The organism is Arthrobacter sp. ISL-65, assembly GCF_018613795.1.
Taxonomy (GTDB): domain Bacteria; phylum Actinomycetota; class Actinomycetes; order Actinomycetales; family Micrococcaceae; genus Arthrobacter.
This window is the reverse complement of sequence record NZ_JAGGPN010000054.1, coordinates 1-43,748: the sequence shown is the minus strand read 5'-3', so window position 1 is coordinate 43,748 and position 43,748 is coordinate 1. Positions and strand designations below refer to the sequence as shown.

At 62.3% G+C, this 43,748-nt stretch carries 44 protein-coding genes and 1 pseudogene; 23 read left to right on the top strand and 22 right to left on the bottom strand.

Annotated features, from left to right (window positions below):
• Positions 1 to 456 precede the first annotated feature (456 nt).
• On the top strand, positions 457 to 1,110 hold the full coding sequence (locus J7I85_RS21950; RefSeq protein ID WP_214857203.1) for a hypothetical protein: 654 nt from the start codon (positions 457 to 459) through the stop codon (positions 1,108 to 1,110).
• A gap of 20 nt (positions 1,111 to 1,130) precedes the next feature.
• Here J7I85_RS21950 and J7I85_RS21945 read toward each other — a convergent pair whose 3' ends face one another.
• The 10 genes from J7I85_RS21945 to J7I85_RS25815 all read right to left on the bottom strand — a co-directional run bounded on the left by J7I85_RS21945 (position 1,131) and on the right by J7I85_RS25815 (position 12,035).
• Positions 1,131 to 1,886, bottom strand: coding sequence for a hypothetical protein (locus J7I85_RS21945; protein ID WP_214857201.1), 756 nt, complete (start codon positions 1,884 to 1,886; stop codon positions 1,131 to 1,133).
• Positions 1,887 to 1,989: 103 nt separating this feature from the next.
• Positions 1,990 to 2,946, bottom strand: coding sequence for an abortive infection family protein (locus tag J7I85_RS21940; RefSeq protein WP_214857199.1), 957 nt, complete (start codon positions 2,944 to 2,946; stop codon positions 1,990 to 1,992).
• A gap of 779 nt (positions 2,947 to 3,725) precedes the next feature.
• Positions 3,726 to 4,154 (bottom strand): DUF4913 domain-containing protein, encoded by a 429-nt coding sequence (locus J7I85_RS21935; protein WP_214857197.1) that lies wholly within the window; start codon positions 4,152 to 4,154, stop codon positions 3,726 to 3,728.
• Entirely contained in the window at positions 4,147 to 5,919 is a 1,773-nt protein-coding gene (locus J7I85_RS21930; protein WP_214857195.1) for a type IV secretory system conjugative DNA transfer family protein, read from the bottom strand. The genes J7I85_RS21935 and J7I85_RS21930 overlap by 8 nt, the downstream gene beginning before the upstream one ends.
• Positions 5,919 to 7,538: an ATP/GTP-binding protein gene (locus J7I85_RS21925; RefSeq protein WP_214857186.1), complete on the bottom strand. Its 1,620-nt coding sequence runs from the start codon at positions 7,536 to 7,538 to the stop codon at positions 5,919 to 5,921. Before J7I85_RS21925 ends, J7I85_RS21930 begins: the two co-directional genes overlap by 1 nt.
• Positions 7,538 to 9,049, bottom strand: a complete 1,512-nt coding sequence (locus J7I85_RS21920; protein WP_214857213.1) for an SCO6880 family protein — start codon at positions 9,047 to 9,049, stop codon at positions 7,538 to 7,540. Before J7I85_RS21920 ends, J7I85_RS21925 begins: the two co-directional genes overlap by 1 nt.
• 1 nt (position 9,050) lies before the next feature.
• Positions 9,051 to 10,379 carry a hypothetical protein gene (locus tag J7I85_RS21915; protein ID WP_214857179.1) on the bottom strand — a complete coding sequence of 443 codons (1,329 nt, stop codon included), beginning with the start codon at positions 10,377 to 10,379 and terminating at the stop codon, positions 9,051 to 9,053.
• Positions 10,380 to 11,105: a hypothetical protein gene (locus J7I85_RS21910; protein WP_214857177.1), complete on the bottom strand. Its 726-nt coding sequence runs from the start codon at positions 11,103 to 11,105 to the stop codon at positions 10,380 to 10,382. It lies immediately after the preceding gene.
• A 10-nt stretch (positions 11,106 to 11,115) separates the two neighbouring features.
• On the bottom strand, positions 11,116 to 11,403 hold the full coding sequence (locus tag J7I85_RS21905; protein WP_111903848.1) for a hypothetical protein: 288 nt from the start codon (positions 11,401 to 11,403) through the stop codon (positions 11,116 to 11,118).
• A 14-nt stretch (positions 11,404 to 11,417) separates the two neighbouring features.
• Complete coding sequence (locus J7I85_RS25815) at positions 11,418 to 12,035, bottom strand: DUF6668 family protein (RefSeq protein ID WP_214857171.1); 618 nt, start codon at positions 12,033 to 12,035, stop codon at positions 11,418 to 11,420.
• Between the two features lie 143 nt (positions 12,036 to 12,178).
• Here J7I85_RS25815 and J7I85_RS21895 point away from each other — a divergent pair, with 143 nt between their 5' ends.
• The 6 genes from J7I85_RS21895 to J7I85_RS21870 all read left to right on the top strand — a co-directional run bounded on the left by J7I85_RS21895 (position 12,179) and on the right by J7I85_RS21870 (position 18,531).
• Positions 12,179 to 12,448 carry a helix-turn-helix domain-containing protein gene (locus J7I85_RS21895; RefSeq protein ID WP_087874229.1) on the top strand — a complete coding sequence of 90 codons (270 nt, stop codon included), beginning with the start codon at positions 12,179 to 12,181 and terminating at the stop codon, positions 12,446 to 12,448.
• A gap of 33 nt (positions 12,449 to 12,481) precedes the next feature.
• Positions 12,482 to 13,564 (top strand): CHAP domain-containing protein, encoded by a 1,083-nt coding sequence (locus J7I85_RS21890; RefSeq protein WP_214857169.1) that lies wholly within the window; start codon positions 12,482 to 12,484, stop codon positions 13,562 to 13,564.
• Positions 13,561 to 14,076 carry a hypothetical protein gene (locus J7I85_RS21885; protein WP_214857167.1) on the top strand — a complete coding sequence of 172 codons (516 nt, stop codon included), beginning with the start codon at positions 13,561 to 13,563 and terminating at the stop codon, positions 14,074 to 14,076. The genes J7I85_RS21890 and J7I85_RS21885 overlap by 4 nt, the downstream gene beginning before the upstream one ends.
• A gap of 6 nt (positions 14,077 to 14,082) precedes the next feature.
• Positions 14,083 to 15,525: a chromosome partitioning protein ParA gene (locus J7I85_RS21880; RefSeq protein ID WP_214857165.1), complete on the top strand. Its 1,443-nt coding sequence runs from the start codon at positions 14,083 to 14,085 to the stop codon at positions 15,523 to 15,525.
• A gap of 708 nt (positions 15,526 to 16,233) precedes the next feature.
• Positions 16,234 to 16,464 (top strand): hypothetical protein, encoded by a 231-nt coding sequence (locus tag J7I85_RS21875; protein WP_251024689.1) that lies wholly within the window; start codon positions 16,234 to 16,236, stop codon positions 16,462 to 16,464.
• Between the two features lie 240 nt (positions 16,465 to 16,704).
• Complete coding sequence (locus tag J7I85_RS21870; RefSeq protein WP_308159606.1) at positions 16,705 to 18,531, top strand: MarR family transcriptional regulator; 1,827 nt, start codon at positions 16,705 to 16,707, stop codon at positions 18,529 to 18,531.
• A 79-nt stretch (positions 18,532 to 18,610) separates the two neighbouring features.
• Here the strand turns inward: J7I85_RS21870 and J7I85_RS21865 are convergent, their stop codons facing one another.
• The 3 genes from J7I85_RS21865 to J7I85_RS21855 form a co-directional block, all read right to left on the bottom strand.
• Positions 18,611 to 19,258, bottom strand: coding sequence for a hypothetical protein (locus J7I85_RS21865; protein ID WP_214857163.1), 648 nt, complete (start codon positions 19,256 to 19,258; stop codon positions 18,611 to 18,613).
• The gene (locus J7I85_RS21860) at positions 19,255 to 20,025 is read right to left on the bottom strand and encodes a ParA family protein (RefSeq protein WP_214857161.1); all 771 of its coding nucleotides are present in this window, start codon (positions 20,023 to 20,025) and stop codon (positions 19,255 to 19,257) included. Before J7I85_RS21860 ends, J7I85_RS21865 begins: the two co-directional genes overlap by 4 nt.
• A gap of 2,415 nt (positions 20,026 to 22,440) precedes the next feature.
• Entirely contained in the window at positions 22,441 to 22,710 is a 270-nt protein-coding gene (locus tag J7I85_RS21855; protein WP_214857223.1) for a hypothetical protein, read from the bottom strand.
• A 181-nt stretch (positions 22,711 to 22,891) separates the two neighbouring features.
• Here J7I85_RS21855 and J7I85_RS26050 point away from each other — a divergent pair, with 181 nt between their 5' ends.
• A complete protein-coding gene (locus J7I85_RS26050; RefSeq protein ID WP_374102517.1) occupies positions 22,892 to 23,245 on the top strand; it encodes a VOC family protein in 354 nt (117 codons plus the stop codon).
• A 617-nt stretch (positions 23,246 to 23,862) separates the two neighbouring features.
• Here J7I85_RS26050 and J7I85_RS21845 read toward each other — a convergent pair.
• Entirely contained in the window at positions 23,863 to 24,030 is a 168-nt protein-coding gene (locus tag J7I85_RS21845; protein ID WP_214857147.1) for a hypothetical protein, read from the bottom strand.
• A 380-nt stretch (positions 24,031 to 24,410) separates the two neighbouring features.
• Between J7I85_RS21845 and J7I85_RS21840 the strand changes: the two genes are divergently transcribed.
• Together J7I85_RS21840 and J7I85_RS21835 are read left to right on the top strand one after the other, a co-directional pair.
• The gene (locus J7I85_RS21840) at positions 24,411 to 24,593 is read left to right on the top strand and encodes a hypothetical protein (protein WP_214857221.1); all 183 of its coding nucleotides are present in this window, start codon (positions 24,411 to 24,413) and stop codon (positions 24,591 to 24,593) included.
• Between the two features lie 104 nt (positions 24,594 to 24,697).
• Positions 24,698 to 25,258 carry a TetR/AcrR family transcriptional regulator gene (locus J7I85_RS21835; protein WP_251024688.1) on the top strand — a complete coding sequence of 187 codons (561 nt, stop codon included), beginning with the start codon at positions 24,698 to 24,700 and terminating at the stop codon, positions 25,256 to 25,258.
• A gap of 1,029 nt (positions 25,259 to 26,287) precedes the next feature.
• Here J7I85_RS21835 and J7I85_RS21830 read toward each other — a convergent pair.
• Together J7I85_RS21830 and J7I85_RS21825 are read right to left on the bottom strand one after the other, a co-directional pair.
• A complete protein-coding gene (locus tag J7I85_RS21830; protein ID WP_214857140.1) occupies positions 26,288 to 26,557 on the bottom strand; it encodes a hypothetical protein in 270 nt (89 codons plus the stop codon).
• A gap of 160 nt (positions 26,558 to 26,717) precedes the next feature.
• Positions 26,718 to 27,916 (bottom strand): annotated as a pseudogene (locus J7I85_RS21825) (IS110 family transposase).
• An 895-nt stretch (positions 27,917 to 28,811) separates the two neighbouring features.
• Here J7I85_RS21825 and J7I85_RS21820 point away from each other — a divergent pair.
• Both J7I85_RS21820 and J7I85_RS21815 read left to right on the top strand, forming a co-directional pair.
• Positions 28,812 to 29,141, top strand: coding sequence for a hypothetical protein (locus tag J7I85_RS21820; protein ID WP_214857132.1), 330 nt, complete (start codon positions 28,812 to 28,814; stop codon positions 29,139 to 29,141).
• Positions 29,142 to 29,408: 267 nt separating this feature from the next.
• On the top strand, positions 29,409 to 29,927 hold the full coding sequence (locus J7I85_RS21815) for a MarR family winged helix-turn-helix transcriptional regulator (RefSeq protein WP_214857130.1): 519 nt from the start codon (positions 29,409 to 29,411) through the stop codon (positions 29,925 to 29,927).
• Positions 29,928 to 30,158: 231 nt separating this feature from the next.
• On the opposite strand, the gene J7I85_RS21810 is transcribed toward J7I85_RS21815, so the two are convergent.
• Positions 30,159 to 30,560, bottom strand: a complete 402-nt coding sequence (locus tag J7I85_RS21810; protein ID WP_214857128.1) for a response regulator transcription factor — start codon at positions 30,558 to 30,560, stop codon at positions 30,159 to 30,161.
• Positions 30,561 to 30,952: 392 nt separating this feature from the next.
• Between J7I85_RS21810 and J7I85_RS21805 the strand changes: the two genes are divergently transcribed.
• The 4 genes from J7I85_RS21805 to J7I85_RS21790 all read left to right on the top strand — a co-directional run bounded on the left by J7I85_RS21805 (position 30,953) and on the right by J7I85_RS21790 (position 32,507).
• Entirely contained in the window at positions 30,953 to 31,396 is a 444-nt protein-coding gene (locus J7I85_RS21805) for an SRPBCC family protein (protein WP_214857126.1), read from the top strand.
• 40 nt (positions 31,397 to 31,436) lie between these two features.
• The gene (locus tag J7I85_RS21800) at positions 31,437 to 31,850 is read left to right on the top strand and encodes a CBS domain-containing protein (protein ID WP_214857124.1); all 414 of its coding nucleotides are present in this window, start codon (positions 31,437 to 31,439) and stop codon (positions 31,848 to 31,850) included.
• Positions 31,851 to 31,962: 112 nt separating this feature from the next.
• Positions 31,963 to 32,136 carry a hypothetical protein gene (locus tag J7I85_RS21795; RefSeq protein ID WP_214857122.1) on the top strand — a complete coding sequence of 58 codons (174 nt, stop codon included), beginning with the start codon at positions 31,963 to 31,965 and terminating at the stop codon, positions 32,134 to 32,136.
• Positions 32,137 to 32,204: 68 nt separating this feature from the next.
• The gene (locus tag J7I85_RS21790; RefSeq protein ID WP_214857120.1) at positions 32,205 to 32,507 is read left to right on the top strand and encodes a DUF4193 domain-containing protein; all 303 of its coding nucleotides are present in this window, start codon (positions 32,205 to 32,207) and stop codon (positions 32,505 to 32,507) included.
• A gap of 52 nt (positions 32,508 to 32,559) precedes the next feature.
• Here the strand turns inward: J7I85_RS21790 and J7I85_RS21785 are convergent, their stop codons facing one another.
• Complete coding sequence (locus J7I85_RS21785) at positions 32,560 to 33,339, bottom strand: hypothetical protein (protein ID WP_214857118.1); 780 nt, start codon at positions 33,337 to 33,339, stop codon at positions 32,560 to 32,562.
• A gap of 266 nt (positions 33,340 to 33,605) precedes the next feature.
• On the opposite strand from J7I85_RS21785, the gene J7I85_RS21780 reads away from it, so the two are divergent.
• Positions 33,606 to 33,812: a cold-shock protein gene (locus J7I85_RS21780; RefSeq protein ID WP_214857116.1), complete on the top strand. Its 207-nt coding sequence runs from the start codon at positions 33,606 to 33,608 to the stop codon at positions 33,810 to 33,812.
• Positions 33,813 to 34,028: 216 nt separating this feature from the next.
• Positions 34,029 to 34,430 (top strand): response regulator transcription factor, encoded by a 402-nt coding sequence (locus J7I85_RS21775; protein WP_214857114.1) that lies wholly within the window; start codon positions 34,029 to 34,031, stop codon positions 34,428 to 34,430.
• A gap of 91 nt (positions 34,431 to 34,521) precedes the next feature.
• On the opposite strand, the gene J7I85_RS21770 is transcribed toward J7I85_RS21775, so the two are convergent.
• Both J7I85_RS21770 and J7I85_RS21765 read right to left on the bottom strand, forming a co-directional pair.
• Complete coding sequence (locus J7I85_RS21770) at positions 34,522 to 34,707, bottom strand: hypothetical protein (RefSeq protein ID WP_214857111.1); 186 nt, start codon at positions 34,705 to 34,707, stop codon at positions 34,522 to 34,524.
• Between the two features lie 501 nt (positions 34,708 to 35,208).
• Entirely contained in the window at positions 35,209 to 35,817 is a 609-nt protein-coding gene (locus tag J7I85_RS21765; protein ID WP_214857110.1) for a recombinase family protein, read from the bottom strand.
• Between the two features lie 255 nt (positions 35,818 to 36,072).
• Between J7I85_RS21765 and J7I85_RS21760 the strand changes: the two genes are divergently transcribed.
• Entirely contained in the window at positions 36,073 to 37,266 is a 1,194-nt protein-coding gene (locus J7I85_RS21760) for a helix-turn-helix domain-containing protein (protein ID WP_214857108.1), read from the top strand.
• A 288-nt stretch (positions 37,267 to 37,554) separates the two neighbouring features.
• Here the strand turns inward: J7I85_RS21760 and J7I85_RS21755 are convergent, their stop codons facing one another.
• Positions 37,555 to 38,574, bottom strand: a complete 1,020-nt coding sequence (locus J7I85_RS21755; protein ID WP_251024693.1) for a DUF695 domain-containing protein — start codon at positions 38,572 to 38,574, stop codon at positions 37,555 to 37,557.
• A gap of 1,091 nt (positions 38,575 to 39,665) precedes the next feature.
• A complete protein-coding gene (locus J7I85_RS21750) occupies positions 39,666 to 39,965 on the bottom strand; it encodes a hypothetical protein (protein WP_214857104.1) in 300 nt (99 codons plus the stop codon).
• 238 nt (positions 39,966 to 40,203) lie between these two features.
• Between J7I85_RS21750 and J7I85_RS21745 the strand changes: the two genes are divergently transcribed.
• From J7I85_RS21745 to J7I85_RS21730, 4 genes are all read left to right on the top strand, one after another.
• A complete protein-coding gene (locus J7I85_RS21745; RefSeq protein WP_214857102.1) occupies positions 40,204 to 40,941 on the top strand; it encodes a hypothetical protein in 738 nt (245 codons plus the stop codon).
• A gap of 12 nt (positions 40,942 to 40,953) precedes the next feature.
• Positions 40,954 to 41,151, top strand: coding sequence for a DUF1508 domain-containing protein (locus J7I85_RS21740; protein WP_214857100.1), 198 nt, complete (start codon positions 40,954 to 40,956; stop codon positions 41,149 to 41,151).
• Between the two features lie 156 nt (positions 41,152 to 41,307).
• Complete coding sequence (locus J7I85_RS21735; protein WP_308159603.1) at positions 41,308 to 41,946, top strand: DinB family protein; 639 nt, start codon at positions 41,308 to 41,310, stop codon at positions 41,944 to 41,946.
• Positions 41,947 to 42,401: 455 nt separating this feature from the next.
• Positions 42,402 to 43,549 (top strand): IS3 family transposase gene (locus tag J7I85_RS21730; RefSeq protein ID WP_214857098.1). Its coding sequence is split into 2 segments (ribosomal slippage): positions 42,402 to 42,675 and positions 42,675 to 43,549, totalling 1,149 coding nucleotides; the frame shifts between segments, so codons are not numbered across the junction.
• Positions 43,550 to 43,748: the final 199 nt, after the last annotated feature.

Genomic DNA, 43,748 nt, shown 5'->3' with positions numbered 1-43,748 from the left:
ATCACCACAAGAACCCAAGGGTCCTCCAACGCGACACTGTAGGTCCACTTCCCCAGGGCAAGCTTCCGCGTAAGTACTGCCCTTCCAATGCGCGTATGCCCTGCCCGAGAAACTGCCCGTTGGTGGTGGCTCTAGCGCTACACTGGCGGACGCGCACCTCGTCGGGTACGCCCGGGATTAAGTCGCGCCTAAATCGCTGCCGGAACGGTCCCATATGGCGACTTGTTGTCGCGCTCCCGCCCAAGCCCACGCCGGAGCCAGTGCTGCTGGGATCCGAGGACTACTACTGCTCAGGCCGACGCGGGCGGCCAAGCACTCCCAGAAACTTCATCTGGCTTCCGGGCACAGGTGCCTGGCGGAGCCCTCCGAATCTGAGTCGTCGGTGCCAGTTCGGTTACTCAGCAACAAATGAAACTGGTATCGTCCAAATCTCTACGGGGAGGCGAATAGTCAAAAATGCAGGCAGGGGATTGGGTATCACTCGCGGCGGCCGTGGTTGCAGTTGTGGCAGTGATTTGGACAAGAGCCCAGGCGCGCTCAGCCAAGCAGCAAGCGGAGTCCGCCAAAGAACAGGTGGTGCTTGCGAAGCGGCAGACCGAGATTCAAGAACAGCTCTACCGGGACCAGCAGCAGCCCTACATATGGGTCGATTTCCGAGCTGATCCGGTTTCCTATTACGTGGTTGACCTCGTATTGAAGAATGAAGGGCCAACCGTTGCAACCAATGTTCGAGTGACCATGGACCCACCTATCCAGCGCTCGTCCGCCTTCACTATTGAGAAGAACCTCCTGGATCTCCCGGGTTTCGCAAACGGGTTCGCCTCGATCCCGCCCGGCCGGGAGATGCGTTGGAGCCTGGGCACACACGTCGAGATTTTCGAAGAACGTACCTTTCACCGACACACAGTGACGATTGCTTTCGATGGTCCCTTCGGGCCGGCGGATCCGCTCGTGTATGTGCTCGACTATGCGGATGCAAAGGCGATGGCACTGCGTGACCCGGGCAATCTAAAGTCGATGACGGAGGCACTCACTAAAGGCAACCGCGAGCTTACGCGAGTCCTCGGCCGCGTCGAGCGAGCCATGCGTTCGGACGACCTGCAGGACTAGCGGACGGACCCGGCAAGGCCTCACAGCAGAGGCTCGAACCTTGGAAGCATCTCCTTGGAAACGTAGTTGTACAAATACTCAAGCAGGCTTTGTACGGGATAGTTGCTGGGCGACGACCCCGGCTCGTCGAGTCCTACAAAGGACGACCCCATCGCTGTTATTTCCAGTTCTGGGTCTATCTCACCATTAGCGAACCTAAAGACACCGATTACGCCATTGTCGCCTATAGCCCCTGTTTGCAACTGGCCCCCCACAAGGGAAGATCCGGCCGGGGTGCCTAGGAACACCTGCGTATTCGTGAACATCAGTGCCGTCAAATGCAGGCTCCGGTGCTTATCCACGTTCCAGAGTTCGTTGAGCACGTAGAGCGGGTGCGCTGACGGATCGTCCTGCTGATAAGGCTGGAGTTCCTCAATCCTTGATAGAGCTTCATTGGACACCCCGCCATGCACGGCAAGCCGGTTTGGTCGGTTTTTGCAGACGGGAAACGAGGTCCGTGTGGTCGGTGTGTTTCCGGCTGCGAGAACCAACCCGTAAGCAATATGATCCACCGCAGAACGAAGCTGATGGGCAATTTCACCAACCAGGACGCTGAGTAAAACTGGTGGTTGTGTTGTCACCCGCACGGCTATGGCGGAGGTTTCGCCATCGGGCTGGATTTGGCGGACAAGGGTAATCGGGTCCAAATCGAGGTACCTGTGAAGCTCGTCGTCGAGCTTCAGCAGGTGCTCCATTGCCCTGTCGATCTTCGCGCGGATGCCGGGCGGCTGGGTCATTGAGCCATGATAGCCAGTCCCTCACCTCGCTCAGGAGAGTTGGACCACGAACCGTAGCGACGCTTTTTCAGATGCTCGGCCTACCACAGCCTCACGTCTGGCACTAGATCAGCTCATATGCTTGCCTCTGTGTTTTCCGCTGCCCAATAGTGTCTAGGAGGAACTCAGCGATAGTCACAGTGCTGTTCAATGCCAAGCGTGCGTGTGCCTCCGTGGCGATGCTGGCCGTCGTGCGACCATGACCGGTTCCGATCTCGTTCCGGAGCTCGGCAATGGCCTGGACTGTTGTGGTCAGCGTTCGGAAAATCCTCTGGACCGTCTGGCTTGCTTTGCTGCTGCCCTTGACGCTTTCTGCGTTGATTTTTAGGGCCTCTCCTACTTTCTTATAGAGGTCCGGTACATCGTCTTTGGCAGGGTATTCAACCCCTTCCTGGTCAAGGATCAGCTTGAACAGGCTCTCAAGAAGTTCCTTGGAAGACGCGATTGCGCTGGCTGGATCACTGGCGATGCTCTTCTTGATGCGCTCCAGATGTTCATGCAGGACGCCTGATTCGGTCAGGAGCGGTTGACGGGCAATCGCTTGGGGTACGTCACCGTGGAAGCTACCGCGGACCTTGACCTTGTATACCGGTTGTCCCTTGGCTTCCCCGTCGGCGACAAGATGGAATCCATTGTCGTGCAGAATTTCGTTGTAAATACCCACGATACGAGAGCATTCCTCAGCATCCCGCACAAGAGGGTGGACAGTCATCTCCAGAAATTGGATGAAAACTGCATCAGTTCCCCATCGGACATTGAATCTTGGATCTGTGAACACGTAATCGTCGTCCCAGTCATAAGGGTTGCGTATCCGGTGCTGCTGGATGTCCTGATAGGCATTCTGGAATCGGCTGTCGTCGCTCCGCATCTCGTTCAGATTGAAAATTCGACTTAGGAAGTCCGGCTCACTCAGTCGCCCAGACCACGCTATGGACTCAAGCTGGTAGGCATCAATGATCTTGCGTCTTGCGGTATCGGTGATTTTGTTTCTCAACCCAGCGGCTGCCTTCTCTTCGACCAAGGCGCCTGACTCGGAGCCTCTGACTTCAAATGTAGTCGGACTCAGCTAACCCATAGGTCAAGCCCGTGTGGCAAGCTTCCAGCTATGGATGAGCATGATGAAACACCGCGCGCTCTGGACGACTCGCGGGTCTTGGAGACGCTTCGTGCGGCCCACGTCGCCTATATGGCGGCTACGTCGCCTGCTTACACGAAGTGCTTACGGAAGTCGCATGCCGAGTTCAGGCCAAGGCCAGCATCGGCAAATCCGATATCGGAGCCCTGCTCTTCTGGAAGCGACTCCGTGCCGATACGCCTTGGGTCCGCGACTTGATGACCATGCGAGATCTTGACGTCCGGACCGTGACTAAAGATGCGGTGGCTGCGGTAACCGACGTCACGCTGACCATACCTGATGCGGCTTCTGCCGGCCGACGCGCACTGTCGCCGTTGCCTGGCTTCGAAACGGGAGATGCGCTAGCTTCAGCTCTACTACTGGCAGCAGCACCCGATCGAATGGCGGTATATGACCGGCGCGCGCAAGCCGGACTAGAGATTCTGAACCGTCCGCTCTCCCCCCCCGCGGCCGGTACGCCCGCTACATGTCGCTGGTGGAAGAACTGCGGTTTTTGGCGCAGGGCAACGGGCACGCTTGGTCGGCGAGAGATGTCGACGTTGCACTCTTCTGGCTCGGCGGGCCGAAGCCGTAGCCCTTGGCCAAGCAAAGCGGTCTTGTGCCTGAGGACAATCCATCAAGACAAGGGCAGACTCTGGGGGCTACGTTGGTCACCAATACCCGGTTCAGAACAGCCCTGCGGGCGGTTCCTCGCAGGGTAGAGGGGCGAGTTTGGAGCGGTGGCCGTCGTCGGGGGTGCAGCCTTTGAACGGCCCGTCGGTTGAGAGGAGCACGGACATGTGGTGGTCTGCGTGGTCGCGCCACCACACGCTCATGCCTGTGGTGCCGTCCAGGCGCAGGAATTCCCAGGCGCGCCAGAGCGCTTCGAGGCGGCTGATGGCTTCGGCGTGCTTCCACCATTGCGGGCACCAGGTCACGCCGCCCTGCACGTTGAGCTGCCGGCGGTAGGTGGTGGCCAGCTTGCCGCTTACGAACTCGGCGACGTTCGGGTAGAACAGCTCAGGCTCGTCCGCGTCGCCCTCCCCTGCTGGCTCCGTGGCGTCAGCTGAGGTGTCGTCCAGCTCGTCGTCCCACTCCCCCAGACCCTCAGTCATCAGTGGTGGCCCCTGCGGAGATCCACCGGCTCCCGGCCGCGGCCGGAGGCCTATTGGCCGGATCGTGCGCGGTGATGGAGGCCCGCACCGCATCGGCCTGCGGACCGCTCATCCAAGGCACCGTCTCCAGCAACGCGGCCGGGGCGCCGGAGGCGAACATGATGGCCCGGCCGCGTGGGAACGCGGCCAGGTCCGACACATCCAGGGTGCGTTCTTTGCGGTCGTCGTCGTGGCTGTAGGAGGTGCCCTGTGTGGAGCGGCTTCTGGTCATGTTGGAGTAGCGGTACTCCCCCACGAGCTGTGCGAGTTCGTTGAGGAATTCGGCTTCGGCGACGCCGCCGCCGTAGACCTTGATGTTGGAGGCGGACCAAAGTTTGCGCATCCCGTCGCGGCCCCAGACTTCAACGCCTTGGGACCAGGACTGGAGGATGGTCATCAGCACGATGCCGCGGGAGCCGTAGTGGCTGTAGAGGTTTGGCAGTTCGCGCCAGCGGCAGACGTTTGCTGCTTCGTCCAGGACGCCGATCATGGGTGTGGCCAGCCGGCCGCCGGGTGAGTGGACGGCCAGTTCTTCGGCGGCTTCGACCGTGGCCACGGTCAGCGCCGTTACGAGCGGGCCCGCGGTGCCCTTTCCTTCCTTGGAGAGGCTGTACAGGGTGCCCTTGGAGCGGACGAATTCTGCCGGATCGAACTGGGGCCGCTGGTCGTTTTCGCCCTGGGGTGTCACCCAGCGGGCCACTTGGCGGTTGGTGAGGCAGGAGGCCATTTGCAGCGCCGTGCCGTACACGCCGCCGCGTTGCTTCTCGGGGGCGTTGATGACGCCGCCGACTGCGTTGGAGGTCTGCAGGAAGCCGTGGGCCTTGAGGATGTCCACAGCTTCATCTTCAGCGGGACGGGTCAGCCAGGTGTGAACCTGTGTGATCGGCCGCCCGTCGAGGGCGGCGGCGAGCAGGAGGCCGGCAAGGAGATCCTGACCGGCGGGATCGAAGTAGGCGTCCGTCTTGGCATCGGGTCCGCGGGAGCCGGCAGCGAAGTGATCGGCCAGACGCGCCGCCTTCACTTCGTCTGTGACATAGCTAAGGGGGTTCCACCACCAGGTGGGTTCCTCGAGTGCGACGGACTGCGGGTCGAAGACCCAGACCGGCCCTTCGGCAGCGCGGACGTCGCGGGTTCCGTCAACGATGTCCCGCTTGTTCGAGGTCACCAAGGCGGCGCCCGGTGCGGCGAGGATTGCGGGGATGGCCCGGGAGGTGGTCTTGCCCGTGCGGGGTCCCCAGATGTCGATGTGCATGTCTTCCCAGGAGCCGTAGACCATCTGCCCGCCCAGGACTGTCTTGCCCACGGGGACGCCGGGTGAGCCTTTCACGCCGAGGCGTTCGGCGGTGGCCGTTGCACCGCGCAGGCTCAGTGCGCGCAGGTCGCGGCCTTTGGCCATGTGCTGGGCGGCGGTGTCCACCCGGGAACGCTTGGACCGCCGGCGCAGCACTCCACGGACCACCAGGACAGCCAGGACGATGATGAGGACACCGAAACCGACCAGTACCCCTGTGGCGGCCGCTGGCCAGGTGACCTTGTGCGATAACAGGCCGAAGACCAGTTCAAACGGGTTGGCCGGCAGCTTCTGGCCGTCATTGGACAGCATCGACCCCAGATGTACGGCGCCGGTTACCGAGCCGACGCCGAGCACCACGACGGTGATGAAGACCCAGAGCAGGATTGTTTCGGTGTCGAGCTGTGAGCGTTTGCCGCTGTTTGGTGCACCCATCAGTTCTCCCCTTCGCCGTTCCTGTTGATCGTCCAGCGCTTGTTGGTGTCGTGCAGTTTCTCCTCAACGCTGGTTAGTTTGAGCGCGACCGGGATTCCGGGGCGGCCGCCGACCTTGAAGAGGAACTTGCCCAGGCCCGGGCGTACGCGTTTGCGGGATCCGCCGACGTCGGTCCAGGATCCCGGATCAGCCCACGAGATGAGGCGGGATTGTTCGGCCCGGGAGAGGGCGACGGCTTTGTTGAGTTTTTCCATCTCGGCTCCGGGGAGCGCGCCGCAGACGACCATGCCGGAGCGTTCGACGAAGCCGCGTGCTTTCATCCGTTCAGATTCCGTTGGCAAGGCTTCGAGGTCGCTCATGGTGTGCGTGATCATGGCCTGCCCCACGCCCTCGGTACGGTTCAGGCGGGTCAGCGAGTCAACCCGGTCCACCATGCCTTCACCGGAGCGAAGGGCCCGCCACAGCTCGTCCATGACGACGAAGTAGTTCCGCCGCGGTTCCAGGCCGGCGTCGGCCAGGGTGTGGGCCACCTGGACGGTGGCGAACCCCGTTGACCAGCAGGCCAGCAAACAGGCCGCTTGGATGTCCCGCTGCGTGTCGGAGATCCCTGACAGGTCGAATACCACGGGTTTGGTCAGGTCCATCGGCTGATCAGTGGGCTGGGAGAACATGTCAGAGAACCGGCCCGAGCCGTCGAGGGAGTACAGCGACTGGCGCAGCTGGTCGGTCGCGTCGAGGTACCGGCTCATATCGCCACGATCCAGGGCAATCGCCCGCAACTCGGCGGGCGCGTCCTTGATGACCTCGATCAGATCCCCGATCAGGGGAACGCGGTCCAGGCGCTCGTCCAGGATGTGCAGGGCCCGGTCGATCAGGGATTCCTCGTGGGCGCTGGGCTTGGCGTTGCGCACGATGGTAATCAGCGCGGTGATCATGTTCAGGCGCCGGTTGTGCGAGTCGGCCATCAGCTGTTCGGCCAGCTTCTCCGCCTTCACCGCTGCAGCGAGCAGCGGCGCGGCCGCGGCCTGGTCGCCATCTGGAGCGTTCAGGGTCCGGTTGGCCTTGGCCCGGTGGTCCTCGGCCGAGGCGAGCAGCCTGACGGCTGCGCCCGTGGCTTCACCGGGGTCCAGGACGTTCAAGTGGCCGCGCCCAGGACCCAGACTGATGACCTGCCCGCCGAGGGCTTCGATGAGGTCAACGTAGTCCGGCTTCAGGTCACCGAGGATCAACGGGTTGATGCTCCGGCCTGCCAGGCCCAGGACGATGTGCCGGACCAGGGTGGATTTGCCGTAGTGCGGCAGGCCGAGGACGAACATGGAGGGGTTGTTGATCATGCCGTGCATGAACCAGCTGATCGGATCGGCCCCGAAGGGCGCTCCGGTGTCGGTGTGAACGCCGATCGGGACCCCCAGGATCGGGGTGCCCGACCCGCCCACGAACGGCCAGAGACCACAGACCTGGACCGAGGTTCCGCGCCATTCGTCCGCTGCCGTGACGTAGACGGCTTCACCCTGTCCGCGGCCGCGCCAGCCCCGCAGGCCCGGGCGGCGGGCGACAGCGGCTGCCAGCTTCGTGGCAGGGGCCGGTGTGCGTTGGTGCTTGGTTTTGCTGCCGAACATCACATGGCCTCGCGGATCTCTTCGGGAACCTTCAAGTGCTTGGGCAGGACCAGCCCCAGTGGCAGGGACGCGGCAAAGGCAGAATCCTGTGAGCCGTAGGCGCGCCGCAACAGCAGACGTGCCGAGGGGCCGAGGTTGCCCTCCACCACGGCCACCGCGTCCTCAATGTCACGGGAGGACAGCACCGTGGCCGTGACCACCATGCCGAAGTTGACCAGCCCGGCCCCCTTGGCTTCCTCCGCTGCGGTGGCTTGCGCCGCACGGGCGTCGACCAGGGCGCGGGCTGTGGGCCGGTTGGTCGAGGAGGCCCGGGTGAGGGCGCTTGTTTGGTCGGACTCCACGATGGCGGCCGCGCGGCCGGCTTCGATTGGCCGGTACAGCAAGGTGACGCGCTTGCGTGCAATCTCCCCATGCGGTGCCACCATACGGGCCAGCGCAGAGGCCAGGATGTGGCCGCGGGGTGCGCCCGTCATTGACCAGGACACAGAGTGCCCGGAATCGTGGCGGTAACCGTCCCAATCGGCTTGATGGGCGGACGGTCCGACGTCGCTCCAGTCCAGGTCAACGGGGCTGCCCTGGTAATGGGCTTCGTCGATGAGCCGTGCCGCTGCAGGGTCGTACGCGACCCGAACGACCTCACACAGTTCCTGGGCGTTCAACGGGGCGCAGGCACCGGCGCCGGTGGATTCCAGACGCTCCGTGAGGCTGGGAAGCCGTGACGCGAGATCCCTTGCAATCTCGTCAGCTGTGCGTCGCTTGCCGCCGGCCCGGGCAGCGGCGCTGAACGTCAGCGCGACCCACGCCCGGATCGTGGCCGATCCCTGCGGATAGGTCGTCAAAGCCTCCCGGAGCATGGCCTTGGCAATGTCAGGGGCGTCCTCGTGGATGTTCGACTCAACTTCCCGGCGCAGCCGTGCCCCGGAATCGGGGGCAGTTTCGACCGTGACGGATGCAGCCACGACGGCAGGTTCATTCGACAACGAAGCCAACCAACCGCCCCAGTTAGCCACCCAAGCATCAATCTGTTCGGGATCGACCAACGACGCCCCGTCAGGCTGCGTGCCGAAGACAACGGTGTAGTGCGCAGTGGAGGGAAGGTGGATCAACGCGAACGGGCGCCCATAGGAGTCCGTGAACTCGTAAAGCTTGGAACCGGCACAGATCCCGGGCAGCTGGAACTCGCCCCAGGGCGTCAGTCCCAACGGACCGGAACGGTAGATGTTGGCCTTCTTGCGCCGCGCCAAGCCGAACGCCAAACGGCCGAAGACCCGCTCCCCCACAGACTTGTTGTGCTTGTCGGTCACCGAGACGACGGCCAGCGCCAACCCAAGGACGAGCAGCGCAACCAGCCCGGCGAACCAGCCGCCGACGAAGAAACAAATCACCGTGATGATGAGGCCAACAAACAATCCTGCTGTGGCCAGGCCACCAAGCGTACCGATGCCCGCCTTACGCGGACGTCGCCAGTTGCCGTAGGTCGGTTCCCTGTATGTGTTCTCGATCGCTGCCATCTCAGGCACCCCCCGTTGATTCTTCGCTCATGGTCTTCACGGCACCGGCGGCAGCCTGGCCGGCCTCAATGCCCTTCTGCGCCGCGGCCACGCCAATTGCAGCGCCCGCCGCGGCTGCCCCGCCTGCCGCAGCCGCGCCGCCCCCGGCCGCCGTAGCACCACTGCCGGCCGTTTCTGTTGCGGCAGCTTCTGCTCCAGACGGGGTGCCCGAGGAAGTGCCCTCTCCCCCGGTCTCGCCCGCTGTCCCCGACGAACCGGCCGTTCCAGAGTCCCCGGCCCCTGATGGACCCTCGGAGCCCCCTGATTCGTTTGAGCTGTTGGCTGGTGCGGAAGCAACCGAACCACCGCTGCCGCCGCCGCGGCCGGCGCTGCCCATGCTGATAGCACCGGAAGCCACTGCGCCGACCGTTCCCGCAGCCAAAGCTCCACCACCGCCAGCGACGGCATCCACCATTGGGGTGACGAACCGCATGAGGGCTGGCATGGCGAACAAAGCAATGACCATCAGGGCCAAACCGGTAATTGTCGTCATCAGTGCCGAGCCGAAGTCCTTGCCGTCACCATCGTTCCCGAAGATCTTGCTGCCGCTAAGTTGGAAGGCCGTGGCGTAGACGATGGCGGCCGCGGGCTTGTAGAGAATGAAGGCGATCAGCCAGGCGGTGCACTTCTGGAACCAGCCCTTGCCGGCCTCGGTGTTCGTAAAAGCTGCAGCCGTAGGAAAGATCCCCGTCAGGATGACGAGCAGGCCACCGCGGACGATCATAAGGACGATCTGCATCACCGAGGCCAGAATCGCGATCAGCCCCAGGAGGATGATCATGATCGAACCGATCGGGCTGGTGGCCGAAAGCGCCAGCAGGGACGTGATGTTCTCGTTAAACGACGTCCCATCCGTGGAGCTCTCGATGATCCAGGCAGAGAATTTATCGGCCGCGACCGTCAGAAGGCCCACTGCTGCTACGCCCGCGCCAGACACGACGACCAGGGTCGCCAGCGAACGCCCCAGATCACGCAGGGGAGCACCCCTACGTTCGATCACCATCTTTGCCGCCCCTACAAGGACAGACAGCACAGCCAGTGACGCCGTCCAAAAGTAGAGACTGTTCTGCAGGAACAACACCGGATCGCTCGCGGTGTATCCACCAGGTGCGGAGGTAAGGTCGGGAGTTCCAACGTTCACCCAGAACGTCCCGAGCGTCTTCACTGTCTGTCCGACGGCATCAGCAATCGCTTTGGCCATGTTTTTGATTGAGTCGTTCGCAGCGTCCTCGATTGCCGCACCCGCCTGGCAAAAGGGATTTATGACATCCAAGCCTGAGCAGTCAGCCATTTAGACGCCAGACCATTCGATGTAACCGCCAAGGTCTGTAATCTGCCTCGCACCAGTGTCCCCCGTAGCCGGGACAACGAACTTCCAGTCGCCGCCGTACCACTGGAGCGGAACTGGAATGGAGACGAAGGTTCCGTTGGCTCCTTTGAAGGCAAGATCAATTACGGCTCGGTCAGCCTCATAGGAGCGGAAGGTGAATCCGGCCAATTGAGCGGTGACGGAGTTGGGGGCAGCTGTAGGGGATGATTTCAGCACAGCATCCCGCTCCGGGCTTGGTAATGCCAACTGCTCATAAACCAGGTCCGCTTTCCCAGCTGCCGACAATGCGGTCATGTTTGCCGCTGCATACAGCGCCCCGGTTGGTGAGTGTGCGAAGCAGGAGCGGAGGCCGTTGGCTTCGGTCTTGCCGGGTCCGAATTCCGTCGGTGATGTCGGTGCGGCGACTTTTCCGACCAGCTCCCATTTGGTGTCGGTCGGCGCGGTGGCTGGTTTGGCCTGGTTGCCGGAGGGCAGGCCGCATACGCTTGCGGCCGCTGCCGCGCTGGGCTGCGTGCTGGCGGTGGCAGATCCGGAGTTGCTTGGCTCGGCTGCAGGGTTTCCTCCCCCTTTGGGGAGCAGGGCCAGGGTGATCCCAAGCGCGACTATGATCGCCACGACAACGGCCGAGATGATGAACTTAGGTTTGGTCAGCGGGTTCTGGTCTTCGTTCACTGTCGGTTCAGTCATGGCTGGCTCCTTAGACCAGGGCGCCTACGACACCGCCTGCGGAGGCTGCGAGGATGCAGCCGCCCAGGACCCATGCCAGGCGGCCGGCGTGCTCGCCGCCCTCGCCGCGCCGGTTGTTGATCATCATCGTTCCGGCAGTGATCAGGATGCCGGCCACGGCCAAGCCGAAGACGATCCATGCGATCCATTTGAGGATCGTCAGCAAACCTTCAGATCCGGGAGGTGCTTCACCTGTGCCCGGGTTCGGTATTTCAGTGATGGCGAAGCTTGACCATTCCATGGCCTTGGAGAACAACATAGGGTTTCTTCTTTCTACTTGGCCGGGAGTCCGGCGGTGGCAGTTACTGCGAGGTGTACCTGCTCAAGGACGGTGCGGGCTTCTTTGGGAAGTTCTTCGGGGGCAACGTCGTGGCCGTAGCGCCATCCGTCCACCCAGGGAAAATGCCAAACGTGGGGTACTCCCCCACCGACGACGCGGGAGAAGTCGCGGATTTCTTTGGGGAGCCGTCCGGGAGCGTCGGCCATGACCACCAGGCCAGCGACCTGGATCCCGGGAAGTGACCTTGAAGCCCATTCAGTTGCCGCCAACCGTGCAGCACGCAGGCAGGGGATATTGGAACGCGCAACGAGAACCACAACGGATCCAGTTGCCGTCATAGGCCAGTGATGTTCGGCTGCCTTGGTGTTCTTGTCCAGGCGTGCAAGCGACGTTTCGCCCGCGCCGCCGTGCACGCCAAGCCACCAGAAAACCGGTTCCCTCCCCGCTGCGTTCCGTCGGGGAAGCCGGTCCGCTTGGTCCGGCTGCGGAACACTTAGCTGCGGCCTCGTCGCCCCCGTAGGGATGAAAGGCGGCTCTTCTGGGATGGCTGGGACAGGTTCGTCGATAGTTTCTGCGCCGAGGGTCACCCAGCGATTCTTTGAGACCGGCATTTCACATCCCCTAGTAATGTCCGCAAAGATCGTATCGGTACCGTCCGACACGAAAGGCCATAAGTGACCTCCAGCAACAGCTTTAGTACCTTTCAATCACTTCTAGTACATCACAGTACCAATTTGTGGTCTACGATGGCTCTATGCGGTGGGACGGACTGAGCGTGGACCCCAAGTACCTGGAAGCACTCTTCGCCAAGTACCCGGAGCGTCTTACGCCTCAGGACCTCGAAGAGATCTTCGGGTTGTCCCGAAACACCGTCTACCGCTGGCTCCAAACCGGAGTGATTCCTGCTTACCAAGTCGAGAAGACATGGTTGATCGCCAGAGATCAAGTCAAGGACTGGGTGTGGGAGAACCGGAACACCCTGAGGAAGGGCCAGACACCGGAAGTGAACGAGGACCAGCCCTAGGGCGAAGCAGCCGAACAGATGTGAGGGGGACACATGCAATCACCAAGGAGCGGGCCCGTGCTGGTCGCCGGTGCCGTCCTTGCGCCCGTCGGCTTGGTGCTGTCCATCATCCTGTTCGGCGGGGGCTCTCAAGCCGCGGCCGACGTCTGCTCACCGACCGGGTCCAGCGTCAGCGTCGACGCAAGCCGGCTGCCCAAGGTGGCTGTCGCCGGTTACGAGGGCGAGCAGCTGAAGAACGCCGCCCTGATCATCAACGCAGGCAAAGCCCTTGGCCTGTCTGCCCGGGGGCAAACGATCGGTGTCATGACGGCCATGGGCGAGTCCGGGCTGCGTGTCCTGGACCACGGCGACGGACCGGGACCTGACTCCCGGGGACTGTTCCAGCAGCGCGACAACGGTGCATGGGGCACTTATCAGGACCGCATGAGCCCCACGGCCTCCGCCAGCAACTTCTTCAAGGCCCTCCAGAAGATCGACGGCTGGGAACAGCTCGAACCCACCAAGGCCGCGCACAGGGTCCAGCGCAACGCGGACCCGTTCCACTACCAGTCCTACTGGGCGGCCGCCGTCGAGGTCGTCGCCGCCCTGGGCGACGTGAAGATTACCGATGCCGGCGAGGAAAGCTCCTGCGGCATCCCGGGGCAATCCGGCAAAGACGATGACCTGCCGTGGAGCACGGCCAAGATCTACGAGCCATCCCCTCTGGGAATGTTCAACCGTGAATGCGTTGACTTCGCCCTTTGGCGAATCAATCAGCAACTGGGCAGCACCACAGCCCCCTACAAGGTCCTGAACGGCACGTTCCGGCCCGATGGCGCCGTGCTCGGCTCTGCCCTGACCTGGAAGGACGGCTGGGACGCCAAAGGCTGGCCCACCGGTAAAACACCACGTGTTGGAGCTGTCGTCTGGTACTCCCCCGGCACCGGAGGCGCAGACGGCACCTACGGTCACGTCGCCATCGTCAAAGCCGTCAACGATGAAGGCAGCTTCCTGGAAGAGGGCTACAACGGCAACCCCGCCCCGAACGACCACACCTACTACACCCGCACAGTCCAGAACGGCACTCCCAGCGCCTTTCTCTACCTGCCCGGCAGCAACTCACCGGAGGAACCATGAAAGGCACCCTGACAGCCCTCACGGCCCTGCTTGTGTGCACCGCCTGCGCGCCGGTATCCAGCTCAGCGCCCGCCGAACAGTCGCGCACCACTTCCGCCACCAGCCAAGCCACGCTCAGCGCAGGCGGTAAACCACAAGCTCCCGGCGGCACAGCACCGGTCACCCTGGGCATTGCCTGGGACGAGGCGAGCAAAACAGCCGCGCTGGAAACCGCGACCAAGGCCATGACGCTCTATGCCCGTCCCGCCGTTACGGACAAGGAATGGATCCAGGAGCTCGGGCAGCTCATGACCGCCCAAGCCACCGCCGATTACCAATATGTTGACCCGGCCAACATCCCGGTCACCAGGATCACCGGAACGGGCCGGCTCAGGATCGATGAGAACAACGGCTTCGGCTGCCATGTCGTGTTTCCCACCGATGCCGGCCCCTACGACGTCCAGCTGCTCCGCAGCGCAGCCGACAAGCCCTGGCAGGTCAACCGTTTCACACCCCCGAACGGCACAAAGTAAGGACAGATGATGGAAACCCAAGCACTCGACTTCCCCAAGATCAACGCCGTTCTACGCACCAACGGAACCGGCGAAGTCACCATCAACGGGACCTCCCACGCGATCGAGGCTAACGACGAAGCCGCCGTCCTGACCGATGCGATACGCCTCATCACCGAAACCGCTGTCCAGCTCGGCCGACCCGTCCGCGTCAGCACAACTGATCCGGACGGGCACGGCCTCATCATCGTCTCCCCCGAAGGTGCCGTCAGCGAGGCCGCCCCGACCAAGCCCACCTCCCGGCGGGAGCAGGATCCGCTGCGAGTTGGGGTCGCATCGCCGGCCCAGCCGGCCGACGCCAAGGCCACGGCCTCCCCTGCTACGGGTGCCGTCGCGACTCCGTCCGAAGAAACACCAGCACAGCCCGCCGGGGCTGCACCGCTGACCTCCAATGCAGCTGCCACGCACGCCCAGGAGCCCGCACCGGCCTCCGCAGCCGCTCAGGAGCCTTCCACTCGGCGCAGCCTCAAAGACACTTCGTTCCTCATCAGCACGCCCGTACTGGAGCCCGCTAGCCGGGGATGGAGGGGAGCCCTGACCCGGCTCGGGTTCCGCATCGACCCCTCCCGTGAGGAACTGGCCGAGCGCGAAGACATCCGCACCGTCAGCCAGCACTGGCCAGGGCCCCGCACCGTGGCCGTCGTCAACCGCAAAGGTGGGGCCAACAAGACCCCCACCGTCGTCATGCTCTCCGCCATCCTGGCCCGCTACAGCGGCGCAGCCACCGTCGCCTGGGACAACAACGAATCCCAAGGCACCCTGGGCTGGCGCACAGAAAAAGGCGCCCACGACAACAGCGTCCTGGACCTCATCGACTCCTCCCAAGCACTCCTCTCCCCCAGCACCAATGCCGCCGAAATCGCCACGTTCGTCCACCACCAGACCGCAGACAAATTCGACGTCCTGCGCTCGGACGAAAACGAAGAAGGCGACCACGAAGTCACCGCAGAGGAAGTCGACATCGCCCACCAGGTCCTCACCCGCTACTACCGGCTCATCGTCATGGACTCCGGAAACACCGCCCGGTCCGCGAACTGGCGCCAAATGATCCACCACACCAACCAGCTCGTCGTCCCCGTCACAGCCATCGAAGACCGCGCCGAAGCAGCCCGCCTCACCTTGCAGACCCTCGAATCCCGCGGCGGGCACGACGCCGAACTGGCACGCAACGCCGTCGTCATCGTCTCCGAATCAACAGACGCCAAACGCAGCATGAGCGGCGACGCACTCAAAAGAGCCAAAGACGAAGCCCGGCGCATCGCCGACGGCTTCGCACCGTACGTCCGCGCCGTCGTCCGAATCCCCTACGACCCCGCCCTCGTCAACGGGCCCATCCGGTACGAAGCACTCCAACCAGCAACACAGCGCGCATGGCTCGCCGCCGCAGCAGCCGTAGCAAAGGGCTTCTGAAGATGACAACGCCACTGAGCGTCCCTGCACCGACCGACCGGCTGCCGGACCGGATCGCGAGGAAACGGCGTCTCCGGTTCTTGAGGTTCTACGATCAGGCCCTTGATCCACTTTCTCAGCGGACCGATCATTTTTCGATCACGTCCACCCAGAGGATTGAAACACGTCGCCCAAGTTCGGTCATTGCCTTAAAGTACCTGGACCTCACTTCAAAAGGGCCGGCGCCGCCGTATCCCCGGCGCGGCATGAGGTGCTTGTGCGCGCGATCGCCGGCCCTCAGAGGTGTGCAACTCCGCACGGCCATGGGTTAAGCCAGGGGTTAAAGATGCCGATCCGGTTCGGCACCCCCCCCGCCGGTCCGCTAGATTCAACTCCTAGACAAGGATGAGGACCTTGAGGCCGGTGGATACCGCCTCGGTCGGCATGATCCCTGGACGCCGGACTTCACGAGCACTTGCCGCCAAATGCAAGACAAAGCTCATCAAATCGCGTGTCCCTCCAGCTCACACGGATGTTGTTTCTGTTTCAACACGCCGAAAGCTGTTTCTGTTTCAATGCCGGATCACTGACGAGGCCGGTGGTAGTTTCAGTTTCAGAGAAGGGCGGAGTGCCTAGCATTTCACCGACTCAGGGCCAACAGGCAATTGGCTCGACCAATCTATTGAAGTAGCGGTGGCTGGCCAGGGTCACCGAGTTCAAAGGACAGGGATGATGGCTCCAGTTACACGTACAGGCCGGCGCTCCAAGGGCGACCGCAAATTCGTCGGATTCCGCATCGCAACGCCCAAAGCCGACGCAATGGACCAAATTGCCAAGGCAGAGGGCTACCAGTATGTCAGCGACTGGCTGTCCGATTTGGTCGACGAACGCCTGGCCAACACCAAACTGCACGCAATATCTCAGCAGGAGGAGTTGCCTCTTGGCCGACTGGCCTCATAAATAACGACGGCCCGCACAAGGCGGGCCGTCGTGAGCTTGGGACTTACATTCTGGATTTGCTTGGCGGCTGACAGATTGTAAGTCGGGTGGTGGACCTTCACAGGTCGACCATTGGTTTTTGTATGAAACCGGTCTTGGCGGGCCGGTCCTTTGTTATCCCTGCAACAGGATCTCCCCGAAAGGATTGTCCTCATCGTACATCAGCACGCGCGCGTGCTGCCAGCCATACACGATGCTGGCGTGTCGCGCGAATCAAGCGACCCCGCACGTCTGTGGTCGGCGCTGGCACCTCTTCTGGCAGGGCAGCCCCGTGTGCGCCTCTCCCGCGACGCCGGCAAAACCTACCCGCAGAAGTTCGAACGGGACCTCACCGACGCCCTCCCGACGCTGCCTGCGGCGGTGCGCATCTTCGGCAAAGACGGGACCTGCGCCGCCATCTTCCTGGACTTTGACTCCTCAGTCGCCGGTGCGGAGTGGGTAGAAGCTGATGTCCGGGCCCTGCAGACCTGGCTGCACTCCTGCGGCGCCCGCTGGATCGAGGACTACTCCCCCAGCGGCGGCCGGCACGTCTACATTCCGCTCGAACAGCGTGTCACCTTCACGGAAGCGCGTGACCTCGTCGAGGCCCTGGGCACCCGCCACCGGAGCCTGGACAAGACCCCGCACCAAAACCTCCTGCATGGCTGCATGCGCACCCCCGGCTCACCGCACAAACGCGGCGGTCACCAGCAGCTCGCCATGAGCCTGAACATGGCCTACGACGTCGTCCGCCGCCCCAACAGCCCGAAAATCTGGGCAAACCTCACGGCCGACCTGGCGGCTGAGATTGCCGCCGTGCGGGCTTTGCGTCTCGAGCAGTCGTTCATTCCGGCCACTACTGAAGCACCCAAGGCACCGCGGCTTGCCGGCAGGATGTCGCGGCCCATGCAGCAGCTGGCACTCACCGGCCTTTACGACGTCAACCGCTACGCCACCGACTCGGACGCCCGCCAGGCAGTCATCGTGAACGCTGCAGCTGCCGGTATGGAGCTGGTGGATGTCGAGCGCCGCGTATTGCAGGGCATCTGGCCGGGCCTGGCGTCCTTCTATGCACGCTACCCTTCCCGCCACAGAATGCCGGCCCTCAAGCGCGACTGGGCTAACGCACTCTCCCACCTGCGAAAAAGCCAAGAAAAAGAAGCCAGGAAGAACAGCGTCCATATATCCCCCACAAGCCAGCCTTCTACACAGGCGGGGGCCCTCCTAGCTCTAAAAGAATCGATCGACTCGTCGAATCCTGATGCTGAACACCGGTACATCAGGACATGGCGAAATGCGCTGCGTTTGAAAGAGTCGGGGTACTCCGATTCCAGAACAGGTCTGGCACGAAGAATGGTGCTGCGGGCATTGGGGGAGGCTGCACATATGACAGCCTCACGCTTCATCGAGTTCGGAGACCGGTCCTTGGCTGTGGCCACCGGGTTGGACCACACGACCGTCGGTGCGCACCTCAGGGCGTTGCGTTCCGAGAACAATCCGTTGGTGACCCTGGTTGAGCAGGGCCGCGGGACTAAAGGCGATCTGTACATGCTGACCATCCCGGAGGATTTGAAGACGGCAGCAGAAGACCTGACCTGGAGGAAAGGGAAGATTCATGCGCTGCGGCCGGTTTTCAGGGAACTGGGGCTGCCGGCTGCGTTCGTCTACGAGGCCTTGGAGCAATCCCCCATTCCCTTGCCCACCATGGAGCTCGTGCGCCTGACCAAGCTGTCTCGCACCGCTGTCACCGAAGCTCTTGAAATCCTGGCCGCTTGGAAAATGATCAGCCGGAACACAGCCAGAGTCTGGTCCGTGGTGACGTCCACGTCATTGAAGGAACTGGCCGAATACTTCGGCGTTCTGGAGGCGGTTGCCGCGCAGATGCAGCGCTACCGGATCGAGCGGATCGTCTGGCGGGACTGGCTCTCCAAGAATGTCACCACCGTCACAGAGCTCCTCTCCCCCGGCGAAGATTACCCATGGGAGATGTTCGAAGGGCTGCCGGATGAGTGGTCGTTGTCGGACATGGCGTTCGGCCAGACCGGGTGACCCTTCGCGGGGTAAAAAACAGGGCCATGCTTTCATGCATGAATGCAGGAAAGCATGGCCCCAGGACGACGTCGGCGTCTTAGCTCCAGCGCATCCTGATCCCCTGTTCTATCGCGTCCCGCAGTGTGACACCCTCGTTCTCCTGGGCGTCGTAGAGTAGGTCCAGAATGTCCTGCGACACCCGGGTGCTCAACGGGAAAGTGACCTCCCGGCGCGAGGACTTCTTGTTGGTCGCCTTGGAGGACTTGCTTCCACGAGTGGACTGCTTGGCCGGTGCAGCGGCCGTCGGTGCCGAGGCGCGAACCGGCGCAGGCGCTTCTTGGACTGGGGCAGCTTCGGCAGCAGCTGCGGGCTCAGTAGCTGCAGGAGCCGGGGCAGGCTCCTCCTGGACTGGAGCCACTTCGGCAGCAGCTGCGGGCTCAGTAGCTGCAGGAGCCGGGGCAGGCTCCTCCTGGACTGGAGCCACTTCGGCAGGAGCTGCAGGCTCAGTCACCGCTGCGCTAGCCGGTACATCCTCGACCGGGGCAGAGACGGCCGCTGGAACTGGTTCTGGCTCCACTCCCCCACCGGTTGCCGCGTCGCTTTCCAACCGAACAGGCGCGGCCACCGGTGCCGGCAAAGGATTGGCCGGGGTGTAGTCAACCGGATCCACGGTCTCATCCGGAGCCGGGCGCGGCCTGCGCCGCAGCTGTGCCGGACGATCTTTGATAATGCTTGTCTCGGTCATCGGACGATCTCTTTCATCAGCTCGGTGTAGGCCTCCACGACAGGCAGGCCCTTGCGGTACTCCCCGTACCACTCCTGGGTCATTCGCATTTCCTGGACAATCGTCCGGTGCGGAACCAGTGGCGTGAGCAGCATCCCGGTTTCGCGCAGCTCCTCGATGCTGGCGACCGCGATCCTGGACATGACGGTGGAGGCGACAGCGCCGACGATGATGCCGGCTTCGTGGAGGTTGTCGGGGGCACCGATCCTCTTGCGCGACATGCGGAACTGGTCTACGCTGCGGCGGGCGCCGGCGACGCCGTCCACCCCGTCGACAGTGGCGCCGGCGGCGTACACGATGGTGTCAGCGGCGTTCAAAGCAGAGAGGGTTAGGGGGCCGCCCTGGCGGTTCGGGCAGTCGATGACGACGACGTCGGCGTCTATGCCCATGAGGGATGTCCGAAGGCGCAGCTCCGCGTGGTCGGCCCGGTCGGCTTCGCGGTTAGAGACGCTTCGTGCGGACGGAACGACACGTAGGTTGGGGAACCAGGAGGACTCGACGGCCAGGTCCTCGGCCCATCCTTCGGGGTCTGGATCTCCCAGGATGGCGCCCACGTGCAGGCCCTCCTCTTTCGGTTCAACACCTATCCATTTGCTGGCAGCGGCACGCGGGTCGAGATCAACGAGAACGACTTTGCGTCCCGAAGCGGCTGTTACAGCGGCAAGTGATACAGCCGATGTCGTCTTGGTGGCGCCACCTGACTCGCTGTAAACCATGATTGTTTGCATGGCTCCAAGCTTTCCGGGTGCACATGTGCGTTACAAGGAGCCACGCCGAGCACTCCCCCGCTGTGACCAAACTGGCATGACGCCTTGCTTTCATTCATGCATGAAAGACAGGACGCATGCAGGCTGGCTGTTGTATGCCTCATGGGCCGCATAGAGGCAGCCCAACACCCTGGACTCACCACCACTCCCCCGCCGTTCGGATACCCCACAGGTCCTTGTGGGCCTTGCTTGTGGGCCTTGTTTGAAGGGATGAACGCGGGCGGGTATGCATTCATGCATGAAAGTAAGCCAGCCTGTAGGGATGCAAGCCAGGTCCTCAGCAGCCGCGGGCCCCGGCTAAGGGCGAGAGCGGTGACACCGCCTGATCGCGACCAGGTGCATTGGTCGTAGGTGATGGTTTTGAGGAATCGCGTTCATGCATGAATGCAAGCGGTCTGGCAGGCAGGCACGAATGAGGGTTGGCAGGCTGGCGGGTATGAATAGAGGAACGCTTGGTGGAAGGCAATGTTTCAGGCAGCCTGGAACGTATCCGCTGCCATGATGGGTCGCTCGTGGGAGGACCGCGTTGACACGCCAGCTTTCATGCATGAATGAGAGCTGGCAAGGATGGATGCAAGGTTGTTTGGCCTCCGCCCTGGTTTGTCCAGTTCTTTGCGGACCAGAATGCCAGGCAGGCTTCCATGCATGAATGAATGCAGGGCTGCATGGAGGCTGGCATGTCGTCCAGATGGAAGCCTACTTATTTCCCGTCAGAATGCGAGCTGGAATGCATACATGCATGAAATCTGGCTGGTAAGCATGCAGGGCTGCATGTGGATGGGCGGAGGGCCTTTCCTCTTCTGTCCTTGCATTCAATCATGCATGAATGAACGCTAGTAGGCTTTTGCGGCATGTATACGCGCAAGCCTTTCCTCGACGGGGAGGGTTTACCTGGACGTGGCCGGGGTGAGTTAATTCGCGCTGGCACTGATGCCGGGAATCCAGCACATTCTTCCTTGCATGAGTGCTTGCAGCCGGGCTTTCTGTCTTGCCCGCGTGCAAGCATGCATGCATGCACGCGGGCAAGGGGTGGGAAGTCGTCGTATGCGCCTCTACCGGCTCTTCTCGCATGCGTTCATACCCAGAAGCCATTCATGCATGCTTGATTGCACCCTTCAAAGTGACGGCAGCGGGCTTGGATGGCACCACTCTGTTGCGCCTTCCTGCCTGCGTGGCTGAATGCTTTCTTTCATGCATGAATGACGGCATCGTCCAGGCCTCCGCGCTCGACTGACTGCCTAAACTGCGTTCTTGCAAGCTGCCATGCATTCATGCCTGAAGGGTTGGGTGCTTGTTCGTTTTCCCGGAGTTCTTGGACACCACAGATGTCTGACTGCGTGAGTGATGGCCGGGCTCTCTTTCATGCATGAATGCATGGTAGCCGGAGTCATTTCTCATCGACGACTCCAGAGCCTTCGGTTCCTTCTTGCAGGGTGGATGCCAGTATGCAATCAAGCAAACTTTCATGCATGAATGCAGGCGGACCGTCGTGGTGGCAGGCTGGCCACGACGGTCCGCCCGCAGTCTGTCAACACCCTGCCGGCCTACCCCGTCCGCCACCGGGTTTTTGGTTGCGGGGGGTGAAGTCTTGCGCACTCCGCGAGTAGGGGAGGCCGCCCTGCTCAGCCTTATTTCAGACATCACGTGTGGCCCGGGACGGCTGCCATATATTTCCAAGGTTGGGGATGGATTGAGTATCAAGGTCAGTTACCGGACCACATTGGAGTGCGACGATGGGGGATCGGGCCCCTGCAGGACAGGATCTTCGGCGGTCTTCGAATCCACCATCGCAGCAGCCACCATCCGCGCCGCCGTCAGTTGCGAGACGCCATGGGCCGATGGGTCAGGTGGTCGAACGGAGCGGGCAAGCTGGGCAGGCATATCTCCCCAAAGCTGTCTCAACCTGTGCCCTAGTAGTGACGTCATTAACGACCGTTTCTGAGGGTGCTCTTTGGCAGCACGTGGGGGAGCAGTCAATCCGTTCACGTTTTCCAGCTGTGGTGAGGGCGATTCGGGGTGCGTCGATAACGACCGTTTCTGCTGGCTCTTGGGAAGCAGTGGGGGAGCGGCCGGCTTCTGTGACTTCAGCGATAAGCGGCAGCATTTTCTTAGCGCTATCTGGCGCACGAAACTGTCCGGGAGGGGATGGGGAGGTGGGCCAGGTCTGGGGTTTTAGCGGAGGCAGCGGTCGTTGGGGTCGATGCGTTTGCTCGTCTCGCCCAGTTGCCGGATCTGGGCTTTGGAAAGGGGGGTGAAGACGACCCGACGCACTTCTTCGACGTGACCGGACGCTGTTTCGACGACTTTGTCCCAGTCCTGGCCGGTGAGGGTGGCCAGGGTGGAGCGGCCGTCGGTGGGGTCAGCGGCACGGGTGACCTAGCCGCGTTTTTCCAGCCGGCCGACGACCTGGGAGTGGCGGGGCAGGCCTAATTCGGCCATGGCCGCAAGGTGACTCATCCGCAGCATCCGCTCAGGAGCTTCGGAGAGCGCAGCCATGACGGTGTTGGCGGTCGTGCCGAGTTCGTGCGCGACGACGTGTGCTACGGCCCCTGCCCGGCCAGCAGCATACGCGGCATGCCGTGCTGCCCCACGCAGGTTTCTGGCCGCGCCGATTGAATGGCCACCTGCCGCGCAAGCCTGCATCATGCATGGTGTGGTGTGCAAGCTGAGCGGCGACCGCAATCGGCAGCACCCGCTGGTGCAGACGACCTCTGAAACTGACAGCCCTTATCGGACGGGCGCTCCATCTTCCTGCCAGGTAACTCCGGTGCGTACTCTCAGATAAGAGAGGTGGTGCCTGGTGTCTTACGTGCCCGTCTTGAATCAAATGAACCCGGTGGTACGGGATATGGATGCCACCGTGGCCTTCTATCGTCGTCTTGGTATGACAATCGACGCTGCACCGGGTGCTCTGCATGTCGCCGCCCGGATGCCAAACGGCATGGCCATCGAATGGGACAGCGCCGAGTTTGTGCACCAGTGGGACTCGGGGTGGACCGGGGCGACTGGGGGTAGCGCGGTGCTCGGGTTCTCTGTTCCGACTAGGGAGGCCGTCGACGAGGTCTATACGGAGATGACTGCTGCGGGATACGCAGGGCATCAACCGCCCTATGACGCTTTTGGGGCGCCCGCTGCTACGCGATCGTCGATGATCCCGACGGTAATAGCGTCGGGATCATGAGCCCGGAGGATCCAGAACGCAAGTTTTGGCCACCCACCCCACCGCCAACCCTGTCCTGATCCTCAGGCTTTCGTACGCGCGTAGGTCATGTTTTGCAGGAGCGATGTCCCCTCCGGGTTGGTGAATCAGGCGATCTGGTCGTAGAAGTGCAAGTGCTGTAGTCATCAAAGATGGTCCGCGCGGCCTGGTTTCAGTTCCGTCGGCGGCTAAAGCCCGGTGTTCTAGGTTGCGGTCCTCAACTCGACGATGTGCCGCGTTCTTGGGAGCTAAGGCGAAAGGACCGTGACGCTGCACGGCTAGTCCTGACTAAATTGCTAGCGATCGTAGCGTGGGAGTATGACCTGGGCCTGCTCGACTGTCCTCCAGGGAATGAGCGGCTGCAGGCAGCAGCTGCCTTCGTGGCCTCAGCGCTCTTATCTAGCCTCTGGCCGAGCGACCAGAAGTCGGGACAGAGGTGAACGGCAGGCGGAAGGGCATGGCGGCGGGCAAGGGGGAGCGCGCCGCGCAGTTTAAAAATGTACGGCTTCTAGCACCTGCACCGCACCCGCCCGGCTCAGGACCGACTGCCCTTGACCCGTCCAAGGTGGCTGAGCGGCCGCATCCTCAAAGGGCGGCGCCTAGCGACGTGGTTCCTCTGTGGCGTCAGGGTCCTCTTCGGGTTCGAATGTGTTGGGCTCAGAATCAGCAGCGATACCGATCCCGTCCCCACCCTGGGGAATCCCGCCGTCGGCCGTGCCCTTTTGCGGTTCCTCCTCGGGCAGTGAATCAGGTGAATTGATCGTCATCGCTCCTCCTTCATTGGCTGGGGCTCCACGCTAACAGCTGCGAGGCGAAAGGCACCGTACAAGCCCGAGAAATTTTGAAGGGCATCCCCTGAGTTCTCATGGGAGCATGACCACCGCCATGCAGAACGCTTTCCTCAAGCTCTACCTGCCCGCCAATGGACAGAGCCCGTTTCCTCACGCTCTGCCTTCCGCTGCGCTCCGTCAAGGAACCAGACTGCACTGCGCTTCTGCGGGATAAAACGTCAGACACGAGGCTCCCAGTTGCCCGATCTGCGACATTTGGTAAGTTTACTGATTATTATCACCTGTCGCGGACTTTGGTTCTCGGCCAACCAGATCATCGAGACCTGGCAATATCAGCAACGGCAACGGGAGGAAGCATGACACAGGAAAACCACGAGCAGCCTGCACCCGAGATGATTCTGGGCGGCGATTCCGAGGAGTCTGCGCCGACTTCCTCGGGCTCGGGCCAGGAAGCCACAGCCATCCCGGACGGCAGTGGCAACGACCTTCCCCAGGAGAAATCGCCGAATGACGAGGACGAAAGCTTCAACGCCGGATAAGGCGCATCATCAGAGTGCCTCAACCAGGGAAGCAGCCGGGGAGTTCTATTCGCGCGATCAACTCGACTCGGTCGCGAAGCAATGACGCGGCCTCGGGACCTGCCTTGGTTACCAGAGCACGTGTCCTCAATACCGCGTACGAACTGTTCTCCCGGCGGAGTATCCGGGATGTCGGTGTTAACGAGCTGATCGAGACCTCCGGGGTTGCGAAGTCGACGTTCTACCGGCATTTCCCGTCGAAGGACGACTTGGTCAAGGCCGTTCTGGCACTCCAGCACGAGGTCTGGTTCGAGGAAATCGTTGCCCAGGCGCAGCGTCGCAGCGACACTCCGGAAGAGGAATTGCTGGTCATCTTCGATGTCTTCGCGGATCGGCTCGGAAGCGGAGGCTACAAATCCAACATGCTTGTCAGGGTTCTCATGGAAATGGGCCCTGACCATCCCTTGGGCGTGGCGAGCGTCGAATACCTCGCCAGGATTCGGGGACATGCGCGGGTGTTGGCCGAGGACGGCGGGCTGGAGCGCTGTGACTTGTTCGCCCGGGCATGGCACCTCCTGCTGAAGGGCTCCATCATCTCCGCGATGGAAGGCGACCGGGAGGCCGCCGAACTAGCCAAGCAGATGGCCACGAGCCTCATCGAGCGCCACCGCCGCTCCGTGCTCTAACGTGGGTGTGCCGACAACAGAGCAGGTTCGGGAAGAATGTCGAAAATGGGCCCTGGAAGTACACCAAAGTTGTTACCGGACTCGCGAGTCGCAGCGCTTCATGTGCCGGGACGAGCCGGCTTCTGTAGAGGGCGGTTTTCCTCTGAGCCCTTCACAGCGGGTTCTTAGTAAAGGATTCATTAGCTGGACTCGGTGGGTAACAGTATTCAGCTTCTCTGCTTCCGACGCACTGGGTGTCAGTAGGACAGGATGTCCTCAGTGGGACGAGATGACTGGAGCGCAAAAACGACCGTTACCGTGCCGAGGCAACAAGCAGGCGACCTGCCTTTGGGTTCATGGAGATGCTTCGCCCTGAGCTGCGCAGACGTCTTCGACATCGCCTAGCCATCCACTCTGGGTGGGTAGATTCTTGGCGGCCGGCGGCGGCTGGGGGGTAGGCCCCGCTCAGAGGGCTCAAGCCGTCGCCGGCCACCCCCAGTGTCACCAGTGGACGACCCAAACAAAGACCGTGCCGCTGTCTCTGGACCCGTCCCTGGGTCCCGGTGGGCCTGCCTGGAACCTAGCCGCCCGATCAAACCGGACATACACTGGAGGTTTCCTCCGCTAGGAAAAAGGGGAGACCGGCAAGCGGCGCGGCCTCCCTTTTCCTTGCCCCTGGTGGCAGGCACACGGCCGCAACGAGAAGGCCTGCGGCCAGCCATGCCATGCTGTGACCGTGGCGGGTGCGGCTGAGTTTTCGCTCCTGCGCGGTGTACCGTCTGTTCGGCAGCCTTCCGTGCCTGTTTCGCGGCCTTCTGATTCGCTGTCAGTGTGAGGACGACGGCGTGGACCACCTCGGGCCTATTGGCGTCCTCAAGCCGGGACAGCGCCCAGCGCACAGCGGCGTCCACCTGGGGCGGGGGGACCTGAGCGGCGTGTTACGCCGGGGGCTGCCGCGCTGCAACAACCGTCACCCGCCTTCATTGTTCGGCTGGTTGGCATCGGTCGGCTTCACCCCGCGGCGCACAACGGGAAGGGGCGGTGCCGGCTCTAGGTGTTTTCGCCAGGCTGGGTTGCGTCGAAGAACCGGTGCTCCGGCGGGGGCGTTTGGGTTGGTCCCGCCTTGGCCCGGATGAAGTCCAGGTCCTCCTGGGAGAGCATTGCCTGGCCGTGCTCGTCACGGTCAACGCTGATGCCGGTTTCCCGGCAGATCTCTTCCGTCATGGTGCGTGGCAGGATCAGGGATCCGGGGTTGTTGGTGAGCCACCGCTGCGTTGCGGGGCTGAGTCGGTCCCAGCGGTCCTTGATTTTCATCTTCATTGATGATGCCTTTCTGAGTGATCCGGGACGTGGTCGGTCCCAGCGTGTGCTCAGGGTACCTGACGATCCGAGAAGGACAGGGCGGCGATCAAGGGGCTTGAGGTTTCCGTCCTAGCCTGTGCAGCACCTACTACAGGCCGGGGGTGTCCTATGCTTTTGGTCAAGCGGCCTGGGCGGGTTTTTCCTCGTAGAAGGTGCCGTGTTTGAGCATTGAGTAGATGACGTCGCAGCGGCGCCGGGCCAGGCAGATGACGGCGGCGTTGTGCTTCTTCCCCTGTGCCGTTTCTTTTGGTAGTAGGCCTTCGACGCGGGGTGGTGGCAGCTGGCGATCCAGGCGGATCTGAAGAGGGCGTTCTTGAGTTGTTTGTTCCCCGATCGTGCGGGGAATTCACCGCGTATCGAGGTCCCGGAGCGGCGTGTGACAGGGGCGATGCCTGCGTAGGCGGCGAGGTGCCCGGGAGAGGTGAAGGTGCCGGCATCGCCGATGGTCAGGAGTATCGTCGCTGCGGTCTTGATGCCGACTCCCGGCATGGACATCAAGACCTGGGAAAGAGGGAAGTCATCGAGGAGCTTTTCGACTTCTTCGGCCACGATGGCTCGCTGGTGTTTGAGTTCCTTGATCTGGGCGGCGACGCGGGGGATGACCAGTTCGACGGCTTCGGTGCCGATCACGGTGACGGTCTGCTCGCCCAGTGCCGTGAAGATCGCGTCGACCAGGTTCACCGGGTCCTTCCGGCTGTGGTTCCTGGCCCAGCGCAGCACGTTGGATCGCCCGGCGGCCCGCAGGCCGGTCGGTCCGGCGTATTTGATGAACAGCTCCAGGACCAGGGACCGGGTCAGCACTGTTCCTGGGAAGACGCGCTCCAGGGCGGGGAAAATCTGCAGCAGCAGGGACCGCAGCCGGTTGGTCGCCCTGGTGCATTCATGGGTCAGGTCCGCGTCGAATCCGGAGAGCACCTTCAGTGCCGCGAGCACCTCGCTGTCCCGGTCAACGGCCCGTAGCGTGTGAGGCATTGCCCGTGCCGTCTCGGCGATGATGAACGCATCCCGCGCGTCCGTCTTGGACTTTCCCGGGTACAGGTCAGCGGCTTTGCGCATCGCCAGGCCGGGCAGGTAGGCAACGGTGCAGCCGCAGTCCCGGGCCACGGCTATCGGAAGAGCGCCGATGGTGTTGGGCTGGTCCACGATCACCAGCACCCGGCCGTGCTGCTGCAGGCCGGTGAAAAGCTCGCGCAGCCGCACTTCGTCCTGCGGCAGCGGCTTGTCGAAGACCCGTTCGCCGGCTGCGTTCAAGGCGGCGGCGTGGTGCTCGGATTTGCCGACATCAAGCCCGCAGTAAACCTCGTATCCTTCGTCCATCCGGCGCTCCTTTGCACCACTCCTGGCCGCAGTCACGACACCCGATGCTGGCACCCACGTTACAAAGAGACCTGACCCCGCGGAAGGAGCCGGCCGTGTCCCTATCAGCAGTCAACGCGTGTCTCCGAACCTAGCGACAACACCCCCCGGATCATCAGTGGCAGGGCAAGAAAGTCATACCAGGTCCAGCGACCAAATCCCCGGCCCTCGGGGACGGAATAAATGTAACGGGCAGGTTGGGTTCACGGGGTTTTGCCTTGGGTTTCCAAGCGGGGAATCGGCCTTTCTCTTGGCTTGTGCTTCGACGTCGCGTTTCGTGGTCAGGGGCTTCGACGGTTTCGCCTAGTTCTTCGCTGGTTTGTTCGATGTCCTGTTTGATGTCTTCGATCCCGGCGTCCTGGGGCGATTCGGGCGGTTAAATCGAGCTCAAAATGGCGGTTCTTTGTCCGAAGTCGCCTGCACCGCCAGGCCAACCTTGGAGGAGGGCCGGATCACGCGCCGCGGAAGTCGCCTGAAGTAAAGGTTTCCACCGGGCCGGCTGTAGCGGGGGAGCATTTGCCGGCCCGGCGGACTGGCCCGGAGGGCGCTTCGTTGGCCAGATACCAGGACTCTGTCATCGGAAACTTGAGGAAACCCGACGAACCCTAGGAACCGATACCACTCAGTCAGGAATAGGGGGCCGAACATGGCGGGTGCTAACCACCGGCAGGTGACACGAGGACGGGACCCCCACAACGTTCCAAGGTTTGCCGGGAATGCACCACGGCGCCACGGCAGACTGGAAGTAAGACAGGTGAAGGATGTGTTCCTCCGCAGAGACCGGTTGGTTTCGAACCGCCTCGGACGGGGTGACCGAAGGGCCGACGCGGCAACGCAGGCGAAAGGGGCAGAGCTGATGACTATTCTCGAATTTCCCCCACGGGGTGATTACCGGCAGCGCCACGCCACACCGCCCGCAGGGCCGGGCATGGATCACGTAGCCCCGCCGGTCGGGGCCGCCCACGACGGACTTCTGCAGTTTCAGCTCAGGCGCCTGATCAACGAGATCCTCGCTGATCCGGACCTCGATCCTGACATGTACTTCTCCCTGCTCGAGCACCTGGCGGAGAACCCTGGTCATCCCGACCAGGCTCTCCTCAACTACCTCCGCGATGTCCAGGACCCGGCTGAGCTGCCACCCTACAACGCCGGCCGGAAGCCCGCGATGCCGCCAGGCGAACCATAAGCTCTCCGTTCCGCCCCGGTGCCCTCCAACGCCGATTACTGCTAAGACCGGCAAGACCCTAAGGAGACGCCGACTACCCTGTACCGGCGTAAAGTTGTAACCGGCCGGCGGCGGACAGCCGCTTGGTGTCCCCCATGCCAGCGGCCCCCAGCTCCGTCGCCGCTCCTTTACTCCCGCCGCTGTTGCCCTTACGCCCGAGGATTGCCCACTTACTGCTGACCAACGGCCGAGGACCCTCACTGCTGAGTCTGCAGTCCCGACTCTAGAATGATTGCCATGAGCACCCGTCGCCAGAGCACGCCGACTCCGGGACTGCCCGCGGACGCCGTGGACGATCCCCTTCAGCAGGTGGAACACCAAATGAGCCTGCTCTTGCGCCGTGCGCATTCAATGTCGCATCAGTTGGCGCGCAAGGTCCATCCGGACATGGAACCGGTGGCCTATGGTCTGCTGACGGCCATCCGCAGGGAGGGCCCCATCCGGCTCACGGACCTTGCTTCCGTCATGGGTGTCGGCAAACCATCGGTAAGCCGCCAGATCGCGTTCCTGGAAAGCGTCGGCCTTGTCCATAGGGAGTCAGATCCACAGGACCGCAGGGCACAGTTCATCCGGCTGACGGAGAAGGGCGAAGAAAAGATGCATCAGGTCCAGGACGCCCGCCGGCAGGTGCTCCTTGAGCGCCTCGGCGAGTGGCCGCTGGAGGACCTGCAGATGCTGGCGTACTACATGGGCCGCCTCAACGCCGTCTATGGTGACGGCTTAGGGTTCGGGATACATGGGTTGTGAGACACCGCACCCGGCTTGGGACCTGGCCTGTGCCACTTTAGTGCCCGCCGTCGGCACCTCGGCTAGTCCGTAAACAGGCTCTGCCCGGCGGTAGCGCTGCCGGGCCTGGCTCTAGCTCCGTCGTCGGTCCCGATACTCCCGGCCATTTTTGGCCCTTTGTTCTTGAGTTCTCGGCCGTACCCCGGATTTTGGGCGTACGGTCGGACTGTTCTATCCGCAGGAGCGCGCCGGCTAGACGCGTTGTTGCCGGCCGTGGGCGGTCAACGGTCCAACGGGGCAAAGCCTGTTCACGGTCTCGGTGACCTGCCGGGGGTGGAAGGGTTTGGTTAGGTACGCGGAGGCTCCGGATGCCATGCCAGCCATTTCGTCGTCGACCTCGGCCCGGGCGGTGATGAACAGCATCGGCGCCTCGGAGCGTGCCCGGACATACCGGGCCACGTCCAGGCCGTCCATGTCCGGCAGGTTCAGGTCAACGGTCACCAAGTCAGGGCGGTGCTCCCACGCAGCGGCCACTCCCTCCGCACCATTTGCCGACCCCATGACGTCAAAACCGATCCGCATCAGGATCAGCGCAAGCAGATCGCGAATATCCCTGTCATCCTCGATGACCAGGCACAGCCCCCGTGTACCCAACGTGCCCCCCGGCCTGTAGTAGGTGCACACAGTGTAGGACGGAAACCTCAAGGATGCCCACGCCCGGGCCCGACGCAATGCAGCAGGCTGAGGACGAGGCTGCCCTCTGGAGGCCAAGGTTGCTTGCTGCAGTGAAACGGAGCCCCAACGCTAGCTCAACGACGTAACGAAGGGGCTCCTGGACGCTGCAGCTCTTGGGGGAAAGCTGAGTTCCTACAGACAAATTACCGCGGGCGTCGGGCAGCAAACGTCCCATAAGCTCTGATCGGATCATTCTTGAGCGAATCTTGATTGATTAGCGCTTCAGGCTGCCGTCTCGGACAGGGCGGCCTGCACCCGGACGAACGTGTGGATCCGGACGGTTCTGAACGGGCTCGTCCAACCGGGCGGCGATGGGAAGTGCGCGGATTGACGTCGAGGTCCCGGTGCGGGCCGCATATGACCTGTGGACCCGGTTCGAGTCTTTCCCCAATTTCATGTCCGGGGTGGATTCCGTCACCCAGCTGACAGACCGCATGAATCATTGGGTGGTGAACGTTGGTGGAGCGGAGCGGGAATTCGATACCGAAATCATTGAGCAACGCCCCGATGAACGGATTGCCTGGCGCAGCACCGACGGCGAGACGCACGCCGGCGCCGTGGCCTTCACACCGCTAACGACCGGGGCAACGCGGGTGTGGGTCCGGTTTGAATGGGCAGCGGACACCTTCGCGGAGAAGGCCGGGGCAGCACTGGGATTCGACAACATGCAGGTCAGGGAGGACTTGCGCCGGTTCAAAGACTTCATCGAAGCCAAAGGCACCGAAACCGGCGCCTGGCGCGGCGAAGTCTCTTAGAGCCACCTACCCAACAACAGACAGGACAGAGGAGAACGCGATGACAACCGCACGCGAGATCATGACCGGCGGCGCTGAATGCGTCGGCGAAAACGAAACCCTGGAACAGGCTGCACGGAAGATGAAGGACCTGGACGTGGGGTCCCTGCCGATCTGCGGGGAAGATAACCGGCTCAAGGGCATGCTGACCGACCGGGACATCGTCATCCGCTGCCTGGCTGAAGGCGGAGACCCGCGCAGCGCAACGGCCGGGGAGTTTGGCCAGGGCAAACCCGTGACCATCGGCGCCGACGACCCGGTCGAAGAGGCGATCAAGACCATGCAGGACCATAAGGTGCGCCGGCTGCCGGTGATTGACGGCCACGACCTGGTCGGGATACTCAGTCAGGCCGACATCGCCCGAAACTACCCCGAGGACCGCGTCGGGGAACTTGTCGCCTTCATCTCCGACTAAGAACCCACTCGGCCGTGGGTCTTTGGAAGCGATCAGGGACGGAACCGGTTTTTATCGTGCCCCGCCGGGCGGGGCGGGCCCTGTTGAGTGTGTCCCCGATGGAGCATGACGCATGACTGACGCAGCACCAGGTCCACGGTTCACGTCCGCGCGGGTGGACCGGCAAGGACACAGCCAGCACCGTGTGGTCCTGACGCCGGAGCAGGCCCGTGCGGTGGGCAGGCGCCGTAGCGAGGCTGAGCAGAAGCTGGAGGAGCACCGGCGGCAAGCCCAACAGAAGAACTAACCGCCCGGCCGCTGCCGGTATGGACCTGCAGGAGGGGCACCTCGGGCGGACACGAAGGACGTGATGCTATGGCAACGGATTATGACGCCCCGCGCCGAAGCGAGGAGGACACTCCTTCCGAGTCTCTGGAGGGGCTGCAGGCAACGCGTGCGGTGGCAGGGCAGCCCTCGTCCCTTGATGTGGATGAAAGTGACACGGCCGAAGGGATCGAGCTTCCCGGGGCTGATCTTTCCCGTGAGGAGCTCAGTATCGTTTTTGTCCCGGTCCGGGACGACGAGTTCACGTGCGGGTCATGCTTTTTGGTCCATCACCGTTCCCAGCTGGCCAGGGAAGCCAACGGTGTGAACTTCTGCCGCGAATGCGAAGGATAGGGGTGGCAGGGCGGAACGGGCACCGGCACTTGAGCGAAACGGCGCGTCTGGTTCAGTGCACCTCGGAGAAGGGGACCATGCCGGTCACGAGCGTTCCTTCCCGGGCAGCACCGTGGATGTCGAGGACTGCCTCGGTGATATCGAGGTTGTCGCCGCTGATGACAAGGATGTAGCCTGCCGTGCGTGCCGCCTGGAGCCAGGGCGCGTCGTGGGTCTCGTCAGGGTGAAGGTCCAGCTGGTCACGGTAAAGGATTTCCCCGCCAATGCTGAACAGGATGGCGCCCTCGGGTGTCATCGTGAAGTTGCAGCCCGCGGCCACCGGACCTGCCTGTTCCAGGAGCTCGTCGTACTCCGAGCTCATGGCCAGTTGGAAACCGTGCGAGAGCAGGAGCGTGACCAGGGCTGAGGTTCGTTCCCCGCCGTCTTCCCGGAAGGTGACGACGGGGACCAGAGTGTAGGCGAGCACCGGGACCACTTTTATCTGACCGGAACCGGTTGCCTGGGTAAGGACCACCCGTGCGGCCAGAGGGGAAAGCTCTTCAAGGTGCCAGGAAACGTGCTCGACGGTCAGAGCCGGACCACTGCACCGGCGGTGGCAGACGCTGTCGATAAAGGTAAAGTATTCGGTCCCGTCCGGGGCAGTGCTTTGAGTGATGTTCACCAGCAGGGAAAGCGGCTCCTCACGCTCCAGCGGTTCCCCACAGGTAGCGCAAGTCTTGGCGAGGCCCGCTGCCGTGAGTACATAGTGGGCCGTGTCAGGGCCCTTAAAGAATTCGAGCCGCCCGTCCCAAGCGACATTGCGCGTGACCGGCATGACGATGAGTCTAGTCACGCCGCCTTGCCGGAACGCACTGCCAGAGGCAAAGAGGGACACGACTCCCGACAGCGGCCAACGGCAGGATGAGCATCCTCGTAACCGTGGGTATTCCTTCGTCGATACAGCGGCTTCGGCGCTGCACTTCCGCCTAGCTGTCAGCTCGCAGGCTTCGGTCCCTTGCCCTGCCGGTGGTGGTGCCCGTAGGTTGTGGGATGCGGACGACGGTGTCCGCTGTCGCCGGCACTTACCGGCACGGCATTGGAATTCACAAGGGGGCAGGCATGGCTACAGGGACGGTCAAGTGGTTCAACCCTGAAAAGGGCTTCGGTTTCATCTCCCCGGACGACGGGTCCGGAGACATCTTTGCCCACTACACGGGGATCGCCGGCGGGAGCGGGTTCCGCTCCCTGGAGGAAAACCAGAAAGTCCAGTACGAGGTGGGGCAGGGCGCCAAGGGCCCTGTCGCGCAGAACATCCGCGTGCAGTAGCTCTTAAGGATTCCCTGGTCGCTGCCGGTCGGGCTGTTGCCTGGGCCAGAGTAAAAGGGTCGGGACCGGCGACGGGCTGGGATGAGCCGGGCTCGTCCGCCGCCGGCCTGATTTCAGATTACTCCCGTGCGGCTGAACGCTTCAGTGCAGCTCTGCCATGGCGCTTGAGGTCAACGCTCTACACTATGCAGCAGTACTACTGGCCGGGGGGGCATTTTGGTTTCACGTGGGCTTTGCCTGGTCATCGAGGATGACCAGGACATCCGGGATCTGCTCACGCTGATCGTGACGCGTATGGGCTTTGACGTCCATGCCGTCGGCAACGGCGTTGAGGGTGTCGCCGCAGTCTGGGAACACCACCCTGTCCTGGTCACGGTGGACTTGAACCTACCGGACATGGACGGCCTGGACGTCGCCCGATATATCCGGGCACGCTCGGAGGTGCCGATGCTATTCATCACCGCGCGGTCCGAGGCGGACGATGAAATGGCCGGCATGGCCTCCGGAGCCTCGGCCTACCTCACCAAACCCTTCCGGCCCAGGCAACTCACCGAGGCAGTGAACAAGCTCTGCCCGGTAGGCCCTCTGACCGCCCACGGCCTGGAACAGCACAACTAACGCGGGGGCGCTATCCGGATTCGGCGCCGGTCGACCGTCCAACTTCGGGGGAATCGCGTCGGGCTTCCCGCAGTTGCGCCGGTACCTTCCATTACTCGCGATCCTGCCAGTCATGTACGTGGGCCAGCAGTGCACGTTCGGGGTTTCCAGGGTGCTTCGCCGGGTGCCGGAGCAGTCCAAGCCGGGCTTCCTCATCGACGCTCATGTCGCCCAAGACCTCGCCGATGAGGCACCGAACCTGCCGCCGGATAATCCATCCGCCAGATGGTGGCTCCATCACATTAGCTTTCACCCGGGCCGATGCCCTGACTTCTGTCCTGGTAGTCCAGCACCGTTGCCGGCGGTTCATGATCCAGCATGTCCATCACTGCTCCCTTAATAGGGGGTGGCTTGTGAAAAAGTGAAATATCCAACGTTAGGGTCATTTTTTACCCAGAACATCAGCCATCAGCCTGCACCAGGGCTTCGAGGTCAGGAATCGCTGTTCATCACAAGTTGGCGTATCGCGAAGGGAGCCGCTCGTTATATTGGCGCGTACACGGCAACCATTGCACAACGATCCTTTGTATTCCTAGGGCCGGAGGTAACCTCAAGCGGTGTCGTGCGAACGATGGTTCACGAGACACGCCCAGGCCCCGATTCGCTTGTCATTTTCCGAAGTCGTCTGCACAAGCTGCCCTGAAAGTACGGGAGTTGCGCCGGCGAGTATGGACATTTTGGTGTCCATACCCGCCTGCACAAAGCATCGTTTGGTCGGGAGTCGCCTGCGCAAAAACCACTAAGGGCTTTCCAGGTTCTCGGCAGTCAGTGTCTCTGGAGGCCTTGGAGGAAGGTGCCGGTACAGGCTGGAACGGGTGATGCCGGTGGCTTTCACGATCGCTGAAATGGACTGCCCTTGGTCGCGGAGGTGTTCTGCGTAGGCGAGTTTGGTCGGGTCCACGACGCTTGGTCGTCCAATGCGCTTGCCTTTGGTTGTCGCGACGGCCCGGGCGTGCGCGGCTCTTTCGATCGCGTAGGTTCGTTCCATTTGGCCGAAGAGGGCCAGCATGACCACGGCGAGCTGGGACATCGGATCCTCGGGGTTTGCGGAGTCAACCCGGATTGGGTCGGCGAGGTTCCTCACTCCCACCCCGCGGCCGGCCAGGTCGTGGATGAGGTTCAGGGTGTCGCGGACGGTGCGTCCGAGCCGGTCCAGGGTGTGGACCACGATCACATCGCCCTCGCGGGCCTGATCCAGCGCCTCGTGGAGTCCCGGGCGGTTTGTCGTGGACCCTGACTTCTTGTCCACGTAGATCCGCTTGTCGGGGATTCCTTGGTTGCGCAGCGCATCAATCTGGCGGTCGAGGTCCTTTTTGGCAGTCGAAACGCGCGCGTATCCAATATCCATGAATGCATGGTATCGAAAGTTAGTTTGTACGTTTTCAATGGGACACTGATTTGGCAATAATTCTGGAACAAAAATCCAAGGCGTGTCGAGGTTCCCTCGGCGATACCTGGCTGGCGTCTCAGTTCCAAGGAAGTGGGACACCCCGGATAGCTCTACGGGAAGTGCCATCCGTCGGGGACCCAGCGTAAATTGGATCGGTGGCGGCTTACGCTGCACCTTTACCCGAGACAATCAAATGGGGGCATAGTGGCGAAGATGTGGCAACCCGCCAGCGAGGCAGACATCGTGGAGGGCATCCGAAGCGGAGCGTTGTCTGAGTCGCATTACGTTGAAGTCAAGGAACAGGCACGAAACGAACAAGTTGCCCAGACACTGGCGAGTTTCGCCATCGACGGGGGAATGTTCATCATCGGCATCGCCGAGGTGAAGGAGGGCAATGGCTCCAAGCGGCTCGTTCCCAAGCCTCTCGCCGTCGATGGAATGATCGAACGCATAGATGGCATCTCACGGAATGCCATCGAGCCGCCACTGCCGGTAACGACCCAAGTGATCCAGGTAGGTGATGGCACAGGTTTCGTAGTGGTCACGGTCCCGCCGTCACCGCTCGCCCCGCACATGACAGGAAGCAAATACTACGGGCGAGGGGACGCGTCGAAACACGCGTTATCAGACGCCGAAGTTCTAAGGCATCATCAGCGCCGCCAAGAGCAAGCCGACCTCGGCATAAGACTTCTGGACATCGCCGAGGCGAGTGATTCCATTCCTCCCAGCGAACGCGAGTACGGGCATATATATCTCATCGCTGAACCGTTGATGCCAGTCAATGGCACGCTCGTGGAGCAGTTTATGGACGACAACGAAGCCCTCCTCAACTTCCTAGTTTCCGGTCATAACAAATGCAAGCCGAACCTTGTCGATTTTGATCCCACGCCTCAGTACGCCACAAGAATCAAGCATCGCGAACTCGGCGTCTCGATGATGAATAGCGACGCTGATGGTGCCACCCAGGTGCCGAGGCCCGCCGGTTTCGACGAAAAATCAGTTCTCGACGTCCAACTGTTGGAATCGGGAGGGATCCGCATTCTGATAGGACGCGGCACCACCAAATGGACCCCGGAAGAGTCGATCATCTGTGATGGGCTGGCGGTGGCATATGCCCAGCGTTTGATCTTCTGGACAAGCACTCTTAGTGAACGTTACGGATACCGTTCCCTGTGGACTCTTGGCCTGCGGATCAATGGCGTCAAGGGTCTACGGTCACACATGATGATGGACGACTGGAGCAGTTTCGAACCTCCTAAAACCATGCCCAGTGATGTTTACACACGCACGATCACGGTCAGTGCCGATGCGCTGGCAAGCTCACCCGAGGATGCAGTCGAGTCATTGGTCGGCCGCCTCCTTAAAATGCTTGGGACCACCCAGCATCATCTAGGCAAAGTGCGCTAAGGACGCGGCCGCCGCGTTTTGTGGTGGTGATGGTCGCCGCCAGTGACCCCAGCGTGAGCCCCCCGAGCACCTTAAAGCCCGGGCCCGCCCTTGATGGTTCCTGTCCCCGCATTAGATCCGCGCCGCACGGTCAGATGACGCGCCGTTGCACGGAACCCGGACGATGAGGGAGTGTCAGCGGGGGTGTCCCGGTTCCAAGGAAATGGGACAGTCCTCCAAAGGAGTGTCCTGGCCAGGGGTGAATGGTGCCGGGGCCGGCGGACATGTCCTGCGTTTAGGTCATGCGGCTTAGGTGAAGGGGCTGATCAGGGTCCATCCGGGATCGCGGGTGTGGGTGACTTCGACATGGGGTCGGGTTTGCGCGAAGCGGTCGATGGTATCCCTGCCGTTCTGGTCTTCGGAGTCGGTGTAACAGTGCAGGATACGCCGGCCATCAGATGTCTGGGTCGCGACGAGAAGGCCGCGGGGTCCGAGGGCCGCTGTCAGGTCCTCTTCGAGCCGGTGCAGCTCTATCGCTTCGTCGTAGTCCGGTAGCCCGTCGCTGCGGGTCTGCGGATAACGGACGTGGAGGGCCGTGTGCAGGTCCAGCAGGGGATGGTCGATCCACCGCAGGGGACGCAGGGCACTGATGATCGTGCGTGGTCCCGAGGATGTTCCGGCGTCCTTCAGGGTCCAGCCGATGTGCGCGTGCCGGGCGGTCATGGCCTCGATGATCTCGGGAAGGGCTGTTGCCGGCAGGCTGTCCGGGGGGTCGGTGTCGGCGGCGTTGATGGTGCCGATCCATCGCTGGACGTTGTCTTCTCCGAGCAGCCAGTCCAGCAGCAGGCAGGAGAGCTGGTGCCGGTGCCCCGGGGTCAGCCGGGTGAAGGCCGGGTGGTGGAAGATGACGTGGGCCAGGGCCCGTTCCTCGTCCAGGGTCACTGAGACCCGGCTCAGGCCAAGGGTGATCGGTGTTCCGGCGGCTTCGAGGGTGACGGCGAGCATGCCGGGTTGGCGCTGTCTGGCTGCGGCGAATTCCCACATCGGCGTGGGCGTGGGAGCGGCCCGACGCCACCGTTCGGCCAGGACCCGCAATCCAGGGTCCCTTCCGCCTGAGAGGCAGAACTGGTGCCGTGCACTGACGCCCGGGCCGGTCTCCCAGCCGAGCCCTGGGCCGATCGCCTTGACCATGGCATCGAGCGTGTCCGGAAGGTCCTGGTAGTCACCTGACGTGACGGCGGCACTGAGGAGCCTGGCACCGTCTGCTGACCACCACCGCCAGAACGCGGAAACTGCGCGCGTCTGAACCGTATTGCTCCGCCATTGCATGCTCACCGCGGTCTCCTGCCGTCCTGGCCACAGAAGTGGCAGTTCGCCGCGGCTTTTGGGGTCCAGACGGCCCCGGATGGACTCCATGCCGGGACCGGCTGTCTGGACGGGATTCGCGGCCTCCGTCGACCAGATATCCAGAGCCTGTCAGCGCCTGCCTAGAAAAAAGCGGTTTTCCCTGTCCTTCTCAAGCCCCCTTTCCCCGCAAAAGAGTGCCCCCGGCTACTCAAACACCACCGTGCGGCCGCACCGGGAGACGTCAACTACCCTGACCGGTCAGCAGCGTTTGATTCTCATGCAGGTCTCAGTCGGTGTCTGATGGCGAAGCCTTTGGGCCGTCGGCGCTGCCTGACTCTCATGCGGTTGCAGGTTCCAGAGTCCGAGCTGCCCCGTTGCCGGATAGGCAGATGGGCGTCGCCACGGGGCTGGCGAAATCCGCCAGCCGAGCCAGTCGGTGAGGCAACAGACCACTCACGGCCAGCGGTGGGTCTGGCGGGGGAGTGGGGTGAAACTAGGCTCGGTGCAGGGGGAACCGTGGTCGCAGTTTCGGGCAGGCCACCGGCTCGGCGCGCACATTCTCCGGCATCCTTGGAATAACTCTGATGGTCCTTTTTGGCGTGGCGGTGTCCGGCCGGTCCGGTGGGGCTTCCTTTCCTCAGGTTCCCCAAGCATTTCCCCATGTGCCCGCTCCATAGTGAGCATGTCCTGAAGGAGACGGAAGCCGCGATCCGACTCTTCAGAACTGCCGGGTCCGGACGCATTCCCCCCCTTGCACCCCGGACCCGGCCACACGCTCCCCGCCCGAAGCGACTGTCCCTTTCCAGGCCGCTGGAGGGCTAAACCAGTTTTCCGATGCCCGGCAGGCAAGGGCTCGCCGAGGGGCTATCTCGTCTGCTGAGCTCGTCCCCCTCAGATTTGGTCCCCGCACGGGCTCCGTCCCTTCTGTCCCTGCTGACTCCAAACGCCTTCTGGGAACATTGCAGCACCTATTGGGGTGGCTTGTGAAAAGGTAAAACATCCAACGCTAAGGTTTTGCGGCTTATATCCCTTATGTACCTATTCAACTGCTCCCCACGTTCACCGGCCAGGGGCTAGCGCGCCTTGGGGCGGTAGGCGATCCAAGGTAGAACGGCGATGATGCCGACCGCTATGAGGATCGTCCCAAACGTTCCAGCCCACCATGCGCCCGGTGTGACGTCTGACGGCGCCATACACTCGTAGGCGCTGCCCAGGCAGACCCAGTGCTCCGTGGTCCCGTCCTCACCGATTTGAAGCAGGGCGTTGGCGGCGATGAAAAGCAGGACCATCGCTGCGACCCAAAGCGAGTGGTACTTCAACTTCGCTACTGATAACGCGTCTGCTCGCGCTTTCGAGTCCTCAGAAACCCCCACGGCCACACTCCTCTTGACTGACAAAAACAAGCATGAGCTTACAACGCATGGGGTTAGACCGAGGTGCTTCGAAAGTTGTTACAACGAAGGTGCTTAGGGGTGGCTTGTGAATTCGTCGAGTATCCGATGCCATGCGTGCACGGCGTCCGGTAACGATCATTTTTGAGACCTCGGAGAAGTGACCAAAAATGTCCGACGTGGCTAGTAGCTTTTAAGGAACTTATAGAAGGAGTCAGAGATGCCGCTGCCATCCAGGTCAGAATCGTTCCTCCAAGGCCACGGATCTAGCTTTCCCCAGCACGATGTCGCGATCGTTCACGACGCAGGGGGACCAACAGAGAAGCGCACAAAATCACGGGCTATTATCCAAGGTGCCTCGGGCATTTTTGATCTAGATGCGCCGGTCTATGAGGGTGACACCATTGAAGTAGCTGATCCCCGCGGTGGTGTCCGCGAGTACTACGTGAAAACAGTGGAATCCACTGACACAAACGGTGCAGCCGCCTTCCAGGGAATGAGTCACATCAACGCCGTTTGGGGTGCGAAACCTTCCCGTCGCGACTCCGAGGGCATCACTTCCTCGCATGTCTACAACGCGCCCGTCATAAACATTCAAGGCGACAGAGCTCAGGTTGCGTGGGGAAACAAGACCTCTTCGCAAAATAGCGGTTCCATTTCTACCGTCACTCCTGGTTATGAACAGATTGCTGCGGTCGTGGCCACCGCCCTTCAGAATTTGCAGTCGGCGGAAATGGACGAGGACGACAAGGATGTTGCAGTTGAGTCAGCCGAGGCCGTCCTTCGGGAAGCTACCCGTGCGGAGCCAGATCCAAAGATTCTTCGCCGCGGTTTGGCCACCCTCAAAGGCGTCCTAGGAGGGCTTGTCGTCGGCGCCTCAACAGGGGCAGGCGACGCTGCACATGATTGGGTCCAGTCCACCCTCTCGGCCCTCGCGGGCCTTTCACTACCAAGCTGAAGGAGATTGCAGATGGCAAAACGGCGTGTCTATGAGCGAGAAGACGGCAAGTGGGGTTGGCAGCTTGTCGCAGACAACGACAACATCATTGCGATCGACGGAAACCAAGGCTACGAGAACGAGCAAGACGCCCGCACCATGGCCGACAGGATCATCGGCGGCGGTTACGCCGATGCCAAGAAGGTGCGCCGGGTAAGGAACCCCAAGTAGTTTAGGGTCGCGTGATGCACGAAAACGACCGTTACTGGTCACACTCACTCGCGGCGGCGCCCGGTAAAGGATCCCTTGGCGGGCACTTGGTCGAGGACAGCCAGCAGATGCCCCGAAGACGAACATCGACCGTGCGTAGGCGCCTAACGGCATCTCGTGGGGTATAGGCTGCATGCCATGATGACCAACCAGCGCCTCAAGCCACTGCTCGAGCAGTACGACTGGGCGACGGAACGACTTCTCACTCGCCTCGCCGGGCCCACCAGCAACTCGGGTGATGACAGCGACGTCGACGTACCGGTACTGACGGACGCCGAGTACCTCTGGGAACCGGTCAACGCGTGCTGGTCGGTACGGAGGCGCACCGATGGGCCCGGACCGGGCGCGATCAAGCTCATCGGCGCGGGTGAGTGGGGGCGAGATGGCGCCCCCGAAAGTCCGTGGCCTCCGCCCCTCACGACGATCGCCTGGCGGCTTGACCACATCTCCGAGACGCTGTTGGGCCGATCCAACCACCTCGGGGGCGACCGAACGTTCGATCGAGCGACGTACGAATCACGACCAGATGCAGCTGGCGCTATCGAGAGGTTCCGTCAGGCCGCAGCCGACTGGCGCCGGGTACTACTCAGTGTCGATGAGTCCGACTATGACCGGACCGGGCTAAGCAGCTACCCGTACGGCAGCGATGCCGAGGAGACGTTTCCGTCGATCGTGTGGTGGGAGAACCAGGAGATCCTGCACCACGGAGCCGAGATCGCGCTGCTCCGCGACCTCTACGTTCACCACGCTCAGTAGCGACGAGCGCGCACCGCGGACAGCTCAGCTGGCGGAGTCTCTACGAAGTCGGCAATTCCATGAATGTGTCCCGCGTCATAGAGAATTTAACGTCATCTCGTGCACGAGATGATAAGTGGATTACGTCCCATCGGTGCATAGGTGCCCGCAAGCCGATCCTTCACCGGACGGTTGTAAGCCGGCTCTGTAGTGGCTGGGGCCGCTTGGGTGTCCTACAAGGTAGGTCCCGAGCAACCGCAAATTGCGACCTAGCTCAGAGCGCCCACAGGTGATTTGACGAGATTTCAGAGAGTGGTTATATTTTTTTCTCGTAAGAAAAAGAGAACGGAAGTTCCCCCGGCTTTAAGTAGCTGTAGTTGCCTGTTTAGGGGGAAGTGGTTGGGTCCCCATGTAGAAGTCCAGTGTTTGTGTGAGTTTCGTGTCCGAGAATGGACGCAGGAGGAAATTCACGAATCATGGCACGCAGACACACCCCCGAGCAGGTCATCGCCAAGGTCCGGCAGGGCCAGAAGATGCTCAACGACGGACGTCCGATGGTCGAGGTCATCAAGGAACTGCAGATCACCGAGGCGACCTGGTACCGGTGGCTGAACCAGTACGGGTCCGAGAAGAACGCCGAGGCGTCCAAGCGGACCAAGGAGCTAGAGAAGGAGAACGCCCGGCTCAAGCGTCTGCTCGCTGAGAAGGAGCTGGCCATCGACATCCTGAGCGAGGTGGCGAAGGGAAAATTCTGAGCCCTGAACCCCGCCGCCGTGCCGTGCGCATGGCGGTGGAGAAGTTCGGGGCCTCTGAACGCTTTGCCTGCAAAATCCTGGGCCAGAACCGTTCTGCGTTCCGCAAGAAGAAACCGGACATGGGTTTCGAGGAAGCGCGGCTGCGGACGGAGCTGCGGGCCCTGGCCGGGAAGCACCCGTCATGGGGCTGGCGGAAGGCCCGCTGGCATCTGCTGGCCCAGCCTGCATGGGATGGCGTGGGGCTGAATCGGAAGCGGGTCCGCCGGCTCTGGCGCGAGGAGGGTCTGGTCTGCAAGCCCAGGGCGAGGAAGAAACGCCGCACAGGGCCTGGCGCCGGGGAACAGCAACGGCTGACGGCCCAGTATCCGATGCATGTGGTCAGCTTCGACTTCCAGTCCGATGTGACCTCCTGCGGGCGGCACATCCGGTTCTTCAACGTCATCGACGAATACACCCGCACGGCGCTGGCGATCATTCCGCGCCGGTCGTTCAAAGCTTCCGATGTCGTTGCGGTGCTGGAGGACATCATCGCCGAAACCGGCACTGCCCCGACCTACGTCCGCTGCGACAACGGGCCGGAATTCACCGCCGCCGCCCTCATCCAGTGGTGCAACACCGCCGGCGTAGACACGGCATTTATCGACCCCGGATCGCCGTGGCAGAACGGCTTTATCGAATCGTTCAATGCCCAGTTCAGAAGGGAGCAACTCGCCGGAGAAATCATGGACACCATGGCCGAAGCGAAGTATTTGGCCGAGGAATGGAAGGCTATCTACAATCATGAACGGCCCCACGGATCCCTGGACGGTATGACGCCGAAACGCTACTGGGAAACCTGGACGCAAGAAAACCAATTAGCTATCGCATAAGCGCTGGACTGCTAACGGGGGCCCAATCAGAAGCACCGTTGCAGTAATACCTGGTCGTCGGACAGCTTGAGACGATCACAGCAATACCAGCAGTACCGGGCCGTCAAGCAGTAGGAGACGGATACAGCAATACCAGCAGTACCGGGCCGTCAAGCAGTAGGAGACGGATACAGCAATACCAGTAACACCTGGTCGTCGG

Excerpts from the sequence above, each read along its gene's own strand:
- J7I85_RS21950 (WP_214857203.1), top strand. The coding sequence starts at position 457 with ATGCAGGCAGGGGATTGGGTATCACTCGCGGCGGCCGTGGTTGCAGTT.
- J7I85_RS21945 (WP_214857201.1), bottom strand. The coding sequence starts at position 1,886 with ATGACCCAGCCGCCCGGCATCCGCGCGAAGATCGACAGGGCAATGGAG.
- J7I85_RS21935 (WP_214857197.1), bottom strand. The coding sequence starts at position 4,154 with ATGACTGAGGGTCTGGGGGAGTGGGACGACGAGCTGGACGACACCTCA.
- J7I85_RS21930 (WP_214857195.1), bottom strand. The coding sequence starts at position 5,919 with ATGGGTGCACCAAACAGCGGCAAACGCTCACAGCTCGACACCGAAACA.
- J7I85_RS21925 (WP_214857186.1), bottom strand. The coding sequence starts at position 7,538 with ATGTTCGGCAGCAAAACCAAGCACCAACGCACACCGGCCCCTGCCACG.
- J7I85_RS21920 (WP_214857213.1), bottom strand. The coding sequence starts at position 9,049 with ATGGCAGCGATCGAGAACACATACAGGGAACCGACCTACGGCAACTGG.
- J7I85_RS21915 (WP_214857179.1), bottom strand. The coding sequence starts at position 10,379 with ATGGCTGACTGCTCAGGCTTGGATGTCATAAATCCCTTTTGCCAGGCG.
- J7I85_RS21910 (WP_214857177.1), bottom strand. The coding sequence starts at position 11,105 with ATGACTGAACCGACAGTGAACGAAGACCAGAACCCGCTGACCAAACCT.
- J7I85_RS21905 (WP_111903848.1), bottom strand. The coding sequence starts at position 11,403 with ATGTTGTTCTCCAAGGCCATGGAATGGTCAAGCTTCGCCATCACTGAA.
- J7I85_RS25815 (WP_214857171.1), bottom strand. The coding sequence starts at position 12,035 with ATGCCGGTCTCAAAGAATCGCTGGGTGACCCTCGGCGCAGAAACTATC.
- J7I85_RS21895 (WP_087874229.1), top strand. The coding sequence starts at position 12,179 with ATGCGGTGGGACGGACTGAGCGTGGACCCCAAGTACCTGGAAGCACTC.
- J7I85_RS21890 (WP_214857169.1), top strand. The coding sequence starts at position 12,482 with ATGCAATCACCAAGGAGCGGGCCCGTGCTGGTCGCCGGTGCCGTCCTT.
- J7I85_RS21885 (WP_214857167.1), top strand. The coding sequence starts at position 13,561 with ATGAAAGGCACCCTGACAGCCCTCACGGCCCTGCTTGTGTGCACCGCC.
- J7I85_RS21880 (WP_214857165.1), top strand. The coding sequence starts at position 14,083 with ATGATGGAAACCCAAGCACTCGACTTCCCCAAGATCAACGCCGTTCTA.
- J7I85_RS21875 (WP_251024689.1), top strand. The coding sequence starts at position 16,234 with ATGATGGCTCCAGTTACACGTACAGGCCGGCGCTCCAAGGGCGACCGC.
- J7I85_RS21865 (WP_214857163.1), bottom strand. The coding sequence starts at position 19,258 with ATGACCGAGACAAGCATTATCAAAGATCGTCCGGCACAGCTGCGGCGC.
- J7I85_RS21860 (WP_214857161.1), bottom strand. The coding sequence starts at position 20,025 with ATGCAAACAATCATGGTTTACAGCGAGTCAGGTGGCGCCACCAAGACG.
- J7I85_RS21855 (WP_214857223.1), bottom strand. The coding sequence starts at position 22,710 with ATGATGCAGGCTTGCGCGGCAGGTGGCCATTCAATCGGCGCGGCCAGA.
- J7I85_RS26050 (WP_374102517.1), top strand. The coding sequence starts at position 22,892 with ATGAACCCGGTGGTACGGGATATGGATGCCACCGTGGCCTTCTATCGT.
- J7I85_RS21845 (WP_214857147.1), bottom strand. The coding sequence starts at position 24,030 with ATGACGATCAATTCACCTGATTCACTGCCCGAGGAGGAACCGCAAAAG.
- J7I85_RS21840 (WP_214857221.1), top strand. The coding sequence starts at position 24,411 with ATGACACAGGAAAACCACGAGCAGCCTGCACCCGAGATGATTCTGGGC.
- J7I85_RS21830 (WP_214857140.1), bottom strand. The coding sequence starts at position 26,557 with ATGAAGATGAAAATCAAGGACCGCTGGGACCGACTCAGCCCCGCAACG.
- J7I85_RS21820 (WP_214857132.1), top strand. The coding sequence starts at position 28,812 with ATGACTATTCTCGAATTTCCCCCACGGGGTGATTACCGGCAGCGCCAC.
- J7I85_RS21815 (WP_214857130.1), top strand. The coding sequence starts at position 29,409 with ATGATTGCCATGAGCACCCGTCGCCAGAGCACGCCGACTCCGGGACTG.
- J7I85_RS21805 (WP_214857126.1), top strand. The coding sequence starts at position 30,953 with ATGGGAAGTGCGCGGATTGACGTCGAGGTCCCGGTGCGGGCCGCATAT.
- J7I85_RS21800 (WP_214857124.1), top strand. The coding sequence starts at position 31,437 with ATGACAACCGCACGCGAGATCATGACCGGCGGCGCTGAATGCGTCGGC.
- J7I85_RS21795 (WP_214857122.1), top strand. The coding sequence starts at position 31,963 with ATGACTGACGCAGCACCAGGTCCACGGTTCACGTCCGCGCGGGTGGAC.
- J7I85_RS21790 (WP_214857120.1), top strand. The coding sequence starts at position 32,205 with ATGGCAACGGATTATGACGCCCCGCGCCGAAGCGAGGAGGACACTCCT.
- J7I85_RS21780 (WP_214857116.1), top strand. The coding sequence starts at position 33,606 with ATGGCTACAGGGACGGTCAAGTGGTTCAACCCTGAAAAGGGCTTCGGT.
- J7I85_RS21770 (WP_214857111.1), bottom strand. The coding sequence starts at position 34,707 with ATGGAGCCACCATCTGGCGGATGGATTATCCGGCGGCAGGTTCGGTGC.
- J7I85_RS21765 (WP_214857110.1), bottom strand. The coding sequence starts at position 35,817 with ATGGATATTGGATACGCGCGCGTTTCGACTGCCAAAAAGGACCTCGAC.
- J7I85_RS21760 (WP_214857108.1), top strand. The coding sequence starts at position 36,073 with ATGTGGCAACCCGCCAGCGAGGCAGACATCGTGGAGGGCATCCGAAGC.
- J7I85_RS21755 (WP_251024693.1), bottom strand. The coding sequence starts at position 38,574 with ATGCAATGGCGGAGCAATACGGTTCAGACGCGCGCAGTTTCCGCGTTC.
- J7I85_RS21745 (WP_214857102.1), top strand. The coding sequence starts at position 40,204 with ATGCCGCTGCCATCCAGGTCAGAATCGTTCCTCCAAGGCCACGGATCT.
- J7I85_RS21740 (WP_214857100.1), top strand. The coding sequence starts at position 40,954 with ATGGCAAAACGGCGTGTCTATGAGCGAGAAGACGGCAAGTGGGGTTGG.